We start from the raw sequence: 57,671 nt of genomic DNA, 5'->3' as shown, positions 1-57,671 counted from the left end.
GGCGGATACGGTCTTGGCCATATTCAGGAGTCGGTCCGGTGTTACGCTGCGAATGGCGCGTCCGAAATCCTGATCGTAGAAGCTAAGGTTGTTGTACTGAATGATCGAGCGGATTTCGTTGACATAGGCCTCACCCCGCTCAGAATAACCTGTCAGGCCTTGTGCAAGCTCGAGACCTGAGAGCTCTTTATCCTTGCGGTTTTGAGCCCGAAGGTTTCTGAGTGTCTTATAGGTGTGATGCCGGTTGAGATTTTCAATGTAGGCTCTCACCGACCGGTATGGAGACTCGAATGTCGCGACTTCGTGCCGCGCTCCTTCCTTTCGCTCCCGTGGCACCAGTCCGCAGCCACGGGAAAAACACCATTGCCCAAACAGGTTCGATCCCTTGGTCGCGAAACGGGATGTGCCCCAGGCGGATTCGTTTGCTGCCTGGGCGAGAATTAGTGATGGGGGGATGACGTCGAGTCGATGCCTGAGTTGCTGAATCAGTTCAGTGCTGCCCGGTTCAGCGCTGACTCGCAATCGATCCGCTTGGCGGGCAAGCCATTTTCGTTCTTTTTTCGACAGCGTTTCTTTTTCAGAAAGGCTTTCGAGGTAGTTCCTCTCCAGCAATATGCGGTAGTTGGCCAGCACAATGCGAGGGTAGAGGAACGAGAAGAAGGCGGCTTTCTTCTCAGTGGTATCCCGGTACTGGGAAAAATCAGGCAGTTCCGCATCGGCCCACGCTGGTAGTTCCGGGAGCGATAATTGTGTTTGCACTGACTTTTCAAGCCAGCTGCTGTCTTCGTGCGGGGAATAAAAGCCTCCGCCCACTCCAAACGCCAGAAGCGGAACGATTAACATCAAAGCCTTTGTGCCTGAAGACATAAAACCTCACGTCAAAAGAGTGAGGGTGGATTATAACAGGTAATACCGGTTATGCAGGGGCCGGGGCGATGTGCCCCGGTGGCGTCAAGGGAGACGGGTTGCCAGAACCAGGCCAATGTTTTGCTCGCCGTTTCGGGTGTCCCTGAGCCGCAGGTAAATCTGGTTCTGATCGGCGGTGAAGAAGCCTTCCAGTGTAAGATCACCGCTCACGTCGGTGTAGGCAAAGCTTATGCGCCCGCCACCGGGGCTGGTGACATTGAGCGGAATGCTGTCGCTCGGCCCATCCACAAGTGACGGGGCGGAGACGGTTTCGCCGCTTACCGTGTGGGTAACCGCCAGAATGCGTGGGTCCAGGGTCGCGTCAGAGCCCGAATTGATGGTCAGGGTCGCGTTATCCAGGTGCCGCAGCACGTTGGTACTCTCTGACATCCCGAGGCTCATCCCCTGAAGTCGGAATCGGCCGCCTGTGGGGGCTTGCGTTGCGTGTTGTTTCCCTGCAATCAGGATTCCTTTGCCACTGGCACTGTTATCCAGATTGATGGCGATCAGGCTGCCATCCGGGCTGCTGACCCCAACACCGAGCTCCGGCTTTCCAGTCCCGTCGCTGGGCAGCTCGTCTATACCGAAGTTCAGTCGGCCATCGTTCTGGGGCGTGTCAGTTCGATAGGAGGGTCTGTGGCTTACCCGTCGGGAATTCGTGACGGTTGCTGTGCTTTCCGAGAGCACGTCCCCCGAAGGGATGCGGTAGATTGATGAGCTTGTTGCTGACTCATTAATGCCATCCCCATTTACCGTCCAGGTTCCTGTGCCGGTCTCAAAGGTAACGACAGGCTGGTTGTCTGAGGTCTGGCAGCTTGCAGAACTTCCCAGCCGCATTGATAGAGACACGGTGTTGTAAGTGCCGTCAATCGCTGACAGATCAAAGCCCGCTGCGCGTTCCAGGTTGAGATCCAGCACCGAGAGATAATGATCTTCGAGGGTGTCTCTGCGCTTGTAGGTGTCGCCCTCCAGTTCCAGCGCGATGGCTTTTCCACCGGTGAAATGGCTACTTACAATGCGGTCCGGGGTGTTTGTGTCTGCCGTGGGCGTGCCAATATAGGCATCCAGGTAATAAGGATTACGGGTCCAGCCAATGTCCTGAGAATAGATGTTGGTAATGCTTTGAAGCAGTCCCCGGCCGCCAGTCAAACGAACGTCGCGGTCGACGGTAGCGGCACCGAAGGCCGACGCATGGCTATTGAATCCCCAAATACCCTCGTCGCGCAGGCAAAAGGTGTTGTCGGCCTGATGCACCAATACTTCGCGGCGGTAGGGGACATCGCTCGACAGAATGGTAGTGGTCAAACCGGGCAGAACGCCGTCAACGCTGGCGAATGAAAGCCCGGGGTAGACGTGGTTTTGCTTCGGTACCAGCACCTTCTCCTGTCCTGAGCGAATGCCCCAGATGCCAGACTTCGAAAGACTGCTTTCTATAAACGTCTGTCCCAGCTCAACGCCAAAGAAAACGGTGTGGTAGTTTCCTTCGAGCAAAGCAAGCTCTTCGGAGGTGGTCTCCGGTTTCAACGCATATTGCATCATGTCGTCGATGTAGGTGGTGAAATCCCCCCGGGCGTTCAAGAGCGACAGCGCAGTGTCTTTGCTGGCGGTGCTCGGGATATCGATCTCGAAATCGTGTATCTGGTCTGCCAGTGCGGACCAGGCAGCCTTGTTGGTACAGTCGGCTTGCTGAGTGCAGTCCGTGATGGTCTGGATGTCGAAAGCGGAGAGCCTGCTGATGGTTCGCCTTACCAGGTACTCCGAGAAGGGATTTACCCTGACGTTCTGATCGGCATCGGCCGCCATGGAGCGGTATGTCTCACCGCTGAAACTTGCTTCGATGACGGTTTCAGGGCCCAGCGGGCGTCCCTCAGGAAAGCTAATGCTGACGGAGAGATCGTCGTTGAATGTTACCTCGGCCGGGACTTCTGCGGAGCTGTCTGTGGTGGCGTATATCGTCACGCTATCTGGTTGCACCAGGCGCAGATTACGGCGTGAGGGTTCAGCATCCGGCGCCGCAATTTCCGGCACCTCCATGGTGAGGAGAATGTCATTGGGTGGCAGATTGGATGAGGAGCCGCCGTCGCCTGTGCTACCGGCATTAAATCCGTCCCCGGGCCTTGAGCCGTTGCCAAAGTCGTTTTTATCCTTGCGAGCCGTGTCGATGGCGTCGTCTGTGCAGCCACCCATTAACACAAGGGCGGAAAGAAGGGCCGGGCCGGAGAAGAATCGCATGTCGAGCTTTCCCTGCGTATGAATTCAGGCCCGAGTATACCAACCGAAAACGCGCGAAAGCGTGAGAGGAACCACGGAACGGCGGCCTTTTGATATGGGCCACAGTTCCGTGGTCATGAGGCAGGGGAACGTTGCGTTAGAAGAAAATCTTCAAGCCCGCCATTACGCCCTCATCGAGGTTTACATCGCCACGAAGCGGACGCTCAAAATCCGTATTCAGGTAGCGGTAACCGACAAAGATTTCTCCGGTACGAATCAGGCGGTAGCTGCCGCGTAGTTCCAGGCTGGTGAGGTCGTCGGAGTCACCGAATGACATGATGCTGGGCGCGTAATGCAGTGAGCCAGTGAAGGACAACCCAGGCACCCGGGGAATGTTCAGGGTTGCAAAACCACCCAATGCGCCGGCACCGCCGTCCAGGTCGTCATCTTCCCAGGCGTATCCCCGAATACCAATACCCGCCGTGGTCGGCAGGTTGCCGATGGCCGTTCGGCCCTGGGCGTGGAAGTCCAGGTTCAGGATGTCGCGGCCACCTTCGTGGTAGGTGTAGCCAGCGCCCATCTGGAGCTCGTTGCTGGCGCTGAAAAAGTTAGCCTGGGCTTTTACGGAATCGTTGGTCAGGCTCAGGTCGAGATCACTGGCAAAGGCTGGCGCCGCGGCCAGGGACAGTGCCAAAACGGAAATACGGGTGGCTTTCATGGATGCACCTATCGTAACTAATGAAAATTATTGAGGTATTTTAATGGCCCGCATTTACTTGGCTCAAGTGAAAAGGTGGTAAGCCATCGTTACTTGCGGGATGCGGATTCAGTGTTGGGTCTGGTCTCCGCCCTGATCGAGATCGTCTGGAGAGGCATTTTCGGCAGGCACGCGGTATTCCTCATTTGCCCAGGCGCCGAGGTCAATCAGTTGGCAACGTTCAGAGCAGAACGGCCGGAAAGGATTGTCGTCTGACCATTCGACGGATTTTTTACAGGTCGGGCATTCTACGTTCATGGTGGCCTATTTCAGAAGTAAGACAATGATCCTCGCCGGCAGCTTATCAGAAAGCTGCCGTTGCTTTGCAGTATTGTTCCAGTACTGCACGGAGCATTTCAATATTGACAGGCTTGGCAACGAAGGAATCCATGCCAGCCTGATGACATCTTTCTTCGTCTTCTTCCATGGCGCTGGCGGTCAGGGCCACCACTGGCACCGGTTTGCAGCGTTGATCTTGCTCCCACTCTCGCAGACGTCGGGTGGCTTCAAATCCGTCCACCCGTGGCATCACGCAATCCATAAAGATCAGGTCAAAGCGGTGCCATTGCCACAGGCTTTCGGCGGCCTCGCCGTCGTTGGCGGTCATCACGTTACAGCCCAGTTTTTCGAGTAGCCGGCTGGTGAGCGTTCGGTTCACCGGGTTGTCTTCTACCAGCAGCACTTTCATTCGTCGGCATGGCAGTTCAGGCCTGGAGTGCCCATCGCTGACGGTTTGGAGTGAAAACCTGGTCAGGAAGCGACGTTCGTGGTTAGCGGCGTCTGCGAATAGCAGGTTCAGTATTGGGGCTAAACACGACTCTCGCAGTGACTTGCTCAGGAATGCGTCTGCACCGGCCTGGCGAAAATGTTCGGCATCGCCGCGTTGTGGGTTTGACGACAGAATCAGAAGCCGCAAGTGTGACCAGTCCGGGTTACTTCGGATCTGACGGCACAGCAGGTCGGAATCCATATCAGGCACAAAACCATCCAGAATAATGGCGTCGAACGGATGATCGCTGTCGAATGCTTGCCGGAGTGAGGTCAGGGCCTCGCCGGCCGACTTGACGGCTTCGATCTGCAGCTTGTGCCGGGACAGCATTTCGAGTGTGATTTTTCGGGACAGGTGGTAAGAATCTACCACCAGCACCCGGCGGTTCCTGATCATCCGGGTGTCCGGTTGTGCTTTGCGGGATTTTTCCTCGGCGACCGGCAAAGTCAGTTCAATCCAGAAGGTCGATCCTTCGCCAATCTGGCTTTCAAGGTCCAGCGTGCCCGCCATCAGGCTAACCAGTTGCCGGCAAATACTCAGCCCCAGGCCAGCGCCCGGAAGCTGGCGCTGAAACTGTTGATTCAGCTGCACGTAGGGCTCACAGACCAGAGGTATGTCGTCCTGGCTGATACCAATACCGGTGTCCTCCACGGACAACCTGAGGCGGGCCTGATTTTCCCTCCGATTGAGTACTTCGATGCTAAGCAGAACGTGCCCGGAGTCGGTGAACTTCAGGGCATTGGAGGCCAGGTTCAGAAGCACCTGACGAATACGCACGGGGTCGCCCCGCAACGCCCGGGGCAGATCTTCATCCACCCGAAGCTCCAGGGCGAGGCCTTTCTCCCGGGCGCGGGGTCCGAGCATATGGATCACGTCGTTCAGTGTGTCCCGCAGATCAAATGGAATCTCGTCGAGCACCATTTTACCGGCCTCAATACTGGAGATATCGAGCAGGTCATTGATGATGGACGACAGGCCTTGCGAGGCACTGAGCAAGGTTTGAACGTATTCGCGCTGCTCCGGGTCCAGTGGTGTATCGGCCAGCAGGTTTGCGTAACCGAGGACCGATTGCAGCGGAATCCGGAGTTCATGGCTGATGTTGGCAAGAAACTGGTTTTTGGTATGGTTGGCCCGCAAGGCCTCATCCCGTTCATCCTGTGACTGGAGTGTGGTTTGACGCAGTGAGCGGGTATCTTCGAGCAACTGTAACCGCATGGTATTGAGGGCGTGCTCGAGCTCTGACAGTTCGTCCGGATTCCTCGGTGGTTTTCGCTTCAGTTCCAGCGGCGCAATCAGCGCATCGAGGTTGAGCCGGCTGGCGTAGTCGGAAATGGCCTCAAGGTGCCGGGACAGCGTCAGCCGTACGATGATAAACAAACCCAGAGTGCCTATCAGAGCGGCCATCCATTGCGCGAGCAGGTTAAGCAACGTGCGGTCTGTCAGCTCGTTGTATCTCTGCGCCAGTGACGAGGTGAGTGTCAGGGTACCCACGGTTTCCGGCGGCTGGTTTCGGACGCGGTCAAAGACCAGCGGGAAGCTCTGAGTGATTACTGGCCCGTCGGGCCGGTGTCCGGCCGAAAATTCGCTGCCGGTGGTTGCGACTATCTGGGCCTTCTGAATGGTATTCAGCGCAAGAATGTCGTCGAGGCCATTGGCTACTTCGCTGAAGTTGAGCATCCAGAGGTTGTGGCTCAGGCTGCCGGCAACGAGCTGGGCGGTCTTTGATTGACTTGCCAGGATGTCGTCCTTGCTGCGCCGGAGCTCGCTCAGCATTTGGATGCCGGTAGCGACCACCGAGAATATCAGGCTGAAAAGAAGAACGTACACCAGAAGGCGAGCCGCCAGAGGTCTGATTCCCAGGCGCTTGGAGAGGCGAGATGTGGGCAATGCTCAAATTCCTTTTGACGACAGCAACATCAGCCTTGTCAGTCTAACAGACGGTTAGCACTTCGACACAGTTATCCCCGTCCCGGTTCACAAAACGGAAGCGAATATTCAGGTCATACAGGTGGGCACCGTAAATGCGGTCTTCGTCGCGGCCGCGACGGAAGGACGGGCGCGGGTCGTAGCTGACCACGTCTTCGATTAATGGCCTCAGGTCGGGGTAGGTTTCCGCCGGGAGTTGCAGCAGTTGAGCTTCGGCTTCGGGCTGGAAATGGACGTGAAGGCGCTCCGTGGGTGCCGTTTCTGCCCATCCCAGTGACGCGTCCGGTACGGAGTCTGCAAAAGGCAGATAGGGTTTGATGTCCAGAATCGGGGTTCCATCAATCAAATCATGGTCGCTGATGTGCAACATCAGTGTGCCATCGCGTCGTGACAGGCCTCGGTTGCGTACGACAGAGAGCCCCAGACTGTTCGGACGAAACGGCGATCGGCTGGCAAAGACGCCGATTTTTTTGTTGCCCCCCAGTCGTGGCGGCCGGACGACGGGGCGCCACTCGGCCCGCACGGCCTCATGAAACTGAAATGTGAGCCACAAGTGGCTCGCTGATTCCAGGCCGCGAAACGCGTCCTCACGATCATAGGGGGGCTGTATGATGAGGTTGGCGTGAGCATGGCGGGTCAGGCCCGGCTGCCGGGGCACGCCGAACTTGTCCTGAAAACACGAGCGGGTAATGGCAATGGGGGACAGCGTCAGAGCTTCCTGCGCTGGCCTGGCATGGTGTCGAGGCATAGTCAGTCCAGATAGGGTCTTTGGATACTACCAGAAAAATAGAGCTCTACCCGGAAGAGCACCGAGCCCTGATCTTTAAAATTCCGTTCCCGTGGGAAATTCAGGGCCGGGATCAGTTCCGCGAACACCCAGTCGCTGTGCAGGCGGTAGCGCCAGGTGAGTTCGGCAAAAATGTCGGTGGTACGCCAAGACGGCTGGCTTTCGCCCAGGATGCCCAACCTCGGTGTCAGGAGTGACCGGTTGTTTAGTTGTTTCTGGGTACTGAAAATCTGAGCTGCAACAAACTTACGGTCCCGATGTACCCACTCAAGCTCTGACGAGGACTGAAAATACCAGCCATTGCCGATGGTCCGTCCGGCGGCCAGCCAGGTGCGCTCTCCCCAGCCGTCATTGTGAAAATAGTAAATACGCTGTTGCGCGTTCAATACCCAGTCGTCATCCAGTTGCCACTGCTTTTTCGCGGTTGCGCGCCAGAAGGCATCGGGTGGCAGGCGTAAGCGCACCCCGAAGTCATTGGATAAATTGACCGCATCGCCAACCTCGGTCAGGAAGCGAAGTGCGCCGGTTGCTTCCGTGTCGGAGCGTTCCTCGTCGGTCAGTTGTCGATCCCTTTGCCGCTCTTCCAGCGGGATCAACTCCTCGCTTTCACTCTCGACGACCAGGCGGAGCTTGCGTTCGGTGGTGGGAATATCGAGTCGGAAGCGGGCTTCGGGCTCAAAGCTCGCCAGATTGCCGTATGCGGATTCCGCGGCAAAGCCCACCCGCAAATAGCTGGCGTTGTTTGGTAGGCCCCGGTCACTACCCGACAGTGTTCGATCCGCCCATTGTCCAAGACGCTCGACCTTGGGGCTTTGCCGGCGTTCCTGAAGTAGAACCCAATTGCTAAAGCTTATCCAGTAGGAGTCTCGGGGTTCGGCCCAGTACTCTGACGGTTCAAAATCGTAGAAAGAGGAGGGTAAGTTCTGGGGTGAAAGTATTTCGGCCAGGGGGCGCTCCCGCACTTCCCGTGCCGGTTCAGCGGCGTGAAGCTGAGAACTCAGCAGGCACCACAAAAGAGCCGCCAGCCATGGTCGTATTGAAAACAAAGCCCGCTCAGCCAAACTCCACCAAAAACCTTCCATGTAAATCACGAACCTGACGCTCCACGTCTTTGAACGGACGACTGTTGTCTATTATAGCGTCCGCCCGGGCAAGCCGCTGCTCTCGAGGCATCTGGGCCGCAATGATCCGCTCCACCTGCTCGCGGGAGTTGGTGTCCCGCTGCATGGTGCGTTCAACCTGGGTATCAACAGGGACATCCACCACGATGCTTTGCGCTACCAATTCGTGCTGGTCGGTCTCGAACAGGAGAGGGGAGACCAGCAGAACGTAGGGATTCGGGTAGCTTTCCGGCGCCAACTGCCGAGTCAGTTCTTCGCGGATGATGGGGTGAAGAAGGGACTCCAGCCACTTCCGTTGCTCCGGCGCTTCGAATACGACTGATCTCAGCTTGGCACGGTTGAGGGCACCCGCTTCGGTGAGGATGTCAGGACCAAAGTGGTTGGCAATTTCTTCGAGCGCCGGGGCACCGGGTTCAACGACCTGGCGGGCCACATCATCGGCATCCACCCAGTGAACCCCTAGTTCTCCAAACAGTTTGGCGACTGTCGATTTTCCTGACCCGATTCCGCCTGTCAGCCCAACAACGACCATGCCTTACACCCCCAGGAAGCCATACCAGAGGACTTGTATTTCCGGGCCGAACCAGAGGCAGAGCAAACCAGCCGCCGCGAGGTAGGGGCCAAATGGAATGGGTACTTCACGGCCGTGTTGTTTGAAGATCATAAGACTTATGCCGACAACCGCGCCGACAATCGAGGACAGCAAGATGATGGCCGGCAGCAGCTGCCAGCCGAGCCAGGCGCCGAGCGCGGCGAGCAGTTTGAAATCGCCGTGCCCCATGCCTTCCTTGCCGGTGACCAGTTTGAATAACCAGTACACGGACCACAGCGACAGATAGCCTGCCACCGCGCCCCAGAACGCGGACGAGAAATCCGTGAAAACGCTAAAGTAGTTGAGCACCAGTCCCAGCCACATAAGGGGCAGGGTGATGTTGTCCGGCAGTAGCTGGGTGTCCAGATCAATCACGGTCAAAGCGACCAGCGCCCAGACGAGCAGCAGCGCCCACAGTGCCGCTTCAGACGGTCCGAGTAACACGATGGTGACGACAGAGAAGGCGGCGGTGAGTGCTTCGATGATCGGATAGCGGGCTGAAATCCGGGTTTTGCAGTGAGAGCATTTCCCGCCGAGCAGAAGGTAGCTGATTACCGGAATGTTTTCCCATGCCCGGATGCCATGACCGCAGGACGGGCAGGTTGATGCGGGTTTCGACAGGGTGATGGTTTCTTCCTGCTTTCGATCGCGGTCAGCAACCTCAAGAAACTCTTCGCACTGGCAGCGCCACTCCTGGTGCATCATTTTCGGCAGCCGAAGGATGACGACGTTCAGGAAGCTGCCGATGCAGAGGGAGACAAGGACGACGGCCAAATAAAGCATCGCCGGGGTAGCGAGGAATGTATCGATAGAGGGCATGGTGTTTCCGTTAAAACAAGAAAAGCCGGACTACACTGGAGCAATCCGGCTTATGTAGCATCTCTGCGTGTTAACCGACAACCTGACCCATCTGGAAGATTGGCAGGTACATGGCGATGATCAGTCCGCCCACCAGAACACCCAGGACCGCCATGATCATGGGCTCCATCAGGGCGGTGAGGTTGTCGACCATGTCGTCAACAACGTTCTCATAATGTTCTGCTACTTTGGTCAACATGTCGTCGAGATTTCCTGACTCCTCTCCGATTGCGGTTAACTGCACTGCCATTGCCGGAAAAAGCTCTTGCTGACGCATAGATGCCTGCAACTGGGTACCGCTTGAGACATCGGTCTTTATTCGGTTAATGGCGTCTCTGTATACCGCGTTACCAGTGGCGCCAGCTACTGAGTCCAGTGCGTCCACAAGCGGAACGCCCGCAGCGAAAGTCGTGGATAGTACACGACCGAACTTTGCTACGGCAGATTTATCCAAAATATCTCCCATCACTGGTATTTTTAGCACGTATTTGTCCACCAGATCGGAGAACTTTTTGGATCGGCGCACAGCCTCTTTAAACACGAAAATCACGCCGACGATCCCCAAAAGTACAGCAAACCACCACTTCTGGAGCCATTCCGAAAGTTCGATAACCATCTGGGTGAAAACAGGCAGGTCTGCTCCGAAACCTTGAAAGAGCGTCTCGAATTGAGGGACGACTTTGACCAGAAGAATCGCTGTTACGATGATGGCTACCACAATAACTGCGATTGGGTAGGTCATTGCCTTCTTGACCTTCTTTTTTAACAGCTCTGTTTTCTCAAGATACATGGCGATCCTGTCGAGCATGGCTTCCAGCGCCCCTGCCTTTTCACCAGAGTCAACCAAGTTGCAGTAAAGGTCGTCGAAGTGTTTTGGGTGCTTTCGAAGTGCGCCAGCGAAGCTGGTACCAGAGGCGATGTCAGTGCGGATGGTCATTACCAGTTCCTGAAGGCCTTTGTTTTCAAGCCCATCGGCAACGATATCAAAGCTCTGAACAAGGGGAACTCCGGCTTTCATCATGGTGGCAAGCTGGCGAGTCAACATCGCGATGTCGAAAGGCGTAATCTTTTTGCTGCCACCAAACAGGGGTTTGGGTTTTTTCTTGACCTTCTCTGGAATGATACCCTGCTTCCTGAGCTGGGCTTTCACTAATGCCAGGCTTTGCCCTGTCAGCTCGCCTTGAGCTTTGTTGCCCTTGCGATCCTTTCCTTCCCAGATAAACGCTTCCAGCTTTTGTGCTTGTTCTGCCATTACTAATCCTTCGTCACGCGGTTGGCTTCTTCGAGACTGGTCACGCCCTCAATCACTTTAATAAGGGCGGATTGCCGCAAATTCCGGAAGCCTTCGGCCTGCGCCTGTTTTGCAATTTGAATGGAGCTGGCTTCTTCCATAATCATGTTTGCCAGTTCATCGGTAACCTTCACAACCTCGTAGATACCCACTCGGCCTTTGTATCCCCCACTGCATTTATCACAGCCCTTGGGTCGGTACAACGTGAAGCCTGTTTCAATTTGTGCCTCTGTGAACCCTTCCTGAAGAAGCACGTCTTTAGGTACGTCGAGGGGTTGTTTGCAGGCATTGCATAGGCGCCGGCCAAGGCGTTGGGCGATGATCAGGCTTACGGAGGTGGCGATATTGAACGCGGGTACGCCCATGTTCATCATTCGAGTAAGCGTTTCTGGTGCGCTGTTAGTGTGAAGCGTGGACAGCACCAGGTGGCCGGTTTGTGCCGCCTTGATCGCGATATTGGCCGTTTCAAGATCCCGGATCTCGCCCACCATGATGACGTCAGGGTCTTGTCGCAGGAAGGCCCGCAGGGCTTCGGCAAAACCCAGTCCTACCTTCGTGTTGACGTTGACCTGGTTGATGCCCTCAAGGTTGATTTCAGCCGGATCCTCCGCAGTCGAAATATTGGTCTCCGGAGTGTTGAGAATATTCAGGCCCGTGTATAGCGACACGGTCTTGCCTGAGCCGGTGGGGCCGGTGACCAAGATCATTCCTTGAGGCTGCTTCAGGGCGTCAAGGTAAAGTGCCTTTTGGTCTTCGTCATATCCCAGTGCATCAATACCCAGTTTGGCGGAGCTGGGATCAAGTATTCGCAATACGATTTTTTCGCCCCAAAGGGTGGGCAGAGTGTTTACCCGGAAGTCGATAGCCTTGGTTTTGGACAGCTTCATCTTAATCCGGCCATCCTGCGGCACTCTACGCTCTGAGATGTCCAGTTGAGACATGATCTTGACTCGAGCGGAAATCTTGGGCGCCAACTTGATTGAGGGGCGCGACACCTCTTTCAGGATGCCGTCGGTCCGATAGCGGACTCGATAGATCTTTTCGTAGGGCTCGAAGTGGATGTCTGATGCGCCGCCACGAATTGCATCAAGCAGCATTTTGTTGACGTACTTGACGATCGGTGCGTCGTCAACTTCCGCTGTGGATACTGTGTCCTGATCATCCTGATCGCCGGCTTCCGTTTCAACGCCTTCGAGGTCTGCGTCATCCAGGTCGCCCATGGAGGTGTCCTGGGACTCCAGGTACCTATCGATGGCCGTGCGCAATTTCTGGTCATCTACGAGAACTGCGTCGGTGCTCAGGCCGGTGTTGAACTTGATCTCGTCCAGCGCTTGGATATTCGTTGGGTCAGATACTGCGACAAACAGGCGGTTGCCTCGTTTGTAAAGGGGGAGTGCGCTGTGTTTGCGGATCAGTTTTTCGTCAACAGCTTTCTCGGGCATCATCTCAGGCAAGAAAGCATCCAAATCCAGAACAGAGAATCCAAACTCCTGGGCCGCCGAGGATGCCAACTTTCCGCTATCGGCGAGATTGTTTTGTGCTAAGTAGGTGATCAGCGGGATTTTGTTCTGAGATGCTTGGAGAAATGCGTCTTTTGCAGTGTCTTCGTCCAATAGGCCGTCGTCGACAAAGCGCCTGGCCAGGCCGGTGAGTGTGATGCTGCTTTTGTTGTTCGACATAAGCGTTTGAGAGGGCCGTTCAAGTTGTTGAAAACAGGTCTTGTTGATTGCAAAGAGTGTAGAGATCCGGGCGTTGATTGGGAAGCGTGGTTTTGAAGGCTTTTGTTTTGTTCAGTATCTGTTCGGTATAGGTGTTTCGAGAGTGACGAAAAAGGTCACTTTCTGACGGTGTGAGCCTGCGGTTTGATTTGTGGGGAGGGCTGGTGAAGTAATGTGGGCTTTGTAAGGTTCTATAAGTAATAGGTTTTTGAATTTTTTTTAATTCTGGCATGGTCGGTGCTTAAGGCTTGGTAGGCTTCTTATGCTGGCGCGGCTTAGCCGTGCGGGCAGAGTTGATCGATAACAAACACAGAGGTTGATACGAAATGATGAAAAACAACCAGGCACAGAACGGTTTCACCCTGATTGAATTGATGATTGTTGTAGCGATCATCGGTATTCTGGCTGCGATCGCGATTCCGGCCTATCAGGATTACATCTCCAAGTCTAAGGCGACTGCTGCCCTGGCTGACATCGCTGCAGGTAAGACAAGCTACGAGCTGACTTTTACCTCTGAAGGTGCAGATGCTATCAGTAGTCCCGCTGCTATCGGTTTGGCCTCCGGCTCTGGGAATTGCACAACTATCAGCGTAACCAAACCTGGAACTAATGGTTCTGCTACTGGTGCGATCAAGTGCGACATTAAGAATCCAGGGCGTCTCGGTACCAGCGCATCGATTCAGCTCAACCGCACGGCGGCTGGTCTGTATGAGTGCTCAGCAAGCGTTTCTGATGCAAAATACCTGCCTTCTGGCTGTTCTAAGTCTTAAGACTTATACGGTATGAAAATGCTGCCTTCGGGCAGCATTTTTTTTAGCTAGAGCATAATCGTGCGACTATTTAACTTGAGCAACCAACGCGTTCGTTTTTATTTAACCTGCATAGGGGTGATAGCGTTTTTGGCCTCCTGGATATGGCCCGTTCGCTCGCAGATTTGGAGCTCGTTTTATCAGGAGGTTCTCGCTTTTTTCGGGCTCTTTATGCTGGCCCTTGCTGTTATCCGGAACAAAAATAAAACTTCAATGCCAATTTTGAGCATTGCTTTCGTCGCCGCTGTTCCATTCTCTCAAGCGATGCTGGGACAGATTTTATTTGTTGGTGATGCGGTGATTTCTGGCATATACGTATTGGGGTTTTTTGCGGCAGCGTTTGTTGGTTTGAACTCTAGCTCTGACTCTGACAAAAGGAGTCATCTCGTCGAGGGTATGGCTTGCGCTCTTTTGATTGCGTCAACCCTTTCTGCTTTCATCGCTTTTCGCCAATGGTTGGGCTTATCCGAATCTAGCTTTGAGTTGCGGTTATTGGGTCAACGGCCTTACGCAAACTTGGCTCAGCCTAATCACTTGGCCACGTTGTTGTTGCTGGGGATCGCATCGCTCCTGTTTCTTTTTGAGCGAGGATGGATTGGGAAGACTTTGGGGGCATGCATTGTTGTTATCCTCATGGTTGCATTGGCAACGACGCAGTCACGTACCTCTTGGGTTGCGGCTTTCTCCCTGTATGCGTTCTGGGTATTCCAAGGGAGAACGCTAAGGTTGCGGGTGTCCCGAGGATTAGGGGCGGTCTGGCTCAGCATTTTTTTTGCCCTGGTTCTGCTGATTCCTCTCGTTTCTGAGTTTCTTTTGCTTGGCGGGCAAGCCTTTGGCGAGCGTATTGGGGGTACTAGGCGTCTCGAGCTCTGGGGTATGGTGCTCGCGGCTATCGCTGAGCGACCTTGGTTTGGGTATGGGTGGGGGCAAGTTATCGCTGCGCAGGTAGCTATTGCGGAGGAGTATCCCGTTTCGGGGTTGCTCGAGTATAGCCATAACCTTTTCCTTGACCTAATTCTGTGGAACGGGGTGGTTGTCGGCGGGATTTTGATCGTAGGCCTAATTTGGTGGCAGTGGCAGTTGCTCAAGGCCAGTAAACGGCTCGAAACTGGGTTTGCTTTGCTGTGTGCTGGGTTAATCTTTATCCATTCGATGCTGGAGTTCCCTCATGCTTTTGCGTACTTTTTGTTGCCTGCTGGACTATTTGTCGGGGTAGCGGAAGCTGGACGGCGTAGGTCTTGCAGTTGGAGGCTTGGCCCGACGAGTTGGGCTCTTGCGGTACTTATTGTGCCTTTCCTTTTTGGTCGGGTGGTTTTCGAATATAGACACTACGATAAAAACGAATTCAATAGCCGAATCGCAGCAGCGAGGGTCGTGGGTTTTGAGCAAAAAGAGCTCTCGGGCGGTTTCTCTTTGTTGTCCCATCTAGAGGCTTTGCAGGCGGTTAAAAGCCGTAATCTGTGCCGGGGAATGTCGGAGCTAAGTTTGCGAGAAATGAATGATGCCGCAACAAGATATCCCCACCTTTCCGTATTATTTCGATATGCTCTGGCGCTCTTTTTGAACGGGCGTGAGAGGGAGGGGGTAAAGCAACTGGAGTTGGTTCGTGTGATTCATGGCGAAGATTACTATCAACTAGCCACCTCGCAGATCGTTCGTAAGATGAGTGAGCTCAAAGAAGGGTGTTTTTCGATGCCTACAGTTACCGGGGGTTACGATGGGTCGCCCTAATGAATGGTTTTAAAGTAATTTCTAGGTCGACAAAAAATGCTTAATGGGCCTGTGCAGAGCTTGAGGGGTTCTGTTCTTTTCTTATTTGTAATCTTCCTTTTTGTCAGCATTTTATTTGCTGATCTTTTGCCCTTGCCGCTGAATGGGTATGAGTTTCAGCGCTTCCTGCTGGTTATTATTCTGGCGTTGACTGTACCTGTATCTGTATTTTTTTTCCTTCGACTACATGGGTGGGCCTTTTTTCTGAGGGAGTGGGAATGGATCGGCGTGGCGGTCGGCTTCCTCGTGTTGGCTCTTCCGTCTCAGGGATCTTCCTATGTTTGGGTTGAACCTGGGATGTATGCAGCTTTTTTCTTCGGAATTTTTTTTCTGGGAATGTTGCCAATTAAGACGGAAGAAAAGCTAAATGGTGCCGCTCTTGTGGCGTACGCTTCAATATTGGTTTCGACGTTCTATGGCGCTACTTCCCTTCTGATTTATGTCTTTGCGATTTCTGGCGGTGTAAGTGATTTAGCAGATTATATCCCTTGGGGCTTTGCAAATATTCGATACTGGAGTCACTTAGCGACATGGCTGTTGCCACTTTTTCCATTGGCGGTGCTTGTGGGGCCTTGGCGGTCTAAACGGCGCTGGCAATTTTTTGTTTTGGTTGGTGCGGCGCTTTGGTGGTGGATAGTCTTTCTTTCTATGGCTCGGGGGACTCTGTTAGGGCTCGCATTTGGCCTTATCGTTGTGATGTTTATGATGGGCAGGTCAGCGATACCTTGGCTTAAAGTTGTTTTTCGGCACTGTACCTGTGGTTTTTTTGCGTGGCTTTTGCTTTGTGTGCTTGTACCGAATGTTTTGCTTGAAGATTCAAGTATTCGGTCAATAAATACCACAGCTTCAGGGAGGCTAGTCTTATTTGGAGAGGCTTGGACAATGAGCCTTCAGAACTTTCCTTGGGGAATGGGTTCCCAAGCTTGGCTAACCCATGAAATTTACACGGATGGCTATCGTCAAGCTCCGAAGTTTGCCCATCCCCACAGTATGTATCTGATGTGGGCCGCTGAATATGGTTGGCTTTTGGTAGTCGCCGTTGTTCTCTTGGTTGTCCGGTGTATTCGGTCGGCGTGGAGACGTTGCTCTGAGTTGGGCGCCTATCGATCCCCGGTTTTGAATGCTTCCGTTGCAGGTTTTTTGGCGTCTGTGTCTGCAGCAATGATCCATGCGGGGGCGTCTGCGGTCTTTCTGGCTCCTGGGTCAATGTTGACTGGTTTCGTGGTGTTGAGCATTTTCTGGGGGCTAATTTCAGAGCCTAAATCGTCACCTTCTGCAGAAAGGCGTATTGGTTCCTCAGTTGTGATTGCAGTAGGGGTTGTAGCTTGTTTGTCTATCGCTTGGTTTGTCGAGGTCGGGAGATACTACCAAGCAATGAAGGCAGATATCCCGTATTACGAGGACAATGTGCGTGAGGGTTTAATGCCTCGCTTCTGGCTTCACGGTAATTTTCCGCGTAAGGAGTCTGAGATGCCCTAAACTATCCTTCGATCGACTACAGTTCGTTGGCTTGAAGCAGTTCCGGAACCTCGCTCTTCCACCCGAACCGCTCACAAATCCGCTTCCGCATCACATCACTCGCCACCATCTCCCCGTGAGTGACATACACCTTCTCCGGTTTCAGCGTTCCCTGTCCCAGCCAATCCAGAATTTCCTCGTAATCTCCATGGGCCGACAGCGAATCCAGGTTGAATACATCCGCCCGCACTGGCCAGTACTCGCCGTGAATCTTTACGGACTCCGCCCCGTTCACCAACGCGTCACCCCGGGTACCCGGGGCCTGAAATCCGGCAAACACGATGCTGTTCCTTTCATTGGGCAGCAGGGTTTTCAGGTGATGAAGAACTCGGCCGCCGCTGGCCATGCCGCTGGCTGAAATGATCACGCAGGGGTATCGGACCGTGTTGAGTTCGATGGACTCTTCCACGGTTCGCACGAATTTAGTTTTCTGATCAATCAGTTGGCAGTCCTGCGGGGTAAGCTTGTGTTCCTTGTGGTGCTTACAAAAGATCTCAGTGGCGTGGATGGCCATGGGGCTGTTCAAAAAAACGGGCAGATTGGGAATGCGTCCGTCAGTCATCAGTTTGTGCACCACGTAAAGCAGCATCTGGGCACGCCCAACGGCGAAGGCCGGTATCAGGACAATGCCGCCCCGGCCCGCGGTCCGGGTGATGATGTCGGACAGTTCAGTCTCTGGGTCAACTTCGCCGTGCCTTCTGTCCCCGTAGGTGGATTCACAAACCAGAATGTCCGCTTTGGTAATGGGCTCAGGAGGGCGCATGATGATGTCGTCCTGTCGGCCGACATCGCCGCTGAAGACGATCGTTCGGTCGGTTTCTCTGTTATGCACATGAACACAAGACGACCCGAGAATATGGCCAGCGGGGGTGAAAGTGACTTCCATGCCCTTAACTGGCTCGAAGGTCTCGTGAAAGTGCAGAGACTCAAAGTATTTCAGGGCTTCCCTGGCGTCTTTTTCCGTAAACAGGGGTTCCGGCTTTTCGTGCTTCGAGAACTTTTTGCGGAAGGCATATTTGGCATCTTCTTCCTGCAGGTATCCCGCATCGGGCAGCAAAATCTTACAGAGTTCGTGTGTGCCTTTGGTGCAGTAAACTTTCCCCCGGAAACCGTTTTTTACCAGCGCAGGCAAATAGCCTGAATGATCGATATGCGCATGGGTAAGCACGACGGCATTGATGGTGTGAGGCTCAACTGGAAACTTTGCCCAGTTTCGGCGGCGCAGAGTCTTTACGCCCTGGTACATTCCGCAATCAACCAGCAGGCGGTGTTTGTCATCTGAAAGCAGATAACGAGAGCCGGTAACTGTCCCTGTGGCACCGAGGAACTGAAGTTTCATGGGCAAGCCTCACGTTTGAGTTGGTGGGGATGTTAGTATCCCTGATCATAGTTCACGATTTATTGATCTGAGGCAGGAGCCGTGCAGCATGCAATTGAGTGAGATACTTACCGATGTGATCAGAATCGCCGACGAAGCCAGCGAGCGCGTGCTTCATATTTACGAGTCTGATTTCAAGGTCAGTTATAAGGATGATGACTCGCCCATCACCGCTGCCGATGTCGCGAGTCATGAGGTAATCGTTAGTGGTTTGCGTGCGATCAGCTACGACATCCCGATTCTTTCGGAAGAGGGGCGAGATATCCCGTGGGAAGAGCGCCAGCACTGGCGCCGATTCTGGTTGGTTGATCCCATCGACGGCACCAAGGAGTTTACACAGCGCAGCGGCGAGTTCACCGTCAATATCGCTTTGATTGAGGATGGTGAGCCCACGCTGGGCGTTGTCACTGCTCCTGCTCTAAAAGAGGCGTTTTGGGGTGTGAGGGGCGAGGGCGCCTGGAAGCGTGATCGTGCTGGTAAAGTTCGCCGAATTTCTGTCGCAGAGCCGAGGGGGTCTAAACGCGTGGTCGCCAGCAAGAATCACTTAAATGATGAGACCCGAGACTTCATTGACAAGATCGGCGATCACGAGCTCGTTCAGGCCGGCAGTTCGCTCAAGTTTTGCCGAATGGCGGAAGGGCGTGCCGATATCTATCCCCGCCTCGGGCCAACCAGTGAGTGGGATACGGCAGCGGGGCATGCCGTTCTGGCATCCGCCGGCGGGCGGGTTCAGACGCTGCAGGGTGAGGCGCTGCGGTATGGTAAAGAGGATGTCCTTAATCCTTCGTTTGTCGCGGCTGCAAGTTGGTGTCTTTAGCTTGGGGATTGGTTAAGCTCGCCAGCTGCTCTCCCCAGCTTGAATTGAAGTCTTAATTGGGTGGCAAGAGGAGTCGCGTTTCTGGCTCCTCAGTCACTCTCAACCAAACGGATCTGCAATGACCTGGTACGCCATCCAACACAAGCCCACACAAGGTGATCGGGCTCTGCAACATCTCCAGAACCAGGATATCCGCTGTTTCTACCCAAAGATTGAGGTCGAAAAAGTCAAGGCGGGCAAGCGCATCAGAAAGCTTGAACCTCTGTTTCCCGGCTATCTCTTTGTCAATCTGGAGAAGACCGACCCCGTATGGGCCAAGTTGCGTTCAACGCGCGGCGTCATTCGCGTCGTAGGCTTCGCCAACAGGCCAGCCCCGATTGAGGACGAGGTTATCCAGTATATTAAAGGTGGTTTGGATAGGGTCGCTGAGGCCGGGGGTATAAAAGAAGGCGAGCCTGTAGAGCTGGACGATGGGCCGTTCAAAGGCATAAATGCCATCTTCCAGGCCTATGATGGTGAGGAGAGGGCGATTGTACTTATCAGCTTTATGCAGAAGCAGCAGTTAGTTAAGGTGCCCGTGGCTTCAATCCGACGATAGGTCCCTTAGTAAAGGGAGGAAAGGCGTTTCGTTGAGCCTTGAGCGAGCTTTATCGCCGTCCCTTCGCTGTATTTCATTCGCTTCCTCATCTTTTAACAATTCTTCACGCGCCTAACTACCTGAATTGCAGTGAGGCGGCCAAATGGCACTTGCTAATAGTTACAGGGCCGTTAGAATCGCGCCGCCATTCGGAAACATATCCAAATAACTTACATCACTAATAAGGACCAAAACGGAGCGTCTCTATCGCTTCAGGCCCCGTTTTGTCCCAGAAAAATTGATGAATTTCATGACCTCAAAACACTGGACCCTGGTCGGTGGGGCGGTAGCGTGTCTGAAGCCGGCCTTCGTGGCTGGCCTTGTTCTTCATGGCCAGCCGGTGTTCGCAACCACGCTCGCCTTCCCAGGCTATAGCGGCTACCTCAATGTGCCCTCTGCGACAGTGCTCGAGCACGGCAAGGCTGCAGTTCAGTATTCAGACCAGGCCTTGGAAACCCGTGCGACTGAGTCTTTGGCGGGCTACGGCTACTACAACAACGTCAGTGGCCTGTTTGGTATGTTCCCAAATGTTGAGGTCGGTGGTCGGCTGACTTGGGATCGAACTCAAGCAAATTGCTACCGAGAGGACTGTGGTATTCGGGATCTCTCCGCGAACATCAAGGTTCAGGCTCCGTTTATTCCGCAAGAATGGTTCACGTTGGCCGCCGGAGTTCAGGACCTTGGCGGCGAGACTGATGACTTCGAAGCCTTGTACGTTGTCGCCGGACGTCAGTTTGGTCCGGTCACAGTTTCAGCCGGTTACGGTGATCCCACATTATCTGATCGTTATGTGGACGGCCCTTTTGGTGCGCTTTCATATCGGCCCACATCTTGGCTGAATGTGATGGCGGAATATGATAGCCAAAATGTTCGGCTAGGATTAGGCGGGAGTACTCCCCGGGGGCTGTTGCCAATTGGCATGCAGATCAACGGCAAAGTGCTGGCTTACGATGAGGGTAATATCGATAATAATCGAAACTTTTTCTCAGTAGGCGTTTCAATTCCTTTTGGTAATGAGACAAGCAAGCGGCACCTCCAGTCGGTGAACAAACACGCTACTATGGCTTCTGAGCCAGGGTACTCTCCGTCCAATATTTCGAGTCAGGTTCAGCCCCTCACTAAGCCCCCTGCCGCCGTCGTTGATGAGGCATTGGGTGGGGAAGCCGTCGATACCCCAGCTGTCAAAGATGAAGCCAAAGAGCGGGCCAAGGCTCTGGGGCAGCAACTGATAGCTGACGGTTATGACCGGGTCTCCGTCGCCAGTCGCGAAAATGTTCTCCATGTCCAGTGGGAAAATAACATCTACACCCGGGATGAGCGGGATGCCATCGCCGATGTCGCGCGACGGGCTCAGTCCGCAGCCAGCCATCACAGAGCGGCAAAGCTCACTCTGCTGAACCAGAACATTCCGGTTGTCGAACGCACTATCAGCCTCGGCGGCGAGGGAGATCGCACCCAAGTTCGCATGCTTGCCGCCGACTACACCTCGGGCACCGTATTCCACAGAAACGAGCTTCAATGGGACTTTCAGGGCGGCTATGGTCCCAGCTGGAAACCGCGTATCACCCTGAGCCCAACCGTCAGCTCGGGTATTGCGACCGAATACGGCGTGTGGGATGCCTCTGTTGGCCTCAGTGCAGAAACTTCGGTCTCCCTATGGCCCGGTGCGCTCGCTTCAGTCACTTACAATGCTGAAGTTTATGCCACCGAAGACTTTGAAAAGGGTGGGGTGTTCTATCAGGATCGTCAGCGCACCGGGTTTGCCGAAGCCGAAGTTCAGCAGACGTTCAAATTGCATCCGCAGCTTTACACAAGTTTTCACGTGGGCCGGTACGCCACAGACTGGAACGGCGTCCTGAACGAAACTCTTGTGTTGGGGGCTGGCGGTCGGCATAGCCTGGCGTACCTGGGAGGCTCTTTTGAACACGCCGATTATGACAATGTCGCCCGAGACCAGATGCTGGCCCGATATAGCTATTACAACCCGCGGTTGGATACGCAGGTGGATATCTACGGTGGTCAGTTTTTTGCCGAAGACACGGGCGTTCGTATCGACAGCCGCTTCTGGTTTGGCGACTACGCCCTGCGCCTGTCCTACAAGAACACAGATGCTGAGTTTGTCAGCCTTGGCTGGGTGATTCCGCTCACGCCCGAAAAAACCGGCCAATTCCGTTACGCCCAGATTCGCGGTGATGCAGACTGGAACTACAACATTCAGACCCGCATCAACGAAGACCGGAATTTGACCTCATTCGGCGGCGCCAGGGTTATTGAATCGGCCAATCCGCTCCGTTCTGTCTACCTAAATCGTGGTCGATTGGCTCTCCAGTAAAGAACCTCGAGCAATGGGGTTTTTTGTAACATTCTGTAAAATATAGATTTTTAGCTCCGACGCTTATAGTCTGAGTGTCGCGGGCTTTGATAAGAAGCAACTAAAAAAGACAAGCGATAGCTTACTCAGGAGATTAAGAGGCTAGTATGACCCAACTCAAAAAAGGATTGTCCACGCGTAACCTGATGGCCACCGCCATCCTTGCTCCGATGATGATTGTCGCGGGCTGTTCCGATAATAACAGCTCTACGCTGGCCCCAAGCCAGTCTCCCAGTGGAGTTTCTGAAGGGGTTGCGTACGATGGCTATCTGGTTGGCGCCACTGTTTGTGTGGACGAGAACCTGAACAAGGCCTGTGATGCGGATGAGCCAAGCGCTACCACCGTTGCGGGCGGCAAGTTCAGCCTGAAAGGCTTGACCGACTCTCAGCTGCTGACTCCGTTGGTGCTGGAAGCGAATGAAAATACTATTGACGAAGACACCGGGCAGCCAGTTGACCCCAACCTGAAGTACCTTGCTCCGGCAGGCAGTACCGCAGTTAGCGGCTTTAGCACCGTGATTCAAATGAAAGTCGAAAGCGCGCTGGCCGCCGGTTCAACCGAAACCCTGGCTAAACTGAAAGCCGATGCGGCTGCCGAGCTCGCTAGCGAGTTAGGTGTGACGGTTGATCTGACAACCTATGACCCGATCGCAGCGTTCGACAGCACATCGGGTGTTGACCAGAAAACCGCAGCGGAGCTGCATTTGATCAATAAGGTTCTGAGCGCTCAGATCGCTGACCTGGTTGCGGACGTGGCAGTGGTGATGGAGTCCAATTCGGATCTCAACAAAACTGCTGCGTTTGGGGCGTTGATTGAGAGCCTGAACCCAGCCAACGTGGCGCAAGTGGTGCAAGAGTTCTCCGCTGCCGGTGCCACCGCGACTGATCTGGCCGGTTACAACGCTGAAACCATTACCAGCTCTGGTTCCGCCTCCTATGCGGCCCCGATTGCTCCGAATGCAGCGGCCATCGAGGAGCAGGCAGCCCAAGACTTGCTGTCTCAGGCTGAGCTTCAGGAAGCCATTTTGACTGAGCAGCTGCCAACTGGCGCAACTGGCGCAACCGCCGGTTGAGTTAGACGCCACTGAAGTAAAAAAGGGGCTGGCAGCACCAGCCCCTTTCTCTATTCTGCAAAATACGTAAGCCAGCCACGGAACTTCAATCCCGGATGAACCGCCTACTTTCATTGCTTATAATCCTCAGCCTCTCAGGTTGCGCCGTTATACCCGGAGCCCACATCCCGTACGATCGGCAAAAGGACGAGAGCGTGGACCTGGATAAGATGGTGAACATCTATACCATCACTCCCCAGTTTCTGAGGGAGAATTTGTCTGCTCCTCGTACAACACCCGTGCTGAATCGGGAGCTTGAAGCGGAGCTAAACCAATACGATTACGAAGTAAATCGTGGCGACGTGCTGAACATTACCGTTTGGGACCACCCTGAACTGACGATACCGGCAGGTGGAGATCGAAGTCCCTCCGAAGCTGGTAACTGGGTGCACAGCGACGGCACTATCTTTTACCCCTACGTCGGCAAAGTGAAAGTGGCCGGCTTGAAGGTCACTGAGATTCGCGACATCCTCCGAGAGCGCCTTGCAGAGTATATTGAGTCCCCTCAGGTGGACGTAACCGTGGCGTCATTCCGTTCAAAGCGGGTCTATCTGACCGGTGAAGTGAAAAAGCCGGGTACTCAGCCAATCACCAATGTGCCCTTGACGCTGCTCGAGGCGGTCAGCAACGCCAACGGACTTACTGAAGTGGCGGACTGGACGAATGTGACGCTCACGCGCAACGGGGAAACAAGACGTTACTCTCTTCGGGGACTCTACAGGCAAGGCGATACGCGCGAAAATGTCTTACTCCGCCCTAACGATATCATTCACGTAGCCCGCAACGATGCCGCCAAAATTTTCGTGTTAGGGGAAGTGGCGCAGCAAAAAAGTCTCAATATTGGCCGGTCTGACATTACCCTTGCAGAAGCTCTGACCGATGCTGGTGGATTTGCTCAGGCAGTGGCAAACGCCAACGGCGTATTTGTTATTCGCCAGGCCTCTGACAACTCAGACAAAATTGCTGACGTCTTCCAGCTTCACGCGCGAAATGCCACAGCACTGGTTTTGGCTGATCAGTTTAGGTTGCAGCCCCGGGATATCGTCTACGTAACAGCCGCGCCTATCGCTCGCTGGAACCGACTCATCGCACAGGTACTGCCTACTGTGCAGGCCGTTTATTACGGTTCAATCACCGAGCGTGAGCTGACCAACTGATCCGAGGTTTGATGTTCAACAACATTCTTATTGTCTGCGTGGGCAATATCTGCCGCAGCCCCATGGCGGAGTACCTGTTGCGGGCCCAGCTGCCTGAACACTCTAAAAAGCACATCAGTTCCGCCGGCATCGGTGCCTTGGTGGGCAAACCGGCAGACGAAACCGCTCTGGAACTTTTAAAAGAACATGGTATCGACGCCACTTCCCATCTTGCTAGACAAGTCACTCAAGAAATGCTGGCGGATGCGGATCTTGTCCTGGCGATGGAAGAAGGGCATCTCAAGCGTATGCATGACATTGCCCCTCAAATTCGAGGCCGTGCCTTTTTGCTTGGGAAGTGGCAGAACAACCAGTCGGTTCCGGACCCTTATCGCCAACAGCGTCCGGCTTTTGAACATGCGTTTCATTTGATACAGCAAGCCACGGAAAGTTGGCTCAAATACTTGGGTAAGTAACGTCAATGACAAATAATTCCGACGCCAACAACAGATCTGTTCACCCTAACAGTGGGCGAGCAGATGACGAAATCGATCTAATGGCCCTCGTGGGTACCCTGTGGGAAGGTCGGTGGTTGATCTTGATGGCCACTCTTGCGTGCACATTAATCGGGGCGATGTACGCTTTGTTGCAGCCGAATGTGTATCGGGCAAACACACTGATCCAGGTAGAGGAAAAGCAGGGTGCTTTACCGGGCATGGAAGACCTGTCTGGCCTTCTTGAATCTGCGTCCAATGCAGGCACCGAAATTCAGTTAATCAAGAGCCGCCGAGTTCTGGGCGAGGTAGTTGGAGCGCTTAATCTGGATATCGTCACCACTCCAAATTATTTTCCCGTCATCGGCGAGGCAATTGCCCGGCGCTTCCAGGGAGAGCAGAGCAGTCTGGCACCGCCGCTGTTCGGAAGTGAGTACGCTTGGGGTGCCGAAGAACTTACCGTGACCCGTATGGAGGTGCCCGCTGAAGCCGGTACCTATGTCTTGCGAGCGATGGAAGGCGGAGCTTGGCAGTTGCTCAACGAGAGCGAGGCGGTCGTTCTCTATGGCGATGTTGGCAAACCTGCGGAGCAAGGCCAATTCGCCCTTATGGTCACCAAATTACACGCCCGGCCAGGCACTTTGTTTCGGGTGACAAAGCGCACACGATTGAATGCGATCATGGCCCTCCAGAAAGCGATTTCGGCCTCGGAAAAGGGGCAGGGTTCCGGCATCATCGAGCTGTCATACGAGAACACCGATCCCGTGCTTGCGGAAGATGTGCTGGACGAGGTGGGTAACCGCTATGTGCGTCAGAATGTGGAGCGCAATAGCGCCGAAGCTGCTAAATCTCTGAAATTTCTGAGAGAGTCGCTCCCGGAGTTAAGGAAGGAGCTAGAGGATGCTGAGCGGAAGCTGAACCAATACCAGATAAACGCCGAGACCATCGACATCACAGCCGAAAGCACAGCGCTGCTCGAGCAGATCGTTGCGCTTGAGACCCGAATTTCCGAGCTGGAGATTCAGAGGGCGGAAATAGAACAGCGCTTCCAGCCCACCCATCCGAGATATAAAGCCTGGGCCTCTCAGATGGCCGAACTGAAGCATCGTCGGCAGGAACTCGATCGGCGTCTTGGTCGTCTGCCGGAAACGCAGCAAAAGCTAGTTCGCCTGCGTCGGGATGTAGAGGTAGGAAACAAAATTTATCTCCAGATGCTTTCGAACATCCAGCAACTCGATATTGCGCGGGCCGGCACCGTCGGTAATGTGCGCGTGGTGGATGAGGCTGTGGTTGATATCACCACTCCGGTGGCCCCGAAGCGCGTGCTTATAACTGCAATGGCGCTCATGCTCGGTGGCATGATTGGAGTTGGTGTTGTATTCGTGCGTTCTTTCATGAATCGCGGGGTTGAAAATCCAGACGAGATTGAGCGAATTGGGTTGCCGATATACGCATCCATCCCACGTTCCGAAACGCAGGACAAGCTCGCGAAAAATCGCAGAGGTTTGCGGCCAAATTTAGCCGATACAACCTCAGGCTTGCTGGCTGTTGTGAGCCCAGCAGACCTGGCCGTAGAGTCGCTGCGAAGCCTGCGCACCAGTCTCCACTTTGGGATGATGGATGCTAAAAACAACATTCTGATGATTTCGGGCCCTAGCCCGGGTGTAGGCAAAACCTTTGTTTCAGCTAACCTGGCAGCTGTTATGGCCATGGCCAATCAAAGGGTGCTGCTCGTGGACGCGGACATGCGCCGAGGTCTTGCCCATAATGTGTTTGGTGTCGAGAACAAGCAGGGCTTGTCAGATCTACTGGCCGGGCAGGCTTGTCGTGAAGACGTTTTGCGGAAATCCGAGGTAGATGGACTAAGTTTCATTACCCGCGGCACCGTTCCGCCAAACCCCTCTGAGCTGCTAATGAGCAAGCGTTTTAATGAGTTTCTCGCAAGTGTCTCCAAGGATTTCGATTTGGTGATCGTCGACACTCCACCACTTTTGGCCGTCACGGACGCGGCGATCGTCGGCCGGCATGCAGGCGCCAGTCTCTTAGTTGCTTGGCACGGAGTTAGCCCGCTGAAGGAAATCGAGCAAACCAAGCATCGTTTCGAACAGAATGGCATCGACATTCGCGGTGTGGTGCTGAATGCGGTGGTGAAAAAGTCGTCATCTTATCAATACGGGTACTATCAGTACGAGTACGCATCTAGCTCTTCGTAAAAGCCTGAACTTGCAGTTAGCTGAAATTTAGGTCAGATAACTGAAAAGGAAGAGCCAGTGGCGTAGAATATGCGCTGTTAAGACGAGAGTGACTAGGTGCAGGCAGGAAACTGAACCGGCAGGGAAGCAAACCGTTCAAAAGCTCGTTATTTCTTGCCTTTTGATGATGCTGCCTGATCCCGCCGGACACATGGGATGGGCGGTAGCTTGCCCTAACAATAACAACGCTGTGGGATGCGGAAAGGTTTAATTCATGCAAAATAATCAGGAAAGAGTCGGGTACGACGACGAAATCAGTCTGGTAGATTTGGCCACGACTCTTATTCGACGGCGACGTATTTTTTATATGGTTTTCTTGGCGGTCTTGCTTGTCGGCGCAGCGTATGCCTTTTTCGCGCCTAAAAAATCTGAGTACACTAGTCTTATCAAGGTGGCAGAGCAAGAAGTGCTGGGGGAGCGAGAATACATCGAGGCCCCTGTTGTTCTGATTGCGGAACTTGAAAATCACTGGCTGCCACAATATGAGGCTGAATTTACTGCCCAAACAAATCAGAAATTGCCGTTGAAAGTTAGTTTTTCGAACCCCGAGAACACTGGCCTGATTCGAATAAGATCTGAGGCGAGAGCCGCTCAGTTTGAGATTGTCGAAAAAATCCACGCGAGGCTGGTCGCTCAACTCAAAGAAGGTCAGGTAGCGGCCGTAAACAGCCTGACGCGAAACCTTGAAACCCGAATCGAATCACTAGATGAGCGGATAGAGATACTCAAGGGAACTGAAGAAGCGCAACCGTTGATAGCATCTGCGATTGATAAGCGCTTCTCTCTTGAGTCCCGGCTTGCTTCTATTCAATCCATGGAGGTTTTAGCTGTTAGCCGAAAGAGTGTCGACAGCGAAGGACCTGCTGGAAGTCTAATTTTACTTTTGGCTGGCTTGCTGGGTTTGTTGGGTGGCGTTTTCATGGCGTTTTTCGCCGAATTCGTAGCTTTGATAAAGGAGCGGATGGCTGAAGCGTGATTTCCAGTTGATCCCTTGCTGGATGGCAAATGGGCAGTCTAAATAGTGCTCGAGTAATAAAGAGACGTTAGGATTTCGTGGCCCTCTTTTAGCAGAGTTTATGTGCCGGCCCGGATTAGTGGTTTAGTTGGCGGATGTGACTGGACGGGATGCGGAAACACAGCCGTGGAAATATAACTTCGAGCGTTTAAAGCAAGTCCGGCGACAGAGTGCCTTGGAAACCTAAAGCAGCCGTGGTTTGAATGAAGCGGGTGTAGCTGCTATGAAGCGGGTCTTTCCTGTACATTTACAAGTTTTAACTTGAGTGGACCTATTAACAGTTTCTATGAAAGTCCGTTTTTTCAATGTAGTTTTAAGGGCGGTGACCTTAGGGGTTAAATTTACCTTTATCTTGTCTTTGGCGATATTTTTACCACCTGCAGAAGTTGGCCTTTATGGATTGATTACGGTCACAGTTTTTTATTCGATTTATTTTGTAGGTTTTGAGTTTTATACCTACAGTACCCGCGACATGGTAGCGAGGCCGAAGTCCGAGTGGTCGGGTCTACTAACTAGTCAGTTGGCCTTCTTTTGCCTCATGTATCTTGTCGTCCTGCCCGCCTCGAGCATTCTATTTGTGATGGGAATGCTCCCTTGGACACTAATGGCATCTATTGTCTGTCTGGTCGTTCTGGAGCACCTTTCAACCGAATTGATGAGGCTGCTGGTTGCAATTGAAAAACCTTTGTTGGCAACTCTGGTCATCTTCGTAAAACATGCACTTTGGGCGGTATGCTTTACTCTCGCCATGTGGCTGGATCCGGACTTCAGAAATATTCCTGATTTGTTGTTGTTCTGGATGATCGGTACTTTCAGCAGCATATTCATCGGCGTGTGGCCACTGTTAAAACTGAATTGGGCCGGGGCATTATCCAAGCTCGATTGGCGTTGGGTAAAAGCTGGTGTCATCATTTCTGTCCCCTTGCTTTTATCTTCGATTGCCGTTAGGTCTTTGTTCACTTTTGATCGTTACGCTTTCGAGGCTCTAAACGGATTAGCGCTCTTGGGTGCATACAGTGTCTACATGGGAGTTGCCTCCGCGATGCTCTCTTTTATGGAGTCAGGTGTCTTTGTTTTCTACTACCCGAGAATGATGAAGGCGTACAAAGAGAGAAATCTTGGAGAGTTTCAAACGTCGTACCGAAAATTAGCAAGACAGTCGGTCTTGTGGCTTCCGGTTTTGACGGCAGGTGCCGGGCTGGCCGGAATTACAATCTTTCCTCTCCTTGAGGAAAGAGTCTACGCTGAAAATCTACCTTTATTCGCTGCAGTCATTGTTGCAATGGCTATTTTTATCATTGGCTATGTATTTCAGCATGGGCTCTACACGATGACCAGGGATGGCAGCATCATTGCCGAAAACGTTACGGGTTTGATATTAGCGGCACTGACGCTATTCCTATTTGCCTCTCATTCCGAATATTGGTCGGTGACTCTTGCAATGCTCGTTGGGAGTGCCACTGCAACAGCCCTGAAGTATTGGATATCGCTCGCTACGCGAAGAGAGCTTTTACTCGAATAAAGCTTGCTTCTGAAATTTTGGAATTGGATCCCTATTATGATGAAAGAAACTGTCTTGGTAACCGGAGCTGATGGATTTATCGGGTCTCATCTCACTGAGCTTCTTGTTCGTGAAGGTTATAAAGTAAAAGCTTTGTCTCAATATAACTCCTTCAATTATTGGGGCTGGCTCGAAAATATCGATTGTCTGGATGATATAGAGGTACTGAACGGTGATGTTAGAGATCCGCATTACTGTAAACATATCACCAAGGGTGTAGATATTGTTTACCATCTGGCCGCACTGATTGCTATTCCCTACTCATATGTGGCACCGGATAGTTATGTAGACACCAATGTCAAAGGAACACTAAATATCTGCCAGGCAGCGCTTGAAAATGGTGTGAAGCGAGTGATTCACACCTCCACTAGCGAAGTGTATGGTACTGCCCAGTATGTTCCGATTGATGAGAAACACCCGGTTCAACCGCAGTCTCCCTACAGCGCATCTAAAATTGCCGCGGATGCGATGGCGATGAGTTTCTACAATGCGTTTGACCTGCCGCTGACTGTTGCCCGCCCATTTAACACCTATGGTCCGCGGCAGTCAGCAAGAGCGGTTATTCCCACGATTATTACCCAGATTGCTGCCGGCCAAAAATCAATCAAGCTCGGTGATGTGTCGCCCACCAGGGATTTCAATTATGTTGAAGACACCTGCCGGGGATTTCTGGCGCTGGCCAATTCTGATAAAACAATCGGTGAAACGGTAAACATTGCCTCGAATTTCGAGATTTCAGTTGGCGATACCCTGAAGTTGATTCGTGAGATTATGCAAAGCGATGTCGAATTCATTACCGACGAACAGCGAATTCGCCCCGGAAAATCAGAGGTGTTCCGTCTTTGGGGAGAAAACGCCAAGATCCGTGATCTGACCGGCTTCACCCCCGACAACTCGATTGAGGAGGGGTTGAGGAAAACCGTAAAGTGGTTTACCAACCCGGATAATCTGAAGCACTACAAGGCTGGAATTTATAATGTCTGAAGTGTCGGTAAACCGGCTTGTTGGATTTGTAAGGGATTATTACCGGACCAATGAATTTGTCCCACTGCATGCGCCGGTCTTTCTCGGCCGTGAAAAGGAGTACGTGGCGGATACAATAGAGTCGACCTTCGTTTCCAGTGTGGGAATTTATGTGGATCGGTTCGAAGAGGGTGTGGCCGCTTACACTGGCTCGGCAAAGGCTGTTGCTACGGTAAACGGAACGGCGGCTTTACATATCGCTCTTAAGCTCGCCGGAGTGGAGGCGGGAGATCTGGTGGTCACTCAACCACTCACCTTCGTGGCCACCTGCAACGCCATCGCTTACTGTAATGCTGAACCGGTGTTTATCGATGTAGATCGGGAAACTCTGGGGTTATCCGGCGAGGCCCTTGAAGCCTGGCTGGAAGAACATGCCGAATTGGATGCAGAAGGCGTGTGCCGTACCCGGGCTGACAGCAAGGTGATTCGGGCGTGCGTACCCATGCATACCTTCGGACATCCTGCTGACCTGGATACCCTGGTATCCGTGACTCATCGCTGGAACATTTCTCTGGTTGAAGATGCTGCCGAGTCTCTGGGCAGTTTTTACAAGGGCAAGCACACAGGAACCTTCGGTGCGCTGGGCACGCTCAGCTTCAACGGTAACAAGATCATGACTACCGGAGGCGGGGGCATGATTCTAGCCAGTGAGACTTTGGCCGCTCGCGCTAAGCATCTGACGACAACCGCCAAGAAGCCTCATACCTATGAGTACATTCATGATGAACTTGGATATAACTACCGTTTACCTAACCTGAATGCAGCATTAGGATGCGCCCAGTTGGAGCAGCTAGAAACATTCATTGAGGCCAAGCGGGCATTAGCCGCTGCCTATGAGGGTGCTTTAACAGGCTCAAGCCTACAATTCGTGAAAGAACCCCAAGATTGCCGCTCCAATTACTGGCTGAATGCTGTTATCTGTGAGAACAAAGCTCAGAGAAACGAGCTGCTCAAAAATACCAATCAAGACGGGGTGATGACACGGCCAATTTGGGCTTTGATGAACCATCTTGACATGTATCAGAGCTGTCGCCGAGGCGACTTAGATAATGCGGAGTGGTTGGAAGCTCGGGTGGTTAATTTGCCGAGCAGTGTGGTTTCAAAGGGATAAGTTATGAAGAAGTTGGGTGTATTTGGCACATCAGGCTTTGCAAGAGAAATTGCCGATATCGCAGACGAATTGGGTTACGAACCTTTTTTAATTGCGAAAGATGAGACAGAGGCCGCAATTGGTTCTAGCATGTGGCCGATTGTTTTGGAAAGCGATTTAGAGCAGGCCGAAGGGACCGTCTATGCCTTAGGTATCGGCGAGAACAACATCAGAGCCAAGGTTGTCAATCGCTATTCGGGCAAGCTGAGTTTCGTAAACCTGATCCATCCAAGTGCAAGCTTTGGAAAGCATCAGCTTGAGCAGATCCAGGCGCAGGAAGGTGTAATTATTTGCGCCGGCGTCCGCTTCACAAACAACATTGATGTGGGGAGCTACTCGATATTCAATCTAAACGCGACCATTGGGCACGATGTCATCATCGAAGATTTTGTGAACATTGCTCCAGGTGCACATATTTCAGGCAATGTCTTGATAGAGCGGGAATGTTGGGTCGGAACAGGAGCCGTGATTAATCAAGGTAGTAACGAGAAAAAGTTGATGATCGGAGCCGGTACTACCATTGGGTCAGGTGCGGTGGTAATAAAAGACTGCGAGGAGCAGGCCGTATATGTTGGTGCACCCGCAAGGAGGATCAAATGAATACGTTGATCATCGCTGAAGCGGGTGTTAATCATAACGGAGACATTGAACTTGCCAAAAAACTTATTGCCGTAGCTGCCGAAGCCGGCGCCGATCTCGTCAAGTTCCAGACCTTTATTGCTGCAAGCAATATTGCACGCAATGCTCCAAAAGCCGACTACCAGAAGGGAGCAACCGATCCTGACGAATCACAGTACGAGATGGTCCGAAAGTTAGAGCTTTCACATGAAGATCATCTGGAGCTCATAGACGAGTGCAAAAAAAGAAAGATCGGCTTTTTCTCTACTGCATTCGATGCAACTAGCATTGATCTGCTTGATAAGCTCAATATCAGTGATTATGTGAAGGTTCCATCCGGCGAACTAACCAATCTGCCGTACCTCCGTTATCTGACCTGTCGCGGTAAACATGTGCTTTTGTCGACCGGCATGGCTAACTTGGGAGAGATCGAAGCCGCGATCAATGTGGTAGAGCAAGCCGGAACGCCCAGAGACAAGATCACCGTTCTGCACTGTACCACCGAATACCCCACGCCTATGGAAGACGTGAATCTCAGCGCCATGGTCAATATTGGCAAGGCGTTCGGTGTATCTGTAGGTTACTCGGACCACACTCCAGGTATCGAAATACCCATAGCCGCGGTTGCTTTGGGCGCGACGGTGATTGAAAAGCATTTCACTCTGGACCGCAAACTGCCCGGGCCCGACCATCGAGCCAGCCTGGAGCCCGGTGAGCTGAGGGCCATGGTGCAAGGCATTCGAAATATTGAAAAGGCGCTGGGCGACGGCATTAAACGACCTAGCCCAAGCGAACTCAAGAATAAACCTATTGCTCGCAAGTCCCTCGTGGCTGTTCGCCCCATTAAGGCTGGCGAACCGTTCAGTGAAGAAAACCTTATGGCCAAGCGCCCGGGTACCGGAATTTCTCCCATGCAGTGGGATGAAGTCATCGGTCGCACCGCTCCCCGTGATTTCAGTGAAGACGAGTTGATCGAGCTATGACTCGCAAGGTCTGTGTAGTTACTGGCACTAGAGCGGAATTCGGGTTGCTGCGCTGGTTGATGAAAGAGATTCAAAATAACTCGAAGCTTGAGCTTCAGTTGATTGCGACTGGCATGCACTTATCTCCCGAATTTGGCTCCACCTACCACGAGATTGAGGAAAATGGCTTCAACATTGATGCCAAGGTAGAAATGCTTCTGAGCTCAGACACCAATACGGCGGTGACCAAATCCATGGGTCTTGGTGTGCTTGGTTTTGCCGATGCGTATGAGCGCTTGGCCCCGGATATCGTGGTGGTGCTGGGAGATCGCTTCGAGATATTCGCCGCTACCTCTGCCGCTATGATTGCAGGTATACCGGTGGCACACCTGCATGGTGGAGAGACCACCGAGGGGGCTTTTGACGAAGCCATCCGCCATTCCATCACCAAAATGGCTCACTTGCATTTTGTGGCCGCAGACGAATACCGCCAGCGGGTTATTCAGCTTGGGGAACATCCGGACAGGGTATTCAATTTTGGCGGTATGGGTATTGATGCTATCAAGCGCATCACGCTGCTTAGCCGCGAAGAGCTGGAGCGCGCACTGGAGCTCAGCTTTGGTGAAAAGAGCCTGCTAGTGACATTCCACCCGGTAACGCTTGAGGATGGGGCCAGTTCGGCTGCCCAGATGGGCGAGTTGTTGGCCGCTTTGGAAGGCCTTGAAGATACGACACTGATCTTTACGATGCCGAACGCCGACACTGGTAGTCGCGAGCTCAGTGCCATGGTGGGGGAGTTTGCCCAATCACATCCCAATGCCAAGGTGTATACGTCGCTTGGTCAGCTACGCTACTTCTCTTGTCTGGCACAGATAGACGGCGTGGTTGGTAATTCCTCAAGCGGCTTGGCAGAGGCGCCATCCTTTAAGGTAGGCACCGTGAATATCGGCGATCGCCAGAAAGGCCGGCTGAAAGCGAGCAGCGTGATTGATTGTGAGCCGAGTATTTCGGCAATTCAGGCGGCGCTTGAAACACTCTACTCCGCCGACTTTCAGGCCAGTCTTGGCTCTGTTTTCAATCCCTACGGCAACGGCGGTGCCAGTGAATCCATCGTCAAGGTGCTTGCGGAGTACCCACTGGAAAACATTCGCAAGAAAGCGTTTTACAACCTGTCAGTTAATGACTTCTCTTGAACCCCGGAGCAATCCATGAAGCCCTGGCGTAAAGCCCTAGTAAATAGCAACGTTACACTGGAACAGGCCATTGAAGTTCTGGACAAGGCTGCCTTGCGAGTTGCGCTTGTTATCGATTCAAGCGATAAGTTGCTGGGCACGCTGACAGATGGTGATGTGCGCAGGGCGTTGCTGAAACACATGCCATTGGAAACGCCGGTTAGCCAGGTTATGAATACTCAGCCCAAGACTGCGGAGCAATCCTGGACCGAGAGTCGAACACTTTCGGTCATGGAGCAGTATGAGCTACTGCAACTCCCTCTTGTTGACGAGGACAGGCGGGTAGTAGGGCTGGCCAACCTGCACGACATACTAAACAAGAATCGCCACGACAACCCGGTGTTCCTGATGGCAGGCGGGTTCGGCACCCGCCTGAGACCGCTGACCAATAACTGCCCAAAACCCATGCTCAAAGTGGGTGACAAGCCAATCCTTGAGCAAATCCTGCTGAACTTTGTGGAAGCTGGCTTTCATCGCTTCTATATCTCAACCCACTACATGCCGGAAGTTATCCGCGACTATTTTGGCGATGGCGAGAAGTGGGGCATTACCATTCAGTACGTGCATGAAGAGGAGCCACTGGGCACCGGGGGCGCGCTGGGCCTGCTGCCGCACGATGAAATAGATCAGCCATTATTCATGATGAATGGCGACCTGTTGACCTCATTGAACCTGCACAGTCTCCTGGAGTTCCACGAAACCCACAATGGCGTAGCCACCATGTGTGTGCGGGAATATGAACACCAGGTACCCTATGGGGTGATCACCAGCGAAGGCACCCAGATTAGATCGATGGTGGAGAAGCCTGTTCACCGGTTCTTTGTGAATGCAGGTATCTACTTGCTGGACCCTTTGCTGGTCAAAAGTGTGGGACCCGACACCCGGATTGATATGCCAACCCTGTTGGAGCAGCAGATTGACGGCGGTAAGGCGGTGAACATGTTTCCGATTCATGAGTACTGGCTGGATATCGGACGCATGGACGATTTCCATAAGGCCCAATCTGAAGTAAAGAGCTTGCTCAATGACTGAGCCCAGTGAAAGACTTATCGTTATTCCCGCCCGGGGTGGTAGCAAGCGATTACCGCGCAAGAATGTTCTACCGCTCGCGGGAAAGCCGCTGATTTGTTGGACGATTGAGGCAGCACTCGAAACTGGGTTGAACGCTCGAATAATGGTGACCAGCGATGATGAGGAAATCTTGTCCACTGCCAGGCGTTATGCTGACAAAGGCCTAATCGCCCATAAACGTCCCGTAGAGCTGGCAACGGACCACGCCACCACCGCCGATGTTCTACAAGAGGCGCTTGATGCTGACCAGCAAGCCGGTTATTCCGCGAAAACGCTGATTCTACTCCAACCCACTTCCCCTCTCAGGTTGGCCGAAGACATTCGAGCTGCGGTAGAGAACTATGAGCACAGTGGGAGTGGTGACACAGTAGTAAGTGTATGCGAGGTGGACCATCCTACAGCCTGGATCGGCACAATCAGTGACGGTGGTCATTTGAATGGCTTGGAATTGACAGGTAAACGGGCACAAGATTATCAAAAAGAATATCGTTTGAATGGTGCAGTTTACGTCACCTCTACAAAGACTTTGCGAGAAACAGGGCGTCTATTCACGGATAGTGTTAGGGCTTGTGTAATGCCGAGGGTAAGGTCAATCGATATCGATGAGGCAGTAGATTTCAGGATATGTGAGCATCTTATCAAAAGTATGGCAATAAAGTTATGAGGCTCCGGTTAATTAATGTAGGTCTGCGAGGACTCACATTAGCGATAAAGTTTTTTTTTATAATCTGCCTGGCAGTCTACCTGCCGCCTGAAGAAGTAGGGCTTTACGGTCTTATAGCAGTTACAGTTTCTTACTCAATCTACTTTGTAGGCTTCGAATTCTACACATATAGTACGAGAGGCCTTGTCGCTAAGCCGAAAAACGATTGGCCTCGGCTTATTTCAAGCCAGGTTGTGTTTTTTGGAATCATGTATCTTTTGGTTCTGCCCATTTTAAGCCTGCTTTTCGTGTTCGGGCATTTGCCATTGGAGCTCTTGGCGGGGTTTTTAGTTCTTCTCATTCTGGAACATCTATCTTCGGAGTTAATGCGCCTATTGGTAGCGTCAGAAAATCAGATGTTGGCTACCATAATAATCTTTATCAAGCAGGCGCTCTGGGCGGTATTTTTCGTTTTGATGATGTGGATGTTTCCAGCCACGAGAAATATAGAAACTTTACTGCTTTTCTGGATCTTTGGCGCAGCCTTTGGAATAGTGATTGGAGTTGCTCCTTTACTCAAACTTGATTGGAAACACTCCGTTTTAAGTCCGGATTGGAAATGGGTCAGGAGAGGTATTTGGATCGCTCTTCCATTATTGATTTCTTCGATCTCAGCGAGAGCAATATTTACCCTGGACCGTTATGCTTTCGAGGCCTTTAATGGTTTAGCTCTACTTGGCGCGTATAGCGTTTACATGAGTATTGCGGCTGCAATGCTTTCTTTTATGGAGTCAGGTGTGTTCGTGTTTTTCTATCCGAGGATGATGAAAGCCTATAAACGAGGTGAATTATCTGAGTTCGAAAGTGCTTACAAAAAAATGGAGAAACAAGCATTTGTTTGTTTGTTTGTTCTGATGATTTCTATATCTTTCTCAGTGCCTTTTGTATTTTCAATGCTTAGCGAAAGAGTTTATTATGATAATATTCCTCTTTTTTATGGAATGTTATTCGCGGTCAGCGTTTTTCTGATCGGTTATATATATCAGTACGCCCTATATGCGACATTGCAAGACAAGGTCATTATAGCTGCAAATGTTTCAGGTTTCGCTGCTGCTTCTGTTATGGTTGTTTTGATTGGGCATTGCAACTCCTATTGGGCCGTGACTTTAGCAATGATTATTGGGTGTGCAATTTCAGGGTTAATTAAATATAGTAAGTGGAAAAGCTCAAGGCCAGATTTTGGTTTTAAGTTTTAGATTTATGGATCTATTTCCCCGCCTTTTATTTCTGTGATTTTTGATTTTATAATTATTCTACGATGGGTTTTACCGATAGCATGATCCCTCTAAGATTTTTACGGTCTAAAAAAGTAGTTTTAAGTTCGGTCGATTCGCCTCGTAGAGACTTGGGTTGGCGGCTTTTGATGGCAAGAAAACTGGCCGACCAAGGCATTTCTACCGCACTGGGTAGGCCTCATGACATTTATCTGCTCCTATCATTGATGCGTGGTGCTCTCATCTTTGGAAGGTTTGGAGGAAACACCGGAAGAGGTCAGTTTGATTTGGATTTGATACAAAAAATTCAAAAAACTGCTTCATCGATGCATTTTCTTCACGATGAAGGCGCATTTTATTACAAAAATGAGTATGAGTCGGCTGTAAAAAGAATATACCCAGAAGAGTACTTTTCTCTTCCCTTTCTAAAAAAAGTGTACTTCTGGGGGGACAGGCAAAGAGCCGTATTCGATAAAACCTATGAAGATTGTGATTTGAGCGTTATAGGCGCTCCTCGGTTGGATTATCTTAGATTTCTCGAGGCTCAAAAGAAGTCCAGAAAGCATGATAGTAAAGACTTCAAGCCTGGAATTAAGTATGTGCTAGTTTGCAGTCGTTTCGCAGGCATTTCTCCGGCTAAAGATGATATATCGCTGATCTCCAAAAATTTCCTGGATATTAGAATGCAGGCGGAGGGTTCTTCGGGGGTTTCTGAAGGGGAACTATTTCAACAACAGGTCAAAAGGTGGTGCGCAGTTTCTATAGAGAGAGCTCAATTTATTGACGCTGTATACAGTCTTGCAAGGAGCAACCCCAATACTCAGTTTCTTTTCAGACCTCACCCCGGTGAAGATGCGTCACTTTACAGGTCGATCTACCGCTTTCTGGGCAATGTCACAGTAGATAAATCGGGGGATCTTTCTCAGGCTCTCGAACAGGCAAAGTTGTTTATCCATTCCGAAAGCACAAGTGGTGTTGAAGCTGCGATTATAGGTGTCCCTTCAATAAACTTCTCACCGCGAGATACCGGTGATCATGCTATTGCAGGTGCATCAGAAGTTGGAGCAAAGGTCAGAGATTTTACTGAACTGGAAATGGCTTTCAAGCGCTTACTTGCGCAATCGAGAGCTTCTTTGCTTGAAGACGCTGAATTATTATTTCCTTATGTTAAGAACTCAAAAAGCGAATTTAATGCAATTGACGAAATATGTGAAGATCTCAATGGGCACTTTCGTAAAGATAAAACAGGTTTTAAATTTCTAGGTTCCGGCCTAGATCGCGATTTTTTCTTCTATTTTTCTAGAAAGCTATTTTATTCTATGAAGTCTTTATTTGTGAAGGTGGGCAGAGAAGACAAGATCACTGGTTTTGATAAAGGCTTTATATTTGAGCAATGGAGTTCCATTGGTGGTAATGATGCTGATATCTCGATTGTTTCGGGCATTACTTTTATCTGCCCGAAGCGCTGATAACCAATTTCAAATATCTAAGCTATGGTCACTGTTCAGATTTCAGAGATTGCTTAATGATTGATGGGCTTGTTCGATAACTAAGCAGAGTGGTCAATGTTATATTTTCTTTCATTTTCAATTTGCTCGCTTCGGTTTATTAATACCAGGTCGGTTGCTTTTTATCTTTTATGGTTTTTCACTTTTTCGATTTTTGCTGGTTTTCTGGTTGGAAACTCTGCAGAGATCGAGCACTTTTTTGATCTTTTTAATGTTTTGTTTACAATTTTTCTGTTGTTGATAGTTTGCTCATCGTTTCGGGATTATTCGGTCGTTAGAATTTTTGACCCTTTAAGTTTGTCTTCGTTTAGGTTTTTGCTGATTTTTATTTTTTTCGTTTTATTTTTTTCATTGATTGTGAACTTTTTTATCGTTTATAAGTCCTTTTCGTATGTCGCGCTTAGTGTTTCGAACATAACTTCGTACAAAAATGAAGGGGAGGCAGCGGTTCTTATCCGGCAGTGGGTTAACCCATATTTGGTTAGGTTTGCAAACCTTGCATCGCCTTTGGGAATTTTATCGCTTTCATTTCATTTTTACTTTCTGGTAAAAAGTCGGTTGGTCGTCAGTGCCGTGTTTTTAATACTTTCTTTGAATGTTCCGCTTTCGGGGCTTCATGGATTGTCAAGAGCGGCAATAGTACAGTTTGTCCTAATGTACGTGTTTTTTTATTTGTACGCATATCCTGCGATTAGTAGCCGAATAAGGAAAAAAATAAATATTTTTGCTTTTGTTGTCTTTGGTGCTATTTTATCTGCTTTTTACTATATAACGAGTTTGAGGTTCTCTGAGTCGTCCTATTACTCGTCGGCAGATGAGGGGCTTGTCAAAAATCGGGCTCTTTACTCCATTTTTGATTATTTCTCTCAGTGGGTGGTTAACGGTTCAGAAGTCATGAAAAATTTTAGTCTAGATAAATTGTGGTATGGTAAATCATCGCGATCCCTTTTGGACGAAGTTGGCTCCAGGTTAGGGTTTGATGTGAGTTCCTATGTTGATCTTAGGTACCAAACCTTGCATGATAACGCTTCCAGCTTTAATGGACTTGTTGCAACCCTCGTTTATGACTTCAGTCATGTTGGTGCTATTATATTTTGTTTGGGTTTTTATTATTTTGCTAGATGCCTGTCACCAAAATCAGGGCAGATTCAACTGCATAGATTTATTTGGTTTGGATGCTTGATTACACTCCCTGTTTTGTTTTTCACGAATAACTACTTGTCAAATGTGCAGTTTAGTTTAGGCGTTTTTTACACATTTTTAGCGTTTTGGTTCCTTCGGCTTCGCTTTAGATTTTCATGATACAAATAGGTATTAGTGATTTTTTGGTCATAATGGCTAGTAAACTTTAATAAAGGTATCCCTGTAATGCTTCTACTTGACTGTACATTAAGAGATGGTGGCTACTACAATGCGTGGGATTTTGGTCACAATCTTGTTCAAGACTACCTTTATGCAATGAGTGTAGCGGGTGTTGATATTGTCGAACTTGGGTTCCGGTCATTGAAGACGGATGGATTTAAGGGCGCCGCTGCATACACATCTGATGAATTTCTCGAAAACCTCAACTTTCCCTCAGATTTGACTATCGGCGTAATGGTTAATGGCAGTGAACTGGCTTCTCCAGATACCCAGAAGGCGGATCTTTGCGCTCTGTTCCCACTTTCCGCAGACAAAGCCCGCTTTAGCCTCGTTCGTATTGCCTGCCACGCCCATGAGTTTAAAGACGTTCTCCCCGCAGCTAACTGGCTAAAAGAACGTGGTTATCAGGTTGGTTTCAACCTTATGCAGGTTGCGGATAAGTGCAAGTCGGAGGTGGTTGATTTAGCAAAAGAGGCGTCCCGCTATCCTTTGGATGTATTGTACTTTGCGGATTCTATGGGGGGGATGAACCCAAATCAGGTACGGCAAGTAATTCAGTGGATAAGGCAGGGGTGGTCTGGCCCTTTGGGTATCCATACCCACGACAATATGGGATTGGCGCTCCAGAACTCACTAACAGCTCTCGATGAAGGGTGTACCTGGGTCGACTCAACAGTCACTGGAATGGGGCGTGGGCCTGGCAATGCAAGAACCGAAGAACTCGTGATTGAAATTGCGGAGCGGCGTAGTTCACCGGTCAATATGGTTCCGCTGATGCGGCTCATAAGGGAGCACTTCAAGCCGATGCAGGAACGTTACGGGTGGGGAACCAACAGTTATTATTACTTGGCAGGAAAATACTCCATCCACCCGACCTATATTCAGGAGATGCTGAACGATTCCAGGTACGATGAGGAAGATATCCTGGCGGTTATCGACCATCTCAGGGTTGAGGGTGGGAAGAAGTTTAGCCTTAACACTCTTGATGCGGCGCGACAGTTTTACCAGGGTGAGCCGACAGGTAGTTGGGACCCTTCTTCCATGATCAAAGGTCGCGAGGTTTTTCTTCTCGGTTCAGGCCCCGGTGTTTTGCAGCATCGTGGAGCCATTGAGTCTTACATTCGCCGCAAGAATCCCCTTGTTGTTGCACTCAATACTCAGTCCGGAATAGCCGCTGAGCTCATCGATGTACGTGTTGCCTGCCATCCGGTGCGTCTGCTTGCTGATTGTGAGGCTCATACTCAGCTGCCTCAGCCTTTGATAACACCTGTCTCCATGTTGCCGGAAGATGTAAAAGAATCACTTGCCAGTAAGCAAACCCTGGATTTCGGTCTGAAAGTTCTGCCCGAAGTTTTCGAGTTTGGTCAATACTGTTGTTCTGTGCCGAATTCGTTGGTTGTAGCATACGTGCTGGCTGTCGTCACGAGCGGGAAGGCTGAGCGGATTTTTATGTCGGGTTTTGACGGTTACGGCGCTGATGATCCAAGAAGCCAGGAAATGCAAAACCTTTTGTCGCATTACCAGGCTTGTTCCGAAGCTGTGCCTTTGATCGCGGTGACACCCACTCGCTATTCACTCCCTGCTCAATCAATTTACGCCCTGTGAGGAAGAGATGAGAACAGTCGTTATTATCCCCGCCCGGTTTTCTTCCAGTCGATACCCGGGAAAGCCGCTTGTACTCTTGATGGGAAAACCGATGATCCTCTGGGTGGCGGAGCTTGCTGCCAAGGCTATTGGCTCGGAGAACGTCTATATAGCGACCGAGGACAGTCGCATAGCGGAGGTTGTTCGCTCGGCTGGGTTCCAAGCGGTTATGACCAGTCCGAGCGCTTTGACTGGGACAGACAGGCTTGCGGAGGCAGGAGAACAGATTGAAGCGGATATCTTCATCAATGTGCAGGGTGACGAACCACTGGTTAATCCTTCTGATATTAGCCGTGTCGGCGCGGCCAAAGCGGAGAATATGGAGGTTGTTGTGAACGGTTACAGTTGGGTGTCAGATCAGGAAAACCCAGGCAACGTCAACATTCCCAAGGTCATCACCAACGAAGCTGACGAGTTGGTCTACATGTCTCGCGTCGCTTTGCCAGGCTACAAAGACCCTGATAACGCACCGGAAGGGTATAAGAAACAGGTGTGTATCTATGCATTTAACCGTGATGAGCTTAATGCTTTTCGTAAGTTTGGGCGGAAAAGCGCACTCGAGCAATGTGAAGACATCGAGATCCTGCGATTCCTCGAATTGGGCAAGCGTGTTCTGATGATTGAAACGCAGCCGGGTAGCCTCGCTGTGGATGTTCCGGAGGATGTAGCTGGTGTAGAAATGGCCCTTAAACGGAAGCATGGTTTGTGAAAACTGAACGCTATGGCAGTCTCGTTTTTGACTGTGACGGGGTTGTGCTTAACTCAAATAAGGTAAAAACCAAGGCTTTTTATGAAGCTGCTCTGCCCTATGGCGAAGGCCCGGCACAGGCACTGGTTGATCACCATGTGGCGAATGGCGGTGTCTCTCGTTACCGAAAGTTTGAGCATTTTTTGAATCAGATTGTGCCTTCGGATGCTGTTGGGCCGGGCCTCGATGAGTTGCTTGATGTTTACGCTCGCAAGGTTCGCGAGGGTCTTATCGAATGTGAAGCAGACTCCGGACTATTTGAGTTGCGCGAACAAACCCAATCAACATCCTGGTCTATCGTTTCTGGTGGGGATCAGGCTGAGCTACGGAAGGTTTTCTCTGTAAGAGGGTTGGATCAATTATTTGATGGCGGTATCTATGGCAGTCCCGATACCAAAGATGAGATTCTGGCCCGTGAGTTACGGGCGGGACGCATTGTGAGGCCAGCCTTGTTTATCGGGGATAGCCGATACGATCACGAGGCTTCAGTTAACGCAGGGTTAGATTTTGTTTTTGTCAACCAGTGGACTGAGTTTTCCGGATGGAAGTCATACTGCGATATGCATAATGTTGAATTTGTGGCCAGTTTGCGTGACTTGGTATGACGGTAGATAGAAATGAATGCGTGTTTCTTACTCGTTCCGGCCTGAAACGACTCGAGGCTACGGGGGTTCTAGAAAGTATTCCGACCGATAGTTGCTATACGGAGGACTTCATTGATCGCTTGAATGATCATGATTTTTCTGGGATGTCTGATTATTCAAATGAAATTTTTTTTTACCATTATGTCAGGTTGCTGGAGTTCTCAGAGGTTTTGAAATCAAGCGCCTGCTCGCGGTTTAGTTTGTTTGCTCGGGTTCTCGATAAAAATCTTTTTATTAGAGCAAAGGCTGAAGCGGGTAAACAGGTTTCACTAATAATCCGGATGTTAACGACTTTGTTATCATTCTTTGTATTTATTTTTTCGGTTATTTCGATAGTTTTACTGTCTTTTCTTCTGCCATTCTATCTCGTCAGAAGAAAAGAATCTGATATCACTTTAGAGTTTGATGTTAATAGGAAAGTTGTCTTCCTGATCAGATCTAAGGCTGCCTATCAGAAATGTAGGCTGAGTATAGAACGAGAGATATCAGCGGTGACGCTTGTAGATAACTTTGGCGGGCTCAATGTTCCCGGGGTTTCTATCTATTCGGTTGTGTGTTGGAAGAATATTTTCAAAATATCTTTAATGTCGGCTTTCCATGCGTTAAGGGATATCAAAAATATCTTGAAAGATGGCAGAGTTATGTTAGGTCGTTCTTGTGCTCTTGCGCTGTTCCCAGGCTATCTTAAACGCATTGCACACAAGGCAGTTTACGAATCATGCTTGGACGAGGTTGTTCGGTTGTCTCCACGCGCGGTCTTCTACACAGGAGATAAAGACGATCGTTTTGCATTGCTTCAGACTAAGGTATGTCATCGGGAGAAAAAGGAGCTTGTCTGTTTGCCCCATGGGCTTGAATATGGATTTCGTTTCCCAGGTGGGTTAGCAGGCACCACTTTCTATTGTTTTACGCCAGAGGCTGCCAGTTTTCTTAATAGGTTATACCACGAAGATAAGTTTCTTTATGTAGGTTCAGTAGTAGATTCAATGTATGGTGTTGGTGGTGAGAGTAAGTTTGCGAAACTGGTTGAACGGGTTTGCTTTTTTACTGAGCCTCGAAATCCTGAGGTAAACTACCGAATCATAGAGGAACTTACTGGAAGAAATGTTTCCGTTTCTATTAAATTACATCCTCTTGAAACTGCAAGTAACTATAAAAATCGCTTTCCAAACGTCGAACAGATAGAAGATCTTGATGAAGCTATGCGCTCTTCAGTTTGTATCGCCAGAAAATCGACGGTACTGCTAGAGTCGTCAAGAAGAGGGGTGAAAGCAATTGCTGCATTGGTCAACGATAAAGATCGGGCTTATGTAATGAAGATTTTCCCATCCTTATGTTCCGAGAACATTTTTAAAGCTTTTACATTTGATGAACTTCAAGAACTTCTCTGACTGTCCGTGTTTACAGGTCGAAGTTTTAGAGTTCGGAAATACATGACTTTGGGGTACTAGAGTGTTTGGTAATAAAATTTTGCTAATAACGGGTGGCACCGGCTCTTTCGGAAACGCAGTTCTCAGTCGTTTCCTGGATACCGATATTGAAGAGATTCGCATCTTCAGCCGGGATGAGAAGAAACAGGACGATATGCGCAAGCGCTACTCCAACCCCAAACTCAAGTTTTATATTGGCGATGTGCGGGACTACAACAGCATTCTGAATGCTACCAGGGGAGTGGATTTCATATTCCATGCTGCGGCGCTAAAGCAGGTGCCTTCCTGTGAATTTCATCCCATGGAGGCTGTGAAAACCAATGTGATCGGCACGGAGAACGTCCTAGAAGCGGCAATCCAGAACGAAGTGAAGCGGGTGGTTTGTCTGAGTACCGACAAGGCGGTGTATCCTATCAACGCCATGGGCATCTCCAAGGCTATGATGGAAAAGGTGATGGTGGCCAAGTCTCGCAATGTGGACCCGGGAAAGACTGTTATTTGTGGCACCCGCTACGGCAACGTGATGGCCTCTCGCGGATCGGTGATTCCGTTGTTTGTGGATCAGATTCGCGGCGGTAAATCCCTCACCATTACAGACCCGAACATGACCCGCTTCATGATGACCTTGGCAGATGCGGTGGACCTGGTGCTGTACGCCTTTGAACACGGCAGCAATGGCGATCTGTTCGTGCAGAAAGCCCCTGCTGCCACCATCGAAACCCTCGCCCTAGCGTTGACTGATCTAGTCGGCCATGCAGACCATCCGATCAATGTAATCGGTACTCGACATGGCGAGAAACTATTTGAGGCGCTGCTGAGCCGTGAGGAGATGGCCTGCGCGGAGGATTTGGGTGGGTATTACCGGGTGCCGCCGGATTTGCGGGATCTGAACTACGGTAAGTTTGTGGAGCAGGGAGAAGAGAAAATCTCCCACACTGACGATTACAATTCCCACAACACGACACGTCTGGACAAAGCGGGCATGCAGGAGCTGTTGATGAAGCTTGATTTTATTAGCGCCACCGTTCGTGGAGAAAATGCACAACCTCAGGATTGAACGTTATGCGAGTTTTGATCACAGGCGCCAATGGGTTTATCGCAAAAAACCTGCAGCAGCATTTGGCGGAGCGCACTGATATTGACCTGTTGTTGATTTCCCGGGACTCGCCCCGAGCAACCTTTGAAGACGCCCTTTCGAAAGCCGAGTTCGTGTTCCATTTGGCTGGCGTAAATCGCCCCCAAGATCCTGAGGAGTTCCGGAAAGGAAACTCTGATCTGACAGTGTGGCTCTGTGAGGGATTGGCTGCGCGTGCGAAAAAAGGCGATAAGGTTCCGGTCGTCCTTTCGTCTTCAACCCAGGCAGCGTTGGATAACGATTATGGCTTGAGCAAGCGGGATGCTGAATGCGCAGTACTCAGGTATGGCCAGGAATTTGATGTGCCAGTACACGTGTTCAGGCTGCCGAATGTGTTTGGGAAATGGTCTCGGTCGAACTACAACTCCGTGGTCGCGACTTTCTGCCACAATATTGCGCAGGGGCTACCGATCACGGTCAACAACCCTGAAGCGCCTTTGCGGTTGGTGTATATAGACGATGTGGTTTCCCGATTCGTTTCGCTTCTGGACGGTGCTTTGCCTAATCTTGATGCTGAAGGCTTTGAGCAGGTTCATCCTGAGTATTCGACGACTGTTGGTGAGCTCGCCGATACTATCCGGGAATTCCGCAGCAGCCGCGATACTCTTGTTATACCGAGGGTGGGGATGGGTCTTACGAGAGCTTTATATTCCACCTATCTGAGTTTCCTTCGCCCAGAACAGTTCTTTTACACTGTGCCGCAGCATGGTGACTCGCGAGGTGTGTTTGTGGAGATGTTGAAAACACCGGATGCCGGGCAGTTTTCTTTTTTCACAGCTCATCCCGGAATAACTCGTGGCGGCCATTATCATCATTCCAAAACGGAAAAATTCCTGGTGATCTCTGGAACCGCACGTTTCAAGTTTCGGCATATGCAAACGGGTGAGGAGTACGAGTTGATCACCCGAGGAGAGAAATCCGAAATCGTAGAGACTGTGCCCGGCTGGACCCATGACATAACGAACATAGGTGACGGCGAGCTCGTTTGTATGCTTTGGGCTAACGAGATTTTCGACCGGGACAACCCTGATACTTACGCCTGTCCTGTTTGATTAAATCCTTCTGATTCCTGAGAACCTCAATGAAAAAGCTGAAAGTAGTGACGGTAGTTGGCACTCGTCCTGAGATTATTAGGTTATCCAGGGTACTAGCCCGGCTGGATGAGCACTGTGAACATGTCCTGGTGCATACTGGGCAGAACTATGACTACGAACTGAATCAGGTGTTTTTTGACGACCTTGATATTCGTAAACCCGATTACTTCCTGAATAGCGCGACAGATAGTAAGGGGGCTGCCAACACGATTGGTAACCTGATCTCTGCGGTTGATGAAGTTCTGGCGCATGTGCGACCAGAAGCTTTGCTGGTTTTGGGCGACACCAACAGCTGTCTATCTGTGATCCCGGCCAAGCGTCGACAAATTCCGATTTTCCATATGGAAGCAGGCAACCGCTGCTTCGACCAACGGGTCCCCGAGGAGACAAATCGGCGCATCGTGGATCATACGGCCGATATCAACCTGACTTACAGCAGCATTGCTCGGGAGTATCTGCTGCGAGAGGGCTTGGCTCCGGACCAGGTAATCAAAACCGGTAGCCCGATGTTCGAAGTGCTGAATCACTACCGGCAACGCATTGAGGCGTCTGATGTGGTGAATCGGTTTTCGTTGAAGGCTGACCAGTATTTCGTCGTGAGTGCTCATCGTGAGGAGAATATAGAATCTGAGCGCTCATTTGCCCGACTTGTGGAGACGCTGAATGGAGTCGCCGAGGATTTCGGCTTGCCAGTTATTGTATCCACGCACCCGAGAACGCAAAACCGTATTAATGCCACGGGCTCTGTCTTTCATGATAAGGTCCAGCTTTTGAAACCTCTGGGCTTTCATGATTACGTGAAACTCCAGCTCTCGGCCCGGGCGGTGTTGTCAGACAGTGGCACGATCAACGAGGAGTCGTCGATTCTGAACTTTCCTGCACTGAATCTTCGTGAGGCCCACGAACGGCCGGAGGGAATGGAAGAGGCTTCCGTTATGATGGTGGGTCTTGACGTTGAGCGAGTCAGGCAGGGGCTTTCAATTCTTGAAACCCAGCCTCGCGGCGAGAAAAGAAGCCTGAGATTAGTCGGGGATTACAGCATGCCCAATGTCTCAGACAAAGTGGTGCGAATCATTCACAGCTACACTGATTATGTGAATCGAGTGGTATGGAAAAAGTACTGACTCCTGCCTCATGAACTTCTCAATGCCCCGCCGTTCAGACCTAGCAATTATTAACCGCAGCTTCTGGCCCGTTTACCCGGTTATTGGAGAGGCACTTTTGCGGTTCGCGGAAAATGCGGCTTGCCAACTCCGCGTCTCTGTGATTCTTCAGGACCATGCTGATATCCGCTCTGCGCTTTCGCAGCAAGGGCGCGGCAAAGGTGTGGCGTTCTATCCATGTAAGGCCTGGACAACCTCTGCCAGTGGTATTGCGCGCCGGATCGTTGATGCTGCTTTCTTTATGATTTGGGTGATGGGTGTGCTGCTCTGGAACCGGCCTCGGAAGGTATATGTCTCTACTGATCCGCCCGTGCTAGTGCCGTTTATTGTTATGGTATATGCGAAGCTTTTCCGTGCTTCCTATGTATACCATTTACAGGATATTCATCCGGAGGCCACAAATGTGGTGGTTCCCGTGAACCGGCTGATATATCGGTGCTTGCGGTGGATTGATGGATTGGTGATGCGACAAGCTAGCAGGCTGATTACTATTACCCGGGAAATGGCGGATGAAATCTGCAGGCGTTCCGGAACACACGCTGACGTCGTTGTGCTGAGCAATCCGGCCGTATCCTTCGAAGGCGTTAATCCTGTGTCGACCAAAAGGAGAGGGTTTTCATTCTGCGGAAATGCTGGCCGGCTCCAACGCATTCCGCTTTTAGTCGATGCGATTGAGCGATACCTGGATGCCGGTGGGTCGCTTGAGTTTGCTTTTGCTGGCGGCGGAGTATTCGCGCCAGCATTGGAAAGATTGGCCAATCAGTATTCCCAGGTGCATTACTACGGCCTGATCTCAGCTACAGAAGCGGCCCAGTTGAACGCTAATTACGAGTGGGCGCTGTTACCGATCGAAGATGAGGTTACCCGATATGCTTTCCCGAGTAAGTCTTCATCCTACGTGTTCTCCGGTGCCTTCATTCTTGCAGTTTGCGGCGAACAGACCAGCGTAGCCGAATGGGTAACTTCGAACCGGCTTGGCCTGGTCGTGGAGCCTGAGGCTGGGGCGTTGGCAAATACTTTTGCGAGAATTGAAGAAGGTAGTATAGAAACCGATGATCTTGATAGCGACCGCTCTGAACTGAAGCGAGGTTTGAGTTTTGAGTGTTTTATTGAACAGCTGAGCCACAATATTCTAGACAGGAATTTGGTGGAATGAGTCGAAAGATAGTTGTTACTGGCGCCAGCGGGTTTGTTGGTCGCGCTCTGGCTAAGCGTTTACAGTGCGAGGGTGAGGAAGTCCTTGGGATTTGCCGAAAAAATGGAAATTTTGATTTTCCGGTCGTCACGATACCTTCGTTGGACAACCCTGACTCATTAGCGGAGCCGCTCAATGGGGCTGAAGTCGTTGTTCATTGTGCTGCCCGGGCGCACCAGATGCAGGATATGGCCGAAGATCCGCTGTCGGCTTTCCGGAAGATCAATCGGGATTTGACTCTTTCCCTGGCGAGAAAATCAGCGGAAAGCAAGGTCAGCCGTTTTGTTTTCTTGAGCACGGTAAAGGTAAATGGAGAGTCTACTTCAGGCCGTGACCCCTTTACGTCTGAAGAGAAGGCTCACCCGGAAGACCCTTACGGTTTTTCGAAACTCGAGGCCGAACAAGGCTTACTCGAGTTAGCCTCCGAGAGTGGTATGGAAGTAGTGATAATCCGTCCGCCTTTGGTCTATGGGCCCGGTGTAAAGGGTAATTTTGCAAGCATGATACGGTTGGTGGATAAAGGCTTGCCGCTGCCTCTTGGTGCTGTCCACAACAAACGCTCACTGGTGGCGCTGGGCAATCTGGTGGATTTGATCATTACCTGCACTCACCATCCTTCCGCAGCCAATCAGGTTTTTTTGGCCAGTGATGGCGATGACTTATCTACCACGGAGCTGCTGCGTGCAGTTGCCGTGGCAATGGGAAAGCCATCTCGACTTATACCCGTGCCCCCTGGGCTGTTAACGGCGGGTGCAACCATGCTGGGTAAAAAGGCGGTCGCTCGGCGTTTGCTGGACTCGCTGCAGGTTGATATTTCCAAAACCCGAGATTTGCTAGGCTGGAAACCTCCGCTGAGTGTGGATGATGGCTTAAGACGGTGTTTTTCTGATTGCTAAGGACTATGTGTGATTCGTATTTTCGATTTTTTGTTTGCTCTGATCGGGTTGACCTTCGGCTTCCCATTGTTATTGCTTTTGTTATTTGTCGGCTTCTTCGATACGGGTTCTCCCATATTCAGACAGGAGCGGGTGGGCCGAGATAAGAGGCCTTTTACTTTGGTCAAGTTCCGGACTATGGCAAAAGAGACTGCCTCCGTTGCAAGTCATCTAGCCAGTCCTTCTTCCGTAACGTCATTCGGCCGATTTTTGCGTCGCACCAAATTGGATGAGCTACCACAACTCTGGAATGTATTGAAAGGCGAGATGAGTTTAGTGGGCCCAAGGCCTTGTCTCTTTAATCAAGAGGCACTGATTCAAGAGCGTGAAACACGTGGTGTGTTGGACGCGAGACCGGGTATTACCGGATTAGCACAGGTGAATGGCATCGACATGTCTACTCCTAGGCTATTGGCAGAAACTGACCAGAAAATGCTGGAGAACTTGACCGTATCCGCCTACTTCAAATATATCCTGATGACGGTCTCCGGCAAGGGTTCCGGTGACAGAGTGCCAGGACAGCAGTGATTGAAGTGCTTAAGGTTTTGACCGATCAAAGTTTTAAGGAACAATGAGCATCACGAAAATCGCCATCACCGGTGCCGGCTATATTAATCCTTCCAATACCATGGCGTTGGCACAGCATGACCAGGTATTTGTTTTGGATATTGATTCGGAGAAGGTTGAGCTTCTGAACAACCGTAAAAGTCCGATTATTGATGCGGGAGCTTCCAGTTTTCGGGCCAATAGAGCGCTGAACTTTAACGCCATGCTGGACAAATAGCTGGCCTATCGGAGCAGAGACTTTGTGGTGGTCGCCACGCCAACTGACCACGACCCGCAGTCCAATTTCTTAATTATTAAAAGCGTGAAGTTTGTAACCATCCCCAAAAATCGGTGCATGCATCATTGGAGTTCTCCTGCCTACGATAAGGCAAACTGAGACAAGCATGAAGAAATCACGGTTCAGCGAGTCACCGATCGTCAAGATCCTGAAGTAGGTCTGGGGCGGCCGACTGGTCAAGGAAGTGTGTCGAGAGTAAGGTATCTCCGACGCGAGCTACTACAACTGGAAAGCTAATTACGGCTTCATTTCGCCTGTTTAGGCTGAGGAAAGCCTTAAAACACTGTCCGGGATTAGTTGGCCACTACAGTGTGCCGCAGTCTATAAGTTGGTAAAGGGAAATAATGTTCAATAAATTTCTTGATCTATCACGATTTCACAAACGTTTGGTTTCTGTCGCTGCCGATGTGGTGGCTCTGTTTTTTGCGCTGTGGGCGGCATTTTCGTTACGTTTTGATCAGCAATTCTGGATTCCAGATTCCGAGCAGTTGGTTGTTTCTGGACTGACAGTGGTTGTCACTATCGCAGCGTTTGTCAGGCTGGGGTTGTACCGTGCAGTTGTTCGATACCTAAGTGACCGTGCGTTCCTCACGGTTATCTACGGTGTCGTTATCTCTGCAATTACCCTGATTCTTCTGGGCTATTGGCTGGAGGTATTGGTTCCTCGCTCAGTGCCGTTCATTTATAGTGCTCTAGCATTCATTTTTGTTAGTGGCACGCGTATGGGCGTTCGAATACTGGTCAATCGCCCGAGGCGCCATAACAAACAGTTTGTCGCGATTATCGGAGCAGGGGAAACCGGCATTGAGCTCGCTCGTGCTTTGGCGCGGGGAATGGAGTACCACCCTGCGGCTTTCATAACCCTTCTCAAATCTAACCATCGCGCCCTTATCAACGGCATTCCCGTCTATGACATCAGCCACATTGAACGGGTGATTCGTGAGCATAGCGTCAAGAGATTGTTGTTGGCACTGGATCAGGACTCGGGGATTGATCGGAAACGTTTGCTCAAGAGGCTGGAGCCGCTTTCAATACCGGTTCAGACCGTGCCAAACATGTCAGAGTTGATTGCTGGACAGGCCCGCATCAATGATATCAGGGATCTTGAAATCGAGGATCTGCTAGGGCGTGATCCGGTAAAACCGGATAACGCCCAGGTGGCTGCGGGGCTGTATGGTAAGGCTGTGATGGTCACGGGCGCCGGGGGCTCTATCGGCTCGGAGCTTTGCCGGCAGATTATCCGTCATCGTCCTTCAAGGCTGGTTTTGTTTGAACAATCGGAGTTTTCGCTCTATGCCATTGAGCGTGAGTTGCAGACCCTGAACCGGCTGGAGAATCTCGGTGTTGAAATACAGGCGCTGCTAGGGAGTGTTATTCACCGCCGGCGCTGCGAAGCGATTATGCGAAGTTTTGGTATTCAGGCCGTTTATCATGCTGCTGCCTATAAACATGTGCCACTGGTAGAGCATAACGTGATTGAGGGGGTTCAGAATAACGTTTTCGGAACCCAGCGTGTTGCGGAAGCTGCTATCGAATGCGGTGTGGAGCGCTTTGTTCTGATTTCGACAGACAAAGCCGTGCGTCCTACGAATGTGATGGGTGCCAGTAAGCGCATGGCGGAACTGGTGCTTCAGGCTCTGGCTGAGCGACAGTCGAAGACGGTGTTTTCCATGGTTCGGTTCGGTAATGTACTGGGGTCTTCTGGCTCTGTGGTCCCGCTGTTCCGTGATCAGATTCGAGATGGTGGGCCCGTGACGGTGACTCATCCGGATATTATCCGCTATTTTATGACCATTCCAGAGGCCAGTCAGTTAGTACTTCAGGCTGGCAGCATGGGACAGGGTGGCGAGGTTTTTGTATTGGATATGGGCGAGCCGGTAAAGATAGCCGATCTGGCCCGAAAGATGGTTCATCTTATGGGGCTTACTGAGAAAACCGAAGAAAAGCCGGACGGTGATATCGAAATCGTATTTAGTGGATTGCGCCCTGGTGAAAAGCTCTATGAGGAGCTACTCATCGGTGATGATCCTCAGGGTACCGCTCATCCGAGGATTATGAAGGCTCGGGAAGTCTCCCTATCTTGGAATGAGCTTGAACGGGTGTTGGATCAGCTGATGCGAGCAAGTCAGGAATTTGATTGTGATAAGATCGCATCGCTGTTGCGTGAAGCGCCGACCGGTTTTGCACCAAATGGAGATGTCGCAGATTTAGTTTGGTGCCATGGAGCGGAGCCAGAGGCCAAGCCGCCATCGGTTCTGAACTTACGGTGAGCTATCCGCCTACTAAAGAGCTTGGCAGCTTTATCCAGATAGCCGCTGTATGGCGGCTTTTCTTTTTATGATTTAACCTGCAGGAATTGATGGGATCAAACGGTCTTTAATGGCTTGTGCTGTTAAACCCGGAGGTTTATTCAGTTGTGCCACTTGGCGAGAGTCGGCACGTATTTGGTAAGGATTCGCGCGCCTTTGAGTAATCGTACCGGATCGGATGAACTGGGGAGGCAGTTTCCGACCGGTGGAGGCCGAAAAGCGGCTGCCGGTTAATTCGTTGCCTGCTAAGCAGCTGGGAACTGTTACCAGAAAGATGTCGGAGTTTTGGGGCTAGGTTATTATTTGAAATGGATTTGGTAAAACCTAGACTGTAGTTTTCTAGACAAGATAAGGATATCCAGGTTGGCCAATAATATCGTATGGCACGAGCATAAAGTTTCCCGGGCCGAGCGTGCCGCCTCGAAGAATCAACGTCCCTGCTTACTATGGTTTACAGGCCTGAGTGGTTCTGGAAAGTCCACAGTGGCCAACGCGCTTGATGTGGCGCTGTACCAGCGTGGTTACCATACCTTTCTCTTGGATGGGGATAACGTTCGGCACGGTCTTAATGGTGACTTGGGTTTTTCGGATGACGATCGCGTCGAGAATATTCGCAGGATTGGCGAGGTCAGTAAATTGTTCGCAGATGCCGGCCTGATTGTTCTGAGCGCCTTTATTTCGCCTTTTGCCAGTGATCGGCGAATGGTGAGGAACCTCTTTCCTGCTGGCGAGTTCATTGAAGTCTTTATGAACACGCCCCTGGAAACCTGTGAAGAGCGTGACCCCAAGGGACTCTATCAAAAGGCACGGGCGGGCGTGGTGAAGGACTTTACCGGCATTGACTCGCCTTATGAAGCGCCGATGCGCGCTGAAATCACGCTCGATACTTCCAGGCTCAGCGTGGACGAGTGTGCAGAGCGCCTTATAAGCTACTTGCATAGTCGGAAACTGATCCTTGATGTGAAGGCCTGAGGGGCTTTCTATGGAATGGGATGCCATTTTCACGCTGATCGTGCTGGGGGCAGTTCTCGCTACTCTGGTATTCACCCGCATCGCCGCAGATCTGGCGCTGATGGCTGCGCTCACAGTGCTCCTGGTCTTTGGTGTTCTCCCCCCGGCATCTGCCCTGTCTGGTTTTGCCAATCCCGGTGTCATCACCATAGCTACCCTGTACATCGTGGCGTCTGGCCTGAAAGAAACGGGGGCTGTTCAGTGGATTGCGCGTATGTTGCTTGGGCACCCCAAAGCGGTCAGAGGGGCACTATCGCGCATGATTTTTCCCACCGGAATGCTCAGTGCCTTTATGAACAATACGGCGGTCGTGGCAATGTTCATCCCGGCGATTCAGGATTGGGCGCGACGACTTCGAATTCCCACCTCGAAACTTCTTCTTCCTCTCAGTTACGCCGCCATCCTCGGCGGTACTTGCACGCTTATCGGTACCAGCACTAATTTGGTGGTCGATGGCATGTTGCAGAGTCGCGTGGGCATCCATTTGGGGCTCTTCGAGTTGGCCTGGGTGGGCGTGCCACTCCTGGTGGTTGGTGGCATTTTCCTGATAATGCTTGGCCCGCGTTTGCTACCGGATCGCGGCGGGCTCAATGAGGAGCTGGAAGCTGTCAGAGAGTACGGGGTAGAGGTCGAAGTGATCGATTCCGGTCCTCTGGTAGGAAAATCGATCGTCGAGGCCGGTTTGCGAGCCCTGACCTACGGCTATTTGACCGAGATAGAACGCCACGGGCGGCTCATTACAGCAGTTGAGCCGGAAAGGGTATTGCAGGCAGGTGACAAACTCTATTTTGTCGGTGCGCCTGAATGTGCAAGTGAGTTGCGTCGAATTCAGGGCTTGCGTCCCGCTAGCGGCAGCATTCACAAGCTCGATATTCAAAACCATCAGCGGTGCCTGGTGGAGGTGGTTCTTGGTCAGGAATTTCCCGCGCTAGGCAAAACCGTAAGGGATAGCAGGTTCCGCACCCGTTTTAATGCAGTTATTCTCTCGATCTCTCGAGGGGGTAATCGGGTTGAGGGCAAGCTTGGGGACATCCAGTTCAAGATGGGCGATACGCTCTTGCTTGAGGCCAGCCAGGAGTTTGCCGAGCAGTACCGTTTTCGCCGGGACTTTTTGTTGGTCAGCGAGTTGAATGACTCAACGCCACCAGACTTCACAAAGGCGCCTCGGGCCCTTCTCATTTTGTTGGGTATGGTTTTACTCAGTGCGTTTGGAGTACTGAGTATTCTCGAGGCTTCGTTTCTTGCTTCAGGAGCAATGGTGGCCTCTGGATGCATTACGGCAAGCCGGGCCAGGCGCAGTGTCGATTTGCCGGTTCTGGTCGTGATCGCAGCCTCATTTGCCCTGGGAAATGCAATGTCGGAGACTGGGGCAGCTGAGGCAATAGCAAGAGGCCTGCTGGGTGATGGGGATGGTTACTCGCCTTGGCTGGGCTTGGTTGTCGTTTACGTATTAACCGCCGTCTTCACTGAAGTGATAACCAACAATGCGGCTGCTGTGTTGATGTTTCCCATTGCACTGGCGCTGTCTGAACAGCTCGGCGTGAATTTTCTGCCTTTTGCCGTTGCCGTTATGTTTGCTGCGTCGGCGAGCTTTATCACGCCACTGGGATACCAGACGAATCTGATGGTTTACGGCCCAGGTCGATACAAGTTCAGCGACTATGTACGAATTGGTTTGCCGCTGAGCGTGGTCGTGGGGCTAACGGCCGTGCTTCTAATCCCTTTTGTTTGGGAGCTGTAAGGTGGGGATAGCGAATTTCTCAAGAGTCTTGGGTTTGTGTGTCGTTTGATGCGCGTTGGTTAAGGATGTTGGCTATTATTGATTTATCCGTGGAGTAAGCCATTTCGTGGTTGTGTGATGTGAAAAGGATTGAACAGGGTGTTTCTGTGTTAAAGGGAATTTGGGATGAAAAAAATAGCCGTTATTGGTCTGGGTTATGTTGGTCTTCCTCTCGCCGTCGCCTTTGGTGGGAAGAGGAGCGTTGTAGGGTTTGATATCAATAGCCGAAGAATTGCCGAACTTAGAGACGGGCTGGATTATACCCGGGAGGTCTCCAGCGAGGAACTGACTGCTGCCATTGGCCTAACGTTTGCCGATTCTCTAGAACACCTCTCCGATTGTCAGATTTATATAGTCACCGTCCCCACCCCTATTGATGAATTTAAGACCCCGGACCTAATGCCCCTGATTAAAGCCAGTGAAACGGTTGGGGCAGTTTTGAAACCAGGCGATATTGTGGTCTATGAATCCACTGTTTACCCGGGGGCAACCGAAGAAGTTTGTGTTCCTATTCTAGAGCGAACCTCTGGGTTAGTTTTCAACGCGGATTTTTTCGCGGGTTATAGTCCGGAGCGTATCAATCCCGGGGATAAAGAACACCGGGTAGACAGCATTAAGAAGGTCACGTCTGGCTCGACACCAAAGGTAGCGGATGAGGTGGATTCGCTATACGCAGAGATTGTCATTGCGGGAACCCACAAAGCCAGTTCAATAAGAGTTGCCGAAGCCGCGAAAGTAATTGAAAACACCCAGCGGGATTTGAACATTGCGCTGATGAATGAGCTCTCAATGATCTTTTCGCGGCTTAAGATTGATACTCATGAAGTGCTCGCTGCTGCAGCCACCAAGTGGAATTTCCTTCCGTTCAAGCCGGGCTTGGTTGGGGGGCATTGCATTGGCGTTGACCCGTATTACTTGACTCACAAAGCTCAGGCGATTGGTTATCACCCGGAAATCATTCTTGCTGGTCGACGAGTAAATGACAATATGGGGCCTTATGTAGCGTCTGAGCTTGTCAAAGCGATGATCAAAACAAACCATAAGGTGGCCCAGTCTACGGTGTTGGTGATGGGCTTTACCTTCAAAGAAA

At 51.3% G+C, this 57,671-nt stretch carries 49 protein-coding genes (2 of these 49 cut by a window edge); 37 read left to right on the top strand and 12 right to left on the bottom strand.

The features are described from left to right. The 11 genes from LPB19_RS15215 to pilB form a co-directional block, all read right to left on the bottom strand. Positions 1 to 867: the 5' portion of a glucosaminidase domain-containing protein gene (locus LPB19_RS15215; RefSeq protein WP_206643728.1), read on the bottom strand. 54 nt of this gene lie to the left of the window's left edge; 867 of the gene's 921 nt are visible here — the first part of the coding sequence; its start codon is at positions 865 to 867; the stop codon falls past the left edge of the window. Between the two features lie 84 nt (positions 868 to 951). Continuing rightward, positions 952 to 3,138 carry a hypothetical protein gene (locus LPB19_RS15210; protein WP_206643727.1) on the bottom strand — a complete coding sequence of 729 codons (2,187 nt, stop codon included), beginning with the start codon at positions 3,136 to 3,138 and terminating at the stop codon, positions 952 to 954. Between the two features lie 136 nt (positions 3,139 to 3,274). Next, a complete protein-coding gene (locus LPB19_RS15205) occupies positions 3,275 to 3,835 on the bottom strand; it encodes a YfaZ family outer membrane protein (RefSeq protein ID WP_206643726.1) in 561 nt (186 codons plus the stop codon). 108 nt (positions 3,836 to 3,943) lie between these two features. Then, positions 3,944 to 4,132: a DNA gyrase inhibitor YacG gene (gene yacG, locus LPB19_RS15200; RefSeq protein ID WP_206643725.1), complete on the bottom strand. Its 189-nt coding sequence runs from the start codon at positions 4,130 to 4,132 to the stop codon at positions 3,944 to 3,946. A 46-nt stretch (positions 4,133 to 4,178) separates the two neighbouring features. Beyond that, positions 4,179 to 6,530, bottom strand: coding sequence for a response regulator (locus tag LPB19_RS15195; protein WP_206643724.1), 2,352 nt, complete (start codon positions 6,528 to 6,530; stop codon positions 4,179 to 4,181). A gap of 43 nt (positions 6,531 to 6,573) precedes the next feature. Next, positions 6,574 to 7,317, bottom strand: a complete 744-nt coding sequence (gene tsaA, locus LPB19_RS15190) for a tRNA (N6-threonylcarbamoyladenosine(37)-N6)-methyltransferase TrmO (RefSeq protein ID WP_206643723.1) — start codon at positions 7,315 to 7,317, stop codon at positions 6,574 to 6,576. Between the two features lie 2 nt (positions 7,318 to 7,319). Continuing rightward, positions 7,320 to 8,438 (bottom strand): hypothetical protein, encoded by a 1,119-nt coding sequence (locus tag LPB19_RS15185; protein ID WP_206643722.1) that lies wholly within the window; start codon positions 8,436 to 8,438, stop codon positions 7,320 to 7,322. Then, complete coding sequence (gene coaE / locus LPB19_RS15180) at positions 8,410 to 9,009, bottom strand: dephospho-CoA kinase (RefSeq protein ID WP_206643721.1); 600 nt, start codon at positions 9,007 to 9,009, stop codon at positions 8,410 to 8,412. The genes LPB19_RS15185 and coaE overlap by 29 nt, the downstream gene beginning before the upstream one ends. A gap of 3 nt (positions 9,010 to 9,012) precedes the next feature. Beyond that, positions 9,013 to 9,888 (bottom strand): prepilin peptidase, encoded by an 876-nt coding sequence (locus tag LPB19_RS15175; protein WP_206643720.1) that lies wholly within the window; start codon positions 9,886 to 9,888, stop codon positions 9,013 to 9,015. Positions 9,889 to 9,958: 70 nt separating this feature from the next. Beyond that, entirely contained in the window at positions 9,959 to 11,179 is a 1,221-nt protein-coding gene (locus LPB19_RS15170) for a type II secretion system F family protein (RefSeq protein ID WP_206643719.1), read from the bottom strand. Positions 11,180 to 11,181: 2 nt separating this feature from the next. Next, positions 11,182 to 12,897 (bottom strand): type IV-A pilus assembly ATPase PilB, encoded by a 1,716-nt coding sequence (gene pilB / locus LPB19_RS15165; protein ID WP_206643718.1) that lies wholly within the window; start codon positions 12,895 to 12,897, stop codon positions 11,182 to 11,184. Positions 12,898 to 13,262: 365 nt separating this feature from the next. Here pilB and LPB19_RS15160 point away from each other — a divergent pair, with 365 nt between their 5' ends. The 3 genes from LPB19_RS15160 (at position 13,263) to LPB19_RS15150 (ending at position 16,994) form a co-directional block, all read left to right on the top strand. Next, complete coding sequence (locus LPB19_RS15160; protein ID WP_323127892.1) at positions 13,263 to 13,706, top strand: pilin; 444 nt, start codon at positions 13,263 to 13,265, stop codon at positions 13,704 to 13,706. Positions 13,707 to 13,781: 75 nt separating this feature from the next. Next, the gene (locus LPB19_RS15155; protein ID WP_206643717.1) at positions 13,782 to 15,476 is read left to right on the top strand and encodes a PglL family O-oligosaccharyltransferase; all 1,695 of its coding nucleotides are present in this window, start codon (positions 13,782 to 13,784) and stop codon (positions 15,474 to 15,476) included. A gap of 36 nt (positions 15,477 to 15,512) precedes the next feature. After that, the gene (locus LPB19_RS15150; RefSeq protein ID WP_206643716.1) at positions 15,513 to 16,994 is read left to right on the top strand and encodes an O-antigen ligase family protein; all 1,482 of its coding nucleotides are present in this window, start codon (positions 15,513 to 15,515) and stop codon (positions 16,992 to 16,994) included. 16 nt (positions 16,995 to 17,010) lie between these two features. Here LPB19_RS15150 and LPB19_RS15145 read toward each other — a convergent pair whose 3' ends face one another. Beyond that, positions 17,011 to 18,372: an MBL fold metallo-hydrolase gene (locus LPB19_RS15145; RefSeq protein WP_206643715.1), complete on the bottom strand. Its 1,362-nt coding sequence runs from the start codon at positions 18,370 to 18,372 to the stop codon at positions 17,011 to 17,013. A gap of 88 nt (positions 18,373 to 18,460) precedes the next feature. Here LPB19_RS15145 and cysQ point away from each other — a divergent pair, with 88 nt between their 5' ends. The 34 genes from cysQ to tviB form a co-directional block, all read left to right on the top strand. Beyond that, positions 18,461 to 19,228 (top strand): 3'(2'),5'-bisphosphate nucleotidase CysQ, encoded by a 768-nt coding sequence (cysQ, locus tag LPB19_RS15140; RefSeq protein WP_206643714.1) that lies wholly within the window; start codon positions 18,461 to 18,463, stop codon positions 19,226 to 19,228. A gap of 118 nt (positions 19,229 to 19,346) precedes the next feature. Continuing rightward, entirely contained in the window at positions 19,347 to 19,826 is a 480-nt protein-coding gene (rfaH, locus tag LPB19_RS15135; RefSeq protein ID WP_206643713.1) for a transcription/translation regulatory transformer protein RfaH, read from the top strand. 280 nt (positions 19,827 to 20,106) lie between these two features. After that, complete coding sequence (locus LPB19_RS15130; RefSeq protein WP_206643712.1) at positions 20,107 to 22,197, top strand: YjbH domain-containing protein; 2,091 nt, start codon at positions 20,107 to 20,109, stop codon at positions 22,195 to 22,197. Between the two features lie 146 nt (positions 22,198 to 22,343). Continuing rightward, on the top strand, positions 22,344 to 23,309 hold the full coding sequence (locus LPB19_RS15125; RefSeq protein ID WP_206643711.1) for a hypothetical protein: 966 nt from the start codon (positions 22,344 to 22,346) through the stop codon (positions 23,307 to 23,309). Between the two features lie 95 nt (positions 23,310 to 23,404). Continuing rightward, a complete protein-coding gene (locus LPB19_RS15120) occupies positions 23,405 to 24,505 on the top strand; it encodes a polysaccharide export protein (protein ID WP_206643710.1) in 1,101 nt (366 codons plus the stop codon). An 11-nt stretch (positions 24,506 to 24,516) separates the two neighbouring features. Continuing rightward, positions 24,517 to 24,960, top strand: coding sequence for a low molecular weight protein-tyrosine-phosphatase (locus LPB19_RS15115; RefSeq protein WP_206643709.1), 444 nt, complete (start codon positions 24,517 to 24,519; stop codon positions 24,958 to 24,960). Between the two features lie 5 nt (positions 24,961 to 24,965). Then, positions 24,966 to 27,191: a polysaccharide biosynthesis tyrosine autokinase gene (locus LPB19_RS15110; protein WP_206643708.1), complete on the top strand. Its 2,226-nt coding sequence runs from the start codon at positions 24,966 to 24,968 to the stop codon at positions 27,189 to 27,191. 253 nt (positions 27,192 to 27,444) lie between these two features. After that, a complete protein-coding gene (locus tag LPB19_RS15105; RefSeq protein WP_206643707.1) occupies positions 27,445 to 28,206 on the top strand; it encodes a Wzz/FepE/Etk N-terminal domain-containing protein in 762 nt (253 codons plus the stop codon). Positions 28,207 to 28,531: 325 nt separating this feature from the next. Then, complete coding sequence (locus LPB19_RS15100) at positions 28,532 to 29,767, top strand: lipopolysaccharide biosynthesis protein (RefSeq protein WP_206643706.1); 1,236 nt, start codon at positions 28,532 to 28,534, stop codon at positions 29,765 to 29,767. Between the two features lie 36 nt (positions 29,768 to 29,803). Beyond that, complete coding sequence (locus tag LPB19_RS15095) at positions 29,804 to 30,790, top strand: NAD-dependent 4,6-dehydratase LegB (RefSeq protein ID WP_323127891.1); 987 nt, start codon at positions 29,804 to 29,806, stop codon at positions 30,788 to 30,790. Then, positions 30,783 to 31,940: a LegC family aminotransferase gene (locus LPB19_RS15090; protein WP_206643705.1), complete on the top strand. Its 1,158-nt coding sequence runs from the start codon at positions 30,783 to 30,785 to the stop codon at positions 31,938 to 31,940. Before LPB19_RS15095 ends, LPB19_RS15090 begins: the two co-directional genes overlap by 8 nt. Before the next feature lie 3 nt (positions 31,941 to 31,943). Then, entirely contained in the window at positions 31,944 to 32,579 is a 636-nt protein-coding gene (locus tag LPB19_RS15085) for a NeuD/PglB/VioB family sugar acetyltransferase (protein ID WP_206643704.1), read from the top strand. After that, complete coding sequence (gene neuB / locus LPB19_RS15080) at positions 32,576 to 33,580, top strand: N-acetylneuraminate synthase (protein WP_206643703.1); 1,005 nt, start codon at positions 32,576 to 32,578, stop codon at positions 33,578 to 33,580. Before LPB19_RS15085 ends, neuB begins: the two co-directional genes overlap by 4 nt. A 59-nt stretch (positions 33,581 to 33,639) precedes the next feature. Continuing rightward, positions 33,640 to 34,752, top strand: coding sequence for a UDP-N-acetylglucosamine 2-epimerase (gene neuC, locus LPB19_RS15075; protein WP_266097053.1), 1,113 nt, complete (start codon positions 33,640 to 33,642; stop codon positions 34,750 to 34,752). A 15-nt stretch (positions 34,753 to 34,767) separates the two neighbouring features. Then, positions 34,768 to 35,823, top strand: a complete 1,056-nt coding sequence (locus tag LPB19_RS15070; RefSeq protein ID WP_206643701.1) for a nucleotidyltransferase family protein — start codon at positions 34,768 to 34,770, stop codon at positions 35,821 to 35,823. Next, positions 35,816 to 36,526 carry an acylneuraminate cytidylyltransferase family protein gene (locus tag LPB19_RS15065; protein ID WP_206643700.1) on the top strand — a complete coding sequence of 237 codons (711 nt, stop codon included), beginning with the start codon at positions 35,816 to 35,818 and terminating at the stop codon, positions 36,524 to 36,526. Before LPB19_RS15070 ends, LPB19_RS15065 begins: the two co-directional genes overlap by 8 nt. Beyond that, positions 36,523 to 37,761, top strand: coding sequence for a lipopolysaccharide biosynthesis protein (locus LPB19_RS15060; RefSeq protein ID WP_206643699.1), 1,239 nt, complete (start codon positions 36,523 to 36,525; stop codon positions 37,759 to 37,761). Before LPB19_RS15065 ends, LPB19_RS15060 begins: the two co-directional genes overlap by 4 nt. Positions 37,762 to 37,928: 167 nt before the next feature. Beyond that, entirely contained in the window at positions 37,929 to 39,248 is a 1,320-nt protein-coding gene (locus LPB19_RS15055) for a surface carbohydrate biosynthesis protein (protein ID WP_266097052.1), read from the top strand. 96 nt (positions 39,249 to 39,344) lie between these two features. Beyond that, positions 39,345 to 40,589 (top strand): O-antigen polymerase, encoded by a 1,245-nt coding sequence (locus tag LPB19_RS17205; protein WP_206643697.1) that lies wholly within the window; start codon positions 39,345 to 39,347, stop codon positions 40,587 to 40,589. Between the two features lie 66 nt (positions 40,590 to 40,655). Continuing rightward, positions 40,656 to 42,254 (top strand): aldolase catalytic domain-containing protein, encoded by a 1,599-nt coding sequence (locus LPB19_RS15045; RefSeq protein WP_206643696.1) that lies wholly within the window; start codon positions 40,656 to 40,658, stop codon positions 42,252 to 42,254. A gap of 7 nt (positions 42,255 to 42,261) precedes the next feature. Continuing rightward, positions 42,262 to 43,002 (top strand): 3-deoxy-manno-octulosonate cytidylyltransferase, encoded by a 741-nt coding sequence (locus tag LPB19_RS15040; RefSeq protein WP_206643695.1) that lies wholly within the window; start codon positions 42,262 to 42,264, stop codon positions 43,000 to 43,002. After that, the gene (locus LPB19_RS15035) at positions 42,999 to 43,646 is read left to right on the top strand and encodes an HAD family hydrolase (RefSeq protein ID WP_206643694.1); all 648 of its coding nucleotides are present in this window, start codon (positions 42,999 to 43,001) and stop codon (positions 43,644 to 43,646) included. Before LPB19_RS15040 ends, LPB19_RS15035 begins: the two co-directional genes overlap by 4 nt. After that, positions 43,643 to 45,076, top strand: a complete 1,434-nt coding sequence (locus LPB19_RS15030; RefSeq protein ID WP_206643693.1) for a hypothetical protein — start codon at positions 43,643 to 43,645, stop codon at positions 45,074 to 45,076. The genes LPB19_RS15035 and LPB19_RS15030 overlap by 4 nt, the downstream gene beginning before the upstream one ends. 61 nt (positions 45,077 to 45,137) lie before the next feature. Further along, positions 45,138 to 46,172, top strand: coding sequence for a polysaccharide biosynthesis protein (locus LPB19_RS15025; protein ID WP_206643692.1), 1,035 nt, complete (start codon positions 45,138 to 45,140; stop codon positions 46,170 to 46,172). Between the two features lie 5 nt (positions 46,173 to 46,177). Further along, entirely contained in the window at positions 46,178 to 47,302 is a 1,125-nt protein-coding gene (gene wbjC / locus LPB19_RS15020; protein WP_206643691.1) for a UDP-2-acetamido-2,6-beta-L-arabino-hexul-4-ose reductase, read from the top strand. Positions 47,303 to 47,331: 29 nt separating this feature from the next. Beyond that, positions 47,332 to 48,468 carry a non-hydrolyzing UDP-N-acetylglucosamine 2-epimerase gene (wecB, locus tag LPB19_RS15015; protein WP_206643690.1) on the top strand — a complete coding sequence of 379 codons (1,137 nt, stop codon included), beginning with the start codon at positions 47,332 to 47,334 and terminating at the stop codon, positions 48,466 to 48,468. A 22-nt stretch (positions 48,469 to 48,490) separates the two neighbouring features. Beyond that, a complete protein-coding gene (locus LPB19_RS15010; RefSeq protein WP_206643689.1) occupies positions 48,491 to 49,663 on the top strand; it encodes a glycosyltransferase in 1,173 nt (390 codons plus the stop codon). Further along, complete coding sequence (locus tag LPB19_RS15005; protein ID WP_206643688.1) at positions 49,660 to 50,598, top strand: UDP-glucose 4-epimerase family protein; 939 nt, start codon at positions 49,660 to 49,662, stop codon at positions 50,596 to 50,598. The genes LPB19_RS15010 and LPB19_RS15005 overlap by 4 nt, the downstream gene beginning before the upstream one ends. Before the next feature lie 9 nt (positions 50,599 to 50,607). Then, positions 50,608 to 51,165 (top strand): sugar transferase, encoded by a 558-nt coding sequence (locus LPB19_RS15000; RefSeq protein ID WP_206643687.1) that lies wholly within the window; start codon positions 50,608 to 50,610, stop codon positions 51,163 to 51,165. A gap of 43 nt (positions 51,166 to 51,208) precedes the next feature. After that, positions 51,209 to 51,421, top strand: coding sequence for a hypothetical protein (locus tag LPB19_RS14995; protein WP_206643686.1), 213 nt, complete (start codon positions 51,209 to 51,211; stop codon positions 51,419 to 51,421). 404 nt (positions 51,422 to 51,825) lie between these two features. Beyond that, complete coding sequence (locus LPB19_RS14990; protein ID WP_206643685.1) at positions 51,826 to 53,751, top strand: polysaccharide biosynthesis protein; 1,926 nt, start codon at positions 51,826 to 51,828, stop codon at positions 53,749 to 53,751. Positions 53,752 to 54,153: 402 nt separating this feature from the next. Continuing rightward, positions 54,154 to 54,762: an adenylyl-sulfate kinase gene (gene cysC, locus LPB19_RS14985; RefSeq protein ID WP_206643684.1), complete on the top strand. Its 609-nt coding sequence runs from the start codon at positions 54,154 to 54,156 to the stop codon at positions 54,760 to 54,762. A 10-nt stretch (positions 54,763 to 54,772) separates the two neighbouring features. Then, on the top strand, positions 54,773 to 56,542 hold the full coding sequence (locus tag LPB19_RS14980; protein WP_206643683.1) for an SLC13 family permease: 1,770 nt from the start codon (positions 54,773 to 54,775) through the stop codon (positions 56,540 to 56,542). Positions 56,543 to 56,707: 165 nt separating this feature from the next. Next, a protein-coding gene (gene tviB, locus LPB19_RS14975; RefSeq protein ID WP_206643682.1) for a Vi polysaccharide biosynthesis UDP-N-acetylglucosamine C-6 dehydrogenase TviB crosses the window boundary here: on the top strand, positions 56,708 to 57,671 show its 5' portion. Its footprint extends 299 nt past the window's final position; the window shows 964 of its 1,263 coding nt (coding positions 1–964); it begins with the start codon at positions 56,708 to 56,710; the stop codon falls past the right edge of the window.

The organism is Marinobacter salinisoli, from assembly GCF_017301335.1.
In the GTDB taxonomy this organism is placed as follows: domain Bacteria; phylum Pseudomonadota; class Gammaproteobacteria; order Pseudomonadales; family Oleiphilaceae; genus Marinobacter; species Marinobacter salinisoli.
The sequence above is the reverse complement of the archived record's forward strand: the minus strand, read 5'-3'. Positions and strand labels throughout refer to the sequence as shown.

What these genes read in the sequence shown, in the direction of transcription:
- LPB19_RS15060 (WP_206643699.1), top strand. Translation starts at nt 36,523, where the DNA reads ATGAGGCTCCGGTTAATTAATGTAGGTCTGCGAGGACTCACATTAGCG.
- LPB19_RS15030 (WP_206643693.1), top strand. Translation starts at nt 43,643, where the DNA reads ATGACGGTAGATAGAAATGAATGCGTGTTTCTTACTCGTTCCGGCCTG.
- LPB19_RS17205 (WP_206643697.1), top strand. Translation starts at nt 39,345, where the DNA reads ATGTTATATTTTCTTTCATTTTCAATTTGCTCGCTTCGGTTTATTAAT.
- LPB19_RS15070 (WP_206643701.1), top strand. Translation starts at nt 34,768, where the DNA reads ATGAAGCCCTGGCGTAAAGCCCTAGTAAATAGCAACGTTACACTGGAA.
- LPB19_RS15145 (WP_206643715.1), bottom strand. Translation starts at nt 18,372, where the DNA reads ATGAAACTTCAGTTCCTCGGTGCCACAGGGACAGTTACCGGCTCTCGT.
- LPB19_RS14995 (WP_206643686.1), top strand. Translation starts at nt 51,209, where the DNA reads ATGAGCATCACGAAAATCGCCATCACCGGTGCCGGCTATATTAATCCT.
- LPB19_RS15010 (WP_206643689.1), top strand. Translation starts at nt 48,491, where the DNA reads ATGCCCCGCCGTTCAGACCTAGCAATTATTAACCGCAGCTTCTGGCCC.
- LPB19_RS15120 (WP_206643710.1), top strand. Translation starts at nt 23,405, where the DNA reads ATGAACCGCCTACTTTCATTGCTTATAATCCTCAGCCTCTCAGGTTGC.
- tsaA (WP_206643723.1), bottom strand. Translation starts at nt 7,317, where the DNA reads ATGCCTCGACACCATGCCAGGCCAGCGCAGGAAGCTCTGACGCTGTCC.
- LPB19_RS15095 (WP_323127891.1), top strand. Translation starts at nt 29,804, where the DNA reads ATGATGAAAGAAACTGTCTTGGTAACCGGAGCTGATGGATTTATCGGG.
- LPB19_RS15160 (WP_323127892.1), top strand. Translation starts at nt 13,263, where the DNA reads ATGATGAAAAACAACCAGGCACAGAACGGTTTCACCCTGATTGAATTG.
- LPB19_RS15205 (WP_206643726.1), bottom strand. Translation starts at nt 3,835, where the DNA reads ATGAAAGCCACCCGTATTTCCGTTTTGGCACTGTCCCTGGCCGCGGCG.
- LPB19_RS15125 (WP_206643711.1), top strand. Translation starts at nt 22,344, where the DNA reads ATGACCCAACTCAAAAAAGGATTGTCCACGCGTAACCTGATGGCCACC.
- wbjC (WP_206643691.1), top strand. Translation starts at nt 46,178, where the DNA reads ATGCGAGTTTTGATCACAGGCGCCAATGGGTTTATCGCAAAAAACCTG.
- LPB19_RS15210 (WP_206643727.1), bottom strand. Translation starts at nt 3,138, where the DNA reads ATGCGATTCTTCTCCGGCCCGGCCCTTCTTTCCGCCCTTGTGTTAATG.
- LPB19_RS15065 (WP_206643700.1), top strand. Translation starts at nt 35,816, where the DNA reads ATGACTGAGCCCAGTGAAAGACTTATCGTTATTCCCGCCCGGGGTGGT.
- LPB19_RS15105 (WP_206643707.1), top strand. Translation starts at nt 27,445, where the DNA reads ATGCAAAATAATCAGGAAAGAGTCGGGTACGACGACGAAATCAGTCTG.
- LPB19_RS15175 (WP_206643720.1), bottom strand. Translation starts at nt 9,888, where the DNA reads ATGCCCTCTATCGATACATTCCTCGCTACCCCGGCGATGCTTTATTTG.
- rfaH (WP_206643713.1), top strand. Translation starts at nt 19,347, where the DNA reads ATGACCTGGTACGCCATCCAACACAAGCCCACACAAGGTGATCGGGCT.
- pilB (WP_206643718.1), bottom strand. Translation starts at nt 12,897, where the DNA reads ATGTCGAACAACAAAAGCAGCATCACACTCACCGGCCTGGCCAGGCGC.
- cysQ (WP_206643714.1), top strand. Translation starts at nt 18,461, where the DNA reads ATGCAATTGAGTGAGATACTTACCGATGTGATCAGAATCGCCGACGAA.
- LPB19_RS15055 (WP_266097052.1), top strand. Translation starts at nt 37,929, where the DNA reads ATGGCAAGAAAACTGGCCGACCAAGGCATTTCTACCGCACTGGGTAGG.
- neuC (WP_266097053.1), top strand. Translation starts at nt 33,640, where the DNA reads ATGAAAGAGATTCAAAATAACTCGAAGCTTGAGCTTCAGTTGATTGCG.
- LPB19_RS15150 (WP_206643716.1), top strand. Translation starts at nt 15,513, where the DNA reads ATGCTTAATGGGCCTGTGCAGAGCTTGAGGGGTTCTGTTCTTTTCTTA.
- wecB (WP_206643690.1), top strand. Translation starts at nt 47,332, where the DNA reads ATGAAAAAGCTGAAAGTAGTGACGGTAGTTGGCACTCGTCCTGAGATT.
- yacG (WP_206643725.1), bottom strand. Translation starts at nt 4,132, where the DNA reads ATGAACGTAGAATGCCCGACCTGTAAAAAATCCGTCGAATGGTCAGAC.
- LPB19_RS15005 (WP_206643688.1), top strand. Translation starts at nt 49,660, where the DNA reads ATGAGTCGAAAGATAGTTGTTACTGGCGCCAGCGGGTTTGTTGGTCGC.
- LPB19_RS15090 (WP_206643705.1), top strand. Translation starts at nt 30,783, where the DNA reads ATGTCTGAAGTGTCGGTAAACCGGCTTGTTGGATTTGTAAGGGATTAT.
- LPB19_RS15115 (WP_206643709.1), top strand. Translation starts at nt 24,517, where the DNA reads ATGTTCAACAACATTCTTATTGTCTGCGTGGGCAATATCTGCCGCAGC.
- LPB19_RS15040 (WP_206643695.1), top strand. Translation starts at nt 42,262, where the DNA reads ATGAGAACAGTCGTTATTATCCCCGCCCGGTTTTCTTCCAGTCGATAC.
- LPB19_RS15130 (WP_206643712.1), top strand. Translation starts at nt 20,107, where the DNA reads ATGAATTTCATGACCTCAAAACACTGGACCCTGGTCGGTGGGGCGGTA.
- LPB19_RS15085 (WP_206643704.1), top strand. Translation starts at nt 31,944, where the DNA reads ATGAAGAAGTTGGGTGTATTTGGCACATCAGGCTTTGCAAGAGAAATT.
- LPB19_RS15045 (WP_206643696.1), top strand. Translation starts at nt 40,656, where the DNA reads ATGCTTCTACTTGACTGTACATTAAGAGATGGTGGCTACTACAATGCG.
- neuB (WP_206643703.1), top strand. Translation starts at nt 32,576, where the DNA reads ATGAATACGTTGATCATCGCTGAAGCGGGTGTTAATCATAACGGAGAC.
- LPB19_RS15110 (WP_206643708.1), top strand. Translation starts at nt 24,966, where the DNA reads ATGACAAATAATTCCGACGCCAACAACAGATCTGTTCACCCTAACAGT.
- coaE (WP_206643721.1), bottom strand. Translation starts at nt 9,009, where the DNA reads ATGGTCGTTGTTGGGCTGACAGGCGGAATCGGGTCAGGAAAATCGACA.
- LPB19_RS14990 (WP_206643685.1), top strand. Translation starts at nt 51,826, where the DNA reads ATGTTCAATAAATTTCTTGATCTATCACGATTTCACAAACGTTTGGTT.
- LPB19_RS14980 (WP_206643683.1), top strand. Translation starts at nt 54,773, where the DNA reads ATGGAATGGGATGCCATTTTCACGCTGATCGTGCTGGGGGCAGTTCTC.
- LPB19_RS15185 (WP_206643722.1), bottom strand. Translation starts at nt 8,438, where the DNA reads ATGGAAGGTTTTTGGTGGAGTTTGGCTGAGCGGGCTTTGTTTTCAATA.
- LPB19_RS15170 (WP_206643719.1), bottom strand. Translation starts at nt 11,179, where the DNA reads ATGGCAGAACAAGCACAAAAGCTGGAAGCGTTTATCTGGGAAGGAAAG.
- LPB19_RS15100 (WP_206643706.1), top strand. Translation starts at nt 28,532, where the DNA reads ATGAAAGTCCGTTTTTTCAATGTAGTTTTAAGGGCGGTGACCTTAGGG.